The organism is Alkalimonas sp. NCh-2 (assembly GCF_039631345.1).
GTDB lineage: Bacteria > Pseudomonadota > Gammaproteobacteria > Enterobacterales > Alteromonadaceae > Alkalimonas > Alkalimonas mucilaginosa.
In genome coordinates this window covers 115,343-173,013 of record NZ_JBDIUV010000007.1, presented here as the reverse complement: position 1 = coordinate 173,013, position 57,671 = coordinate 115,343, and the positions used below count along the sequence as shown (strand labels likewise).

Annotated in this window: 48 protein-coding genes, 1 tRNA gene and 1 pseudogene (2 of these 50 running past the window's edge); 26 read left to right on the top strand and 24 right to left on the bottom strand. The window is 51.1% G+C overall.

What is annotated here, in order from left to right:
- Both murQ and ABC502_RS16550 read right to left on the bottom strand, forming a co-directional pair.
- Positions 1-835, bottom strand: partial view of an N-acetylmuramic acid 6-phosphate etherase gene (gene murQ, locus ABC502_RS16555; RefSeq protein WP_345916688.1) — the 5' portion only. Its footprint begins 95 nt before the window's first position; 835 of the gene's 930 nt are visible here — the first part of the coding sequence; it begins with the start codon at positions 833-835; its stop codon lies off the left edge, out of view.
- Positions 836-888: 53 nt separating this feature from the next.
- Positions 889-2,496: a sodium:solute symporter gene (locus tag ABC502_RS16550; RefSeq protein ID WP_345916687.1), complete on the bottom strand. Its 1,608-nt coding sequence runs from the start codon at positions 2,494-2,496 to the stop codon at positions 889-891.
- Between the two features lie 238 nt (positions 2,497-2,734).
- Between ABC502_RS16550 and ABC502_RS16545 the strand changes: the two genes are divergently transcribed.
- From ABC502_RS16545 to ABC502_RS16535, 3 genes are all read left to right on the top strand, one after another.
- Entirely contained in the window at positions 2,735-4,498 is a 1,764-nt protein-coding gene (locus tag ABC502_RS16545) for a glycoside hydrolase family 3 protein (protein WP_345916686.1), read from the top strand.
- Between the two features lie 12 nt (positions 4,499-4,510).
- Complete coding sequence (locus ABC502_RS16540; RefSeq protein WP_345916685.1) at positions 4,511-5,707, top strand: heparan-alpha-glucosaminide N-acetyltransferase domain-containing protein; 1,197 nt, start codon at positions 4,511-4,513, stop codon at positions 5,705-5,707.
- Positions 5,708-5,904: 197 nt separating this feature from the next.
- Entirely contained in the window at positions 5,905-8,472 is a 2,568-nt protein-coding gene (locus ABC502_RS16535) for a TonB-dependent receptor (protein WP_330088580.1), read from the top strand.
- A 146-nt stretch (positions 8,473-8,618) separates the two neighbouring features.
- On the opposite strand, the gene ABC502_RS16530 is transcribed toward ABC502_RS16535, so the two are convergent.
- Together ABC502_RS16530 and ABC502_RS16525 are read right to left on the bottom strand one after the other, a co-directional pair.
- Entirely contained in the window at positions 8,619-9,107 is a 489-nt protein-coding gene (locus ABC502_RS16530) for a GNAT family N-acetyltransferase (RefSeq protein WP_330088579.1), read from the bottom strand.
- A gap of 85 nt (positions 9,108-9,192) precedes the next feature.
- Positions 9,193-10,512 (bottom strand): PAS domain-containing methyl-accepting chemotaxis protein, encoded by a 1,320-nt coding sequence (locus tag ABC502_RS16525; RefSeq protein ID WP_345916684.1) that lies wholly within the window; start codon positions 10,510-10,512, stop codon positions 9,193-9,195.
- A 151-nt stretch (positions 10,513-10,663) separates the two neighbouring features.
- Between ABC502_RS16525 and ABC502_RS16520 the strand changes: the two genes are divergently transcribed.
- From ABC502_RS16520 to ABC502_RS16500, 5 genes are all read left to right on the top strand, one after another.
- Entirely contained in the window at positions 10,664-11,524 is an 861-nt protein-coding gene (locus tag ABC502_RS16520) for a sugar phosphate isomerase/epimerase (RefSeq protein WP_345916683.1), read from the top strand.
- A 198-nt stretch (positions 11,525-11,722) separates the two neighbouring features.
- Positions 11,723-12,736 (top strand): OmpA family protein, encoded by a 1,014-nt coding sequence (locus ABC502_RS16515; RefSeq protein WP_345916682.1) that lies wholly within the window; start codon positions 11,723-11,725, stop codon positions 12,734-12,736.
- Positions 12,737-13,291: 555 nt separating this feature from the next.
- A complete protein-coding gene (locus tag ABC502_RS16510) occupies positions 13,292-15,400 on the top strand; it encodes a protein-disulfide reductase DsbD domain-containing protein (RefSeq protein WP_345916681.1) in 2,109 nt (702 codons plus the stop codon).
- Positions 15,384-15,920, top strand: a complete 537-nt coding sequence (locus tag ABC502_RS16505; RefSeq protein ID WP_345916680.1) for a protein disulfide oxidoreductase — start codon at positions 15,384-15,386, stop codon at positions 15,918-15,920. Before ABC502_RS16510 ends, ABC502_RS16505 begins: the two co-directional genes overlap by 17 nt.
- Before the next feature lie 16 nt (positions 15,921-15,936).
- Positions 15,937-16,677, top strand: a complete 741-nt coding sequence (locus tag ABC502_RS16500; protein ID WP_345916679.1) for a thioredoxin domain-containing protein — start codon at positions 15,937-15,939, stop codon at positions 16,675-16,677.
- 502 nt (positions 16,678-17,179) lie between these two features.
- Here ABC502_RS16500 and ABC502_RS16495 read toward each other — a convergent pair.
- A tRNA-Leu gene (locus tag ABC502_RS16495) sits at positions 17,180-17,266 on the bottom strand.
- 120 nt (positions 17,267-17,386) lie between these two features.
- Positions 17,387-18,250, bottom strand: coding sequence for an amino acid ABC transporter substrate-binding protein (locus ABC502_RS16490; protein WP_345916678.1), 864 nt, complete (start codon positions 18,248-18,250; stop codon positions 17,387-17,389).
- 368 nt (positions 18,251-18,618) lie between these two features.
- Here ABC502_RS16490 and ABC502_RS16485 point away from each other — a divergent pair, with 368 nt between their 5' ends.
- Positions 18,619-19,911: a DUF3422 domain-containing protein gene (locus ABC502_RS16485; protein WP_345916677.1), complete on the top strand. Its 1,293-nt coding sequence runs from the start codon at positions 18,619-18,621 to the stop codon at positions 19,909-19,911.
- A 64-nt stretch (positions 19,912-19,975) separates the two neighbouring features.
- Positions 19,976-20,479 (top strand): RDD family protein, encoded by a 504-nt coding sequence (locus tag ABC502_RS16480; RefSeq protein ID WP_345916676.1) that lies wholly within the window; start codon positions 19,976-19,978, stop codon positions 20,477-20,479.
- A gap of 40 nt (positions 20,480-20,519) precedes the next feature.
- Here ABC502_RS16480 and lptG read toward each other — a convergent pair whose 3' ends face one another.
- Positions 20,520-21,587, bottom strand: coding sequence for an LPS export ABC transporter permease LptG (lptG, locus tag ABC502_RS16475; RefSeq protein WP_330087554.1), 1,068 nt, complete (start codon positions 21,585-21,587; stop codon positions 20,520-20,522).
- Positions 21,584-22,693 carry an LPS export ABC transporter permease LptF gene (gene lptF, locus ABC502_RS16470; protein ID WP_330087553.1) on the bottom strand — a complete coding sequence of 370 codons (1,110 nt, stop codon included), beginning with the start codon at positions 22,691-22,693 and terminating at the stop codon, positions 21,584-21,586. Before lptF ends, lptG begins: the two co-directional genes overlap by 4 nt.
- 180 nt (positions 22,694-22,873) lie before the next feature.
- On the opposite strand from lptF, the gene pepA reads away from it, so the two are divergent.
- From pepA to ABC502_RS16425, 9 genes are all read left to right on the top strand, one after another.
- Positions 22,874-24,379: a leucyl aminopeptidase gene (pepA, locus tag ABC502_RS16465; protein WP_330129548.1), complete on the top strand. Its 1,506-nt coding sequence runs from the start codon at positions 22,874-22,876 to the stop codon at positions 24,377-24,379.
- Entirely contained in the window at positions 24,380-24,820 is a 441-nt protein-coding gene (locus ABC502_RS16460; RefSeq protein WP_345916675.1) for a DNA polymerase III subunit chi, read from the top strand.
- Positions 24,821-24,835: 15 nt separating this feature from the next.
- On the top strand, positions 24,836-27,691 hold the full coding sequence (locus ABC502_RS16455) for a valine--tRNA ligase (RefSeq protein ID WP_345916674.1): 2,856 nt from the start codon (positions 24,836-24,838) through the stop codon (positions 27,689-27,691).
- 168 nt (positions 27,692-27,859) lie between these two features.
- Entirely contained in the window at positions 27,860-28,912 is a 1,053-nt protein-coding gene (locus ABC502_RS16450; protein ID WP_345916673.1) for a hypothetical protein, read from the top strand.
- Positions 28,909-29,946 (top strand): hypothetical protein, encoded by a 1,038-nt coding sequence (locus tag ABC502_RS16445; protein WP_345916672.1) that lies wholly within the window; start codon positions 28,909-28,911, stop codon positions 29,944-29,946. Before ABC502_RS16450 ends, ABC502_RS16445 begins: the two co-directional genes overlap by 4 nt.
- A gap of 163 nt (positions 29,947-30,109) precedes the next feature.
- Complete coding sequence (locus ABC502_RS16440; protein WP_345916671.1) at positions 30,110-32,092, top strand: PhoX family phosphatase; 1,983 nt, start codon at positions 30,110-30,112, stop codon at positions 32,090-32,092.
- 403 nt (positions 32,093-32,495) lie between these two features.
- A complete protein-coding gene (locus ABC502_RS16435; RefSeq protein WP_345916751.1) occupies positions 32,496-33,890 on the top strand; it encodes a Na+/H+ antiporter NhaC family protein in 1,395 nt (464 codons plus the stop codon).
- Between the two features lie 141 nt (positions 33,891-34,031).
- Positions 34,032-34,523: a TIGR03546 family protein gene (locus tag ABC502_RS16430; RefSeq protein ID WP_345916670.1), complete on the top strand. Its 492-nt coding sequence runs from the start codon at positions 34,032-34,034 to the stop codon at positions 34,521-34,523.
- Between the two features lie 12 nt (positions 34,524-34,535).
- The gene (locus ABC502_RS16425) at positions 34,536-36,266 is read left to right on the top strand and encodes a TIGR03545 family protein (protein WP_345916669.1); all 1,731 of its coding nucleotides are present in this window, start codon (positions 34,536-34,538) and stop codon (positions 36,264-36,266) included.
- A 146-nt stretch (positions 36,267-36,412) separates the two neighbouring features.
- On the opposite strand, the pseudogene ABC502_RS16420 reads toward ABC502_RS16425, so the two are convergent.
- Positions 36,413-37,471 (bottom strand): annotated as a pseudogene (locus tag ABC502_RS16420) (IS4 family transposase); the annotation flags it as partial.
- 280 nt (positions 37,472-37,751) lie between these two features.
- On the opposite strand from ABC502_RS16420, the gene ABC502_RS16415 reads away from it, so the two are divergent.
- From ABC502_RS16415 to ABC502_RS16405, 3 genes are read left to right on the top strand one after another with little or no spacing between them, the layout of a single operon-like run.
- Positions 37,752-38,438 (top strand): N-acetyltransferase, encoded by a 687-nt coding sequence (locus tag ABC502_RS16415; protein WP_345916668.1) that lies wholly within the window; start codon positions 37,752-37,754, stop codon positions 38,436-38,438.
- Positions 38,435-39,316, top strand: coding sequence for an ImmA/IrrE family metallo-endopeptidase (locus ABC502_RS16410; protein ID WP_345916667.1), 882 nt, complete (start codon positions 38,435-38,437; stop codon positions 39,314-39,316). Before ABC502_RS16415 ends, ABC502_RS16410 begins: the two co-directional genes overlap by 4 nt.
- Complete coding sequence (locus ABC502_RS16405; protein ID WP_345916666.1) at positions 39,306-40,385, top strand: hypothetical protein; 1,080 nt, start codon at positions 39,306-39,308, stop codon at positions 40,383-40,385. The genes ABC502_RS16410 and ABC502_RS16405 overlap by 11 nt, the downstream gene beginning before the upstream one ends.
- Here ABC502_RS16405 and ABC502_RS16400 read toward each other — a convergent pair.
- The 5 genes from ABC502_RS16400 to ABC502_RS16380 all read right to left on the bottom strand — a co-directional run bounded on the left by ABC502_RS16400 (position 40,365) and on the right by ABC502_RS16380 (position 42,444).
- Positions 40,365-40,922: a sce7726 family protein gene (locus ABC502_RS16400; protein WP_345916665.1), complete on the bottom strand. Its 558-nt coding sequence runs from the start codon at positions 40,920-40,922 to the stop codon at positions 40,365-40,367. The two genes, ABC502_RS16405 and ABC502_RS16400, sit on opposite strands and share 21 nt — an antisense overlap.
- Before the next feature lie 293 nt (positions 40,923-41,215).
- Positions 41,216-41,491 carry a DUF1778 domain-containing protein gene (locus ABC502_RS16395; RefSeq protein WP_345916664.1) on the bottom strand — a complete coding sequence of 92 codons (276 nt, stop codon included), beginning with the start codon at positions 41,489-41,491 and terminating at the stop codon, positions 41,216-41,218.
- 107 nt (positions 41,492-41,598) lie between these two features.
- Positions 41,599-41,880, bottom strand: a complete 282-nt coding sequence (locus ABC502_RS16390) for a BrnA antitoxin family protein (protein WP_345916663.1) — start codon at positions 41,878-41,880, stop codon at positions 41,599-41,601.
- On the bottom strand, positions 41,864-42,133 hold the full coding sequence (locus ABC502_RS16385; protein WP_345916750.1) for a BrnT family toxin: 270 nt from the start codon (positions 42,131-42,133) through the stop codon (positions 41,864-41,866). Before ABC502_RS16385 ends, ABC502_RS16390 begins: the two co-directional genes overlap by 17 nt.
- 137 nt (positions 42,134-42,270) lie before the next feature.
- On the bottom strand, positions 42,271-42,444 hold the full coding sequence (locus tag ABC502_RS16380) for a hypothetical protein (protein ID WP_345916662.1): 174 nt from the start codon (positions 42,442-42,444) through the stop codon (positions 42,271-42,273).
- A gap of 102 nt (positions 42,445-42,546) precedes the next feature.
- Here ABC502_RS16380 and ABC502_RS16375 point away from each other — a divergent pair, with 102 nt between their 5' ends.
- The 3 genes from ABC502_RS16375 (at position 42,547) to ABC502_RS16365 (ending at position 47,698) form a co-directional block, all read left to right on the top strand.
- Positions 42,547-43,569 (top strand): helix-turn-helix domain-containing protein, encoded by a 1,023-nt coding sequence (locus tag ABC502_RS16375; RefSeq protein ID WP_345916661.1) that lies wholly within the window; start codon positions 42,547-42,549, stop codon positions 43,567-43,569.
- Positions 43,570-43,867: 298 nt separating this feature from the next.
- Entirely contained in the window at positions 43,868-45,127 is a 1,260-nt protein-coding gene (locus ABC502_RS16370; protein ID WP_345916660.1) for a sugar MFS transporter, read from the top strand.
- A gap of 57 nt (positions 45,128-45,184) precedes the next feature.
- A complete protein-coding gene (locus ABC502_RS16365) occupies positions 45,185-47,698 on the top strand; it encodes an exo 1,3/1,4-beta-D-glucan glucohydrolase (protein WP_345916659.1) in 2,514 nt (837 codons plus the stop codon).
- Positions 47,699-47,792: 94 nt separating this feature from the next.
- On the opposite strand, the gene rraB is transcribed toward ABC502_RS16365, so the two are convergent.
- The 10 genes from rraB to nudF all read right to left on the bottom strand — a co-directional run bounded on the left by rraB (position 47,793) and on the right by nudF (position 57,465).
- Complete coding sequence (gene rraB / locus ABC502_RS16360) at positions 47,793-48,164, bottom strand: ribonuclease E inhibitor RraB (protein ID WP_330087538.1); 372 nt, start codon at positions 48,162-48,164, stop codon at positions 47,793-47,795.
- Between the two features lie 4 nt (positions 48,165-48,168).
- Positions 48,169-48,909, bottom strand: coding sequence for a 1-acylglycerol-3-phosphate O-acyltransferase (locus tag ABC502_RS16355; protein ID WP_330087537.1), 741 nt, complete (start codon positions 48,907-48,909; stop codon positions 48,169-48,171).
- Positions 48,910-48,958: 49 nt separating this feature from the next.
- The gene (parC, locus tag ABC502_RS16350; RefSeq protein WP_345916658.1) at positions 48,959-51,241 is read right to left on the bottom strand and encodes a DNA topoisomerase IV subunit A; all 2,283 of its coding nucleotides are present in this window, start codon (positions 51,239-51,241) and stop codon (positions 48,959-48,961) included.
- Positions 51,238-52,656 carry a tetratricopeptide repeat protein gene (locus ABC502_RS16345; RefSeq protein ID WP_345916657.1) on the bottom strand — a complete coding sequence of 473 codons (1,419 nt, stop codon included), beginning with the start codon at positions 52,654-52,656 and terminating at the stop codon, positions 51,238-51,240. The genes parC and ABC502_RS16345 overlap by 4 nt, the downstream gene beginning before the upstream one ends.
- Before the next feature lie 115 nt (positions 52,657-52,771).
- Complete coding sequence (locus tag ABC502_RS16340) at positions 52,772-52,984, bottom strand: hypothetical protein (protein ID WP_330087534.1); 213 nt, start codon at positions 52,982-52,984, stop codon at positions 52,772-52,774.
- A 130-nt stretch (positions 52,985-53,114) separates the two neighbouring features.
- Entirely contained in the window at positions 53,115-55,007 is a 1,893-nt protein-coding gene (parE, locus tag ABC502_RS16335) for a DNA topoisomerase IV subunit B (RefSeq protein ID WP_330087533.1), read from the bottom strand.
- Complete coding sequence (locus tag ABC502_RS16330; protein ID WP_345916656.1) at positions 55,004-55,609, bottom strand: YqiA/YcfP family alpha/beta fold hydrolase; 606 nt, start codon at positions 55,607-55,609, stop codon at positions 55,004-55,006. Before ABC502_RS16330 ends, parE begins: the two co-directional genes overlap by 4 nt.
- On the bottom strand, positions 55,606-56,367 hold the full coding sequence (locus tag ABC502_RS16325) for a metallophosphoesterase (RefSeq protein ID WP_345916655.1): 762 nt from the start codon (positions 56,365-56,367) through the stop codon (positions 55,606-55,608). Before ABC502_RS16325 ends, ABC502_RS16330 begins: the two co-directional genes overlap by 4 nt.
- Positions 56,368-56,380: 13 nt before the next feature.
- A complete protein-coding gene (locus tag ABC502_RS16320; protein ID WP_345916654.1) occupies positions 56,381-56,818 on the bottom strand; it encodes a DUF1249 domain-containing protein in 438 nt (145 codons plus the stop codon).
- Between the two features lie 2 nt (positions 56,819-56,820).
- Positions 56,821-57,465, bottom strand: coding sequence for an ADP-ribose diphosphatase (gene nudF, locus ABC502_RS16315; protein ID WP_345916653.1), 645 nt, complete (start codon positions 57,463-57,465; stop codon positions 56,821-56,823).
- A gap of 115 nt (positions 57,466-57,580) precedes the next feature.
- Between nudF and tolC the strand changes: the two genes are divergently transcribed.
- A protein-coding gene (gene tolC / locus ABC502_RS16310; protein WP_330087528.1) for an outer membrane channel protein TolC crosses the window boundary here: on the top strand, positions 57,581-57,671 show its start. 1,238 nt of this gene lie beyond the right edge of the window; only the first 91 of its 1,329 coding nucleotides appear in the window; its start codon is at positions 57,581-57,583; the stop codon falls past the right edge of the window.

Here is a 57,671-nt window from a genome sequence, read left to right as displayed (position 1 = left end):
GATGTAAAATAGCCAGTTTGGTTTGATGACCGGTTTTTTGCACCGCTTCACTGGCCTCTTGCAAAGTGCAGCCGGTTGCTTCAGCCACAATTCTTACTGCCCTGGCATAGAGTTTTTGATTGCTGGCACTCACATCCACCATCAGGTTTTGATACACCTTACCACAGCGGACCATACTGGCTGTAGTCAGCATATTCAGCACCATTTTTTGGGCCGTTCCCGACTTCATCCGGGTTGATCCCGTCAGCACTTCAGGGCCAACCACAGGACAAATGCTGATCGCAGCACAGCGGGTGACGGCAGAGCCCGGATTACAGGTTAGCGCGACTGTGGCCGCTCCCAGCTCACGCGCATACGTCAAAGCATGGGTCACATAAGGAGTACGGCCACTGGCCGCAATCCCGACCAGAACATCCTTGGCACTGAAATTGATTCGCTTTAAATCTGCGATACCAAGATTGCCATCATCCTCGGCTCCTTCCACCGCTTTATGAATGGCCGCATCACCACCGGCAATAATGCCAATGACCTGCTCGGGCGACACGCTAAAGGTTGGCGGACACTCAACGGCATCCAGTACACCTAAACGTCCGCTGGTTCCGGCACCAAGATAGACCAGACGCCCACCGTGCTGGAAGGCATCCACAATATGGTCGACTGCCTCTGCAATCTGCGGCAAGACCGCTTTAATCGCTGGGGCAATACGATGGTCTTCCGCATTAATGGTTTCCAGCAGTGCCAAAGATCCCAGCTCATCCAAATCCAAGGTGTACGGGTTCCGGCTTTCTGAAACTAACTGCTCCAGTTCATTCACCAGCTCTATATGATCATTCACTGCTCGTACCTTACGTTCAAATGTTTCAATAAAAATCTTTATAGCCAAACGGCTTAAATCCTTTGTTCAGCCAGCTTCCATTGTTGCTGCAGATCACGGCAAGGCTTCGCAGCGACGCAGATAAAGAACGCGATGAGCGTGCCAATGCATAATTGCCAGGTGAATCCCAGATCAAAGCGCCAGCCCTCAGGCAGGTATGCTTGCAAAGTGTATGGCTGCAATGCCAAAGGCACCATAAAACCGGCAATAAAGGCCCAGGTGACACTGGTTTTGCTGCCTCGATTGGTAAATAATGCGGTGAAATACACGCCCAATAACCCACTGTAGGAAAATACCATCACGCTCAGCGCAAAAGCCAGCAATGGCATATCCGAGCTTTTTTGCCAGTAAAAGCAGATAATGGCCATGCCTGAAAGAGCTAAGGCACTCAGAGTCATACCGGCCTGCCCTGCGAACACATAATGTTTTTCTGCAGGCTGAGCCTTCGAACCGCCCTGCTTTTGCTTTTCTAACCAGGGCCGGTAAAGATCCTGCACCAGCACCGATGACATCGCATTTAACCCGGAGTTGATGGTTGACAAAGCCGCAGCCACCACCCCAATAGTGACAAGGCCACGCACCCCACTTGGCATTTCATGCAATACATAAGACATAAAGACCGTTATTTTTTCGCCGGAGAAGCTGTCCGACATAGTCCCACCTTCGCTTAACATCAGATCCGGCCGCAGATAAAAGATGTACAGCAACATGCCAATAAAAATAAACAACAGCATCACCGGGATCACCATCACAATGGACCAGAGCAAGGCTTTTGAACCACTTTTCGCATCTTTGCACGACAACATCCGCTGAGTAATGTCCTGATCCAGTCCGAATGCAGCAATATTGAGCAAGGTAAAGCCAATCAGTGCGGACCAAAAGGTAAAAACCCCGGCGGAGGTAAAGTCCAGCCGAAAGTCAAACAGGGTTAATTTTGATAACTCACGATCATGCGGATGCGCCAATGCATCCATAATTTGCGAGAAATCTGCTGGGATGGCATACAATAATGACACTATCACTGCCAGGGCAGCAGAAACATACACGATGCACTGAATCACATCGCTGTAAATCACTGAGCGGATCCCCCCGACAAACGAATAGGCCAAGCCCGCCATGGTCAGTAACAGGATGGACAAAATCACACTACCGGCCGCAATATCGGCGAAAAGAATCATTGAAACTGCAATACCCGCCATATACAAGCGGGCACCGCTGGCAAACACACGCCCGAATAAGTACAGCACACTGGCTTGTGATTTGGAGCTTGCACCAAAACGTTGTTCGAGCAACTCGTACACGGTACCTACTTTGTACTGATAAAAACGGGGAATTAAAGCAACTGCGACCACATAAGCCGCAATAAAGGCTCCAATATTGGTCATTAAGTAACTGAAATCCCCCCGGAACCCTTGATCTGGTCCCCCTAGAAAGGTAGCAGCCGATTGCGAGGTGGCCAGTACAGAGACAGCCACCATCCAGATGGGCATTGAGTTTCCGGCAAGAAAGTAATCTCTGGCATTATTCGACGTGCGCTGACTAAAATACCAGCCAGTGAATGACATCAGTGCTATATAAACGCAGAAAGCCAGCCAATCTGGCCAATCGAATTGAGATGTCATGATCACCTTGCCTTTGTTCTGTGTACTTACGTAATCTTTTATACTATATTCTTACCGCATTAAAGAATAATTGATTACACAAGTCAAGTGACTAGGTAGTGATTCATTTCGGTATCGTCTGGAGGAAACCTTGAAACAAGCCAACTTTCTGAGTTTGCCTATACAACTCGTCGCTGCAAGCATACTGCTCGCATTGATGTCGCTAACAGCATGCAGTAAAGCCTACACAGAAGCACAATTGCGTGCAGATATCGCACAGAAGCTAATGATCGACATCCGCTACTTCTGTGATGATGGTACCGCTGCAGATCACTGCCGCACACCAGTAACAAGCTTGCCAGATGACATCCATCGCCTTATCAGCGAACACGCCATTGGTGGCGTCATCCTGTTCCGGGAAAACCTGCAAAGCATTGAACAGATTATTCAACTCAACCAGCAACTGCAGCAAGCGGCACAACAAAGCAGCTCAGCACAACCGCTCTTTATCGGCATAGACCAGGAAGGAGGCCGGGTTTTCAGAACGCCGCGTGAGCACAGCACTGCCTTTACCGGCAATATGGCCATAGGAGCGACCTACCCAGCCTATGGCACCCACTTTGCCAGGCAAAGTGGTAAGGTGCTTGGGGCAGAATTAAAAGCCTTGGGCATCAACCTGAACTTTGCTCCCACCGTAGATGTGAACAACAACCCGGCTAACCCGGTGATCAACGTCCGCTCTTACAGCGAAAATCCGCAGTTGGTGGCAGAACTTGGACTGGCCCAGCTAGTAGCAATGCAGCAACAAGGGGTGCTGGCCACCTTAAAGCATTTCCCTGGTCACGGTGATACCCATGTTGATAGCCATCATGGTTTACCCAAAGTAAGCCATCCACGCGCCCGTATTGATGCGGTCGAGCTGTTGCCATTTCGTTATGGCATTGCTCATGGTGATCCAGCCATGATCATGACGGCCCATATTCAGTTCCCAGCGCTGGATAACAGCACCCTGACAGACACTCAGGGCAACAGCCAATACCGGCCGGCGACCTTATCACGGGCCATCCTGACCGACTTGCTCCGAAACGAACTGGGTTTTCAAGGCCTGATTGTCACCGATGCGCTCGATATGGCAGGGATCAGTCACTTTTTCAGCCCCACTCAAGCGCTGATCGAAACCTTTCGGGCTGGTGCTGATATTGCGCTGATGCCCATCCGCTTGCACCACCCTGACGAGCTGAGCGGTTTAAGTCGGCTGATCGACGCTGTCGTCGCTGCGGTGCACAGTGGCGAGCTTTCCGCGACTGAAATTCGCCAGTCTGCCGAGCGTATCCGCCAGTACAAACAGCACTATCAGTTGACAGAGGCGCTCTCCGCGGATATCGATCAAAGCATCAGCAGGGCACAGACTTTACTTGGTAATGCGGAGCATCGGTTGATAGAGCAGCAACTGGCAGAAGCAGCCATCACTGTGGTACGCGGTGACCAGATCCCACTGGATGAGCAGATCACCAACCTGCTCTTAGTGATGCCCGAACGTTCTGGTTGCATGGCATTGCACCATGAATTGACCCAGGCGCGCCCATCCCTTCGTAGCACTTGCCTATCGCTGGATGACTACCATGCAGCTGCATTCAACAGCCAACTTCAGCATACAGATGCAGTGCTGGTTGGTAGTATTGTGCCAGCGGCCAGCCTGGTGGAGTTTGGTGGCATGTACGATCAGCAACCAACATCAGGTGAGCGTTTAAATCCACAGCAACAGCAGCAGTTGTTGCCGCAGTTGATCGCACAAGCGAAAGCGGCCGGGCAACAGGTGATTTTTGTGAGCCTGCGAACACCTTACGATATTTCATCGCTGGCAAAAGATGCTGATACAGTGCTGGCCGTATACGGCTATAACACCCACCTGGAGCAGAGTGATAACCAGCAACGGATAACAGGCCCGGCCTTTGCTGCATTGGCACGCGTTCTGACCGGGCAGGCACAGCCAGAAGGAAGGCTGCCAGTCAGCCTGGATTAGGAGGCTTTCAGCATGTTTCAACGATTGAGCAACTATGCCGACAGTATTTTGTCTGCTCTGCCTGCTAACCGATTACTGGCCATCGACACCTTTCGGGGCCTGACCATTACGGCCATGATTCTGGTGAATAATCCCGGCAGTTGGGGAGCCATCTATGCGCCCCTGAAACATGCAGATTGGCATGGCTGGACAGCTACGGATTTAATCTTTCCATTCTTCGTCTTTATTGTTGGGGTATCGATCCTGTTATCGGTCGGAGCACAGCAGGCTCGCGGGGTGGACAAAGCGGCCATGGTACGCCATGGCGCTAAGCGCATGCTCAAGCTGATTCTGCTGGGCTGGTTTCTCGCACTGTTTTACTACAATTTCCGCGACCCGTCGTTTAACTGGCTGACCGACCGCTTGCTGGAAATGCGGATCCCAGGCGTCTTGCAACGGCTAGGAGTCGTTTACTTTGCCACCCTGCTGATCGTACTGTGTTGTCCCAGACGTCATTACCCCGGCTGGGCCATCGGACTTTGCCTGCTATACAGCCTGCTGCTGTTGTGGGTACCCTACAGCGATGCGGAGGGTGTTCGTTACCAGGGCGAGCTAGTACCCGGCAACAACCTGGCTGCCTGGCTTGATACCCTGGTATTTGGCGCTAAGCATCTTTATACCGACAGCCAGCCCTTCGCTTCCGATCCGGAAGGCTTACTCAGCACCTTGCCGGCTATCAGCAGTTGCCTGACTGGCGTCATAGCGGCACAGTATCTGCACAGTAAAGCCACCTTAAACCAGAAAATTTTGGTACTGGCAGGCTCTGGTCTGATCCTGATAGTACTGGCGGAATTACTCAGTACCATCCTCCCCATCAATAAACCACTCTGGACCCCAAGCTACGTGCTGCTGAGTACAGGTTTCGCGTTGGTCATACTGGCGATTTGTCTCTGGCTGATTGATCGGCATAACTACCGCCGCTGGACGGCGCCTTTTGTTGTCTTTGGTGCCAATGCCATTGCTTTTTTTATGTTTGCCGGTGTGATGGCCCGCCTGTTCGGCTTAGTACCCTTGGGTGATCGTTCCGTGCAAAGCCTGCTCTATGGTGATCTGTTGCAGCCACTTTTGGGCAGCTACAATGGCTCGCTTGCTTATGCCCTGCTCTTTTTAGCCATGTCCTATCTGGTCATGCACTGGATGTACAAAAAGGGCTGGTTCTGGAAGGTATAAGTCACTGATGTTACTAAACAGGAAGCCACAGAACAGACAGCTTTCGCCCTCTTAGCCCCCTCTTAGACGGTCAGTCTGGTTAAAAAACTGGCCGTGCCATTTGACAACGGCCGAAAAATAATCAATTATTCATTCACTGCAGTTTATATAAAAATCTATTATTCATAAAACACAAAGAGCAAACACGGGGAGACAACATGCATACATCAACAGGATTCAGGGTTTCCATAGTTAGTGCGTCTGTGCTGTTAGCCTGCTCAAGCCTGGCAACAGCTGATACGGCAGAAGAAGACGGGGTTGAACGGATACAGGTCAGAGGCTTTGCCGCCTCGCAAGAGCGTAACCTCAATATCAAGCGATTCTCAGACGTTATTGTCGATGCAGTCACGGCAGAAGATGTAGGCAAGTTCCCGGATCAAACCGTGGCAGACTCACTGGCCCGCATCAGCGGTGTTCAGGTGGAAAAAAGCGACGGTGAAAGCGACCGGGTCAGCATTCGAGGCACCGCCCCCCATTTGAACCTGACATTACTGAATGGTCAGAATGTCGCTTCGGCAACGGCTTCAACCTCTATCCTGACGCCATCACGCGGCTTTAATTACTCCTTGCTTCCGGCCGAAGTGATTCAAACGCTGGAGGTGCATAAATCAGCCCAGGCTAAAATTGATGAAGGCTCACTTGGAGGCACTGTCATTGTCCGTACCCGCAATCCACTGGAGTTAGAGAGTAACTTTTTAGCTTTATCGGCCCGGATGGCCTATCAGGATAGCAGCAACAAGACCAGTCCACTGCTTTCTGGCTTTTATTCCTGGAAAAACGATAACGAAGACTTCGGCTTTAATGTCAGTGCCGTTTATAAAGAAAACAACATTCAGCGCGACAGCAAATTCACCGGTGGTTTAAGCCGTGTTGTGCGCGATGAGATGACCTATTTTGCTCCAGCCGAAGCCCGGGCATCGCGCTATGAATCAGCCCGCGATCTCACCACCCTGACAGCGGCATTCCAATACGCGCCAACCGCTGCCTGGTCGTTTACATTCAACAATTTATATTCCAAAGTTGATCAAGAGAACTATTCGGTTGCCAATGGTGCCTACTTAATTGGCAGCCCCAATGATATCCAGTTTAGCAACGCAGTTGGCAACCTGATTACCGATGGCCGGGTGTTGCCAAATGACAATGATGTCAATTGGGAGAAAGAGGCGTTGTACACAGCCAATTATCATTTAGGGGGCTATGAAACCAGGGTGCATGATTTACAAGCAGAGTACTCGGCGGACAACTACACCTTATCCTTCCAGTTTGGTTTTACCCGCGCCAAAGGGGATATCAAAGATGATCAGGTAGAGTTTCAGGCCGCCGCTGCTGCAGACTTTAGCATTGCCGGTGGCGATGTTTCCTATCGCTTTGACGATAGCTTAATGCCGGCCGATTACAATGGCCTCTATACCCACCGTAATCTAATTTCCAACACCCAGAAAGAAAGCTACTTCCAGGCCGATTTGAATTACCAACTGAGTGGCGGCTGGTTTACCTCCATTGATGCAGGGGTAAAATACCGCGCCCACAACAAAACCTCAGGTTTGTTTAAAGTGGTCTGGCACCCGGATGATCTTGGCGCAGCCCGCTTAAGCCAGTTTACCGATGGCAGCTTAATTCAGGACTTTTTTGCCCGGGGCACAGAGCAGCATGCACTCTATCAATTTAATCACGCCGCCTGGCAGCAATGGACGGCGGATACCACGCCACTGCGTGAGTACGATCATATGGAATATGCCTTTGACCTGACTGAAAATATTGGCAATGCCTACCTGCAGGGTAATTTTGCTATCGATAAGCTGCGCGGTAACATCGGTGTGCGCTATGCCCGCACCGAGCAAACCAGTGAAGGCTATGATTTTTGGATGCAATTCCCCTGGGCTCCGGAATCCTGGGTCTGGACTCCCGTGGTGGTGGAACGCAGCTACGACGATATCTTGCCAAGCCTGAACCTGAGTTACAGCCTGGAGGAAGATATCATCCTGCGCTTTGCTGCTGCCAAAGTTATCTCCCGGCCAGACTACGACTTACTCACCAGCCGTCGTGGTTACCGTAAGACTGCATTCCACAATCCACCCAACCCGGGCTTCCAGGGCAATCCGCACCTGGATCCGTATCGGGCCAATCAGTACGATCTATCGGCTGAATATTACTTCACCAGTGCATCCATTGTATCTGTTGCCTATTTCTACAAGGATATCAGCTCCTACATCGACGAGCAGTACTTCCCGGTGATGCTACCCGATGAGAACAACAATCTGGATGAGTACAACCTGCGCACGCCGGTGAATACCGAAGGAGGGGTGAATCAGGGCATCGAGTTAAACCTGCAGCATAATTTTGGCAACGGCTTTGGTGCCCTGGCCAACTACACCTATGCCGATGCCAAAATGAATGAAGAAGGCAAAGAGCTTCCCAACAACTCGCGCCATACCTACAACGCAACGGTTTATTACGATGAAGGCGATTGGTCGGCCCGGATCTCCTACAATTACCGCGACCGTTACTACGCCGGTATCATAGGTGAGCATCGTTGGTATCAAAGTGGTTACGGCCAGATTGATACCAATATCTCCTACCGGATCAATGAAAACTTTACGGCCATGCTGCAGGTGGTCAATTTAGGTGACGCCAAAGCAAAAGCGGAAGTTGGCGATGACGGCGCCCCATTCCGGATTAACCACTTTGGCCGTCGCATCTTTGCCGGTGTCAGTGCCAGGTTTTAAGCATCAGGCCACACGTAAAGCTGCCAGGCAGTTTTGCGTGTGGCTGCATAGTGCATAGACAGTGCTGCCCTCAGTCGCGGTGATGAATCTGTTGTGAGCCCGCTCAGCTCGAACAGAAATACCAGGCTACAGCCAGACGTACAGGCTTAATCTGCCAACCATTTATACATGACCAGCGCATCAATAAAGCCAAGCTCAGGATGGTTGAATGCGCGGGGCAATGTACCAACAACGGCAAAGCCCAGCTTCTGCCAAAGTCGTATCGCACCTTGATTGCTCGATGCTACAAAATTGAACTGCATCGCCAGATAGCCCAACTCTTTGGCTACCTGCTGTGAGTGCAAACACATGGCACTTGCCAACCCTCGCCCCCTGGCAGTTTCTGCCACCATGTAACCACAATTGCAGACATGGCTGCCAGGCCCAGCCTGGTTGGTTTTCAAATAGTAAGTGCCCAGGATTTGGCCCCCCTCTTCCGCCACAAAGGTTTGCCGTGGCGTTAGCAGCCACAGCTGCCTGGCTTCCTCTTTACTGATGTCTCTGGCAAAGGCATAGGTTTCGCCTGCTGCCGCAATGGCATGAAAAATTGGCCAAATCTGTTCGAAGTCGTCATGGGTAGCAAAACGAATGTTCATGTTTGAGGTTTCCAATCCAATAATCACAGCCGATTATACCGTTTAGGCAAGTCGAGGCCTTTCTAAAGACCCCGACTAGTTCAACCTAGTGCTGTAATCTTTGGGAAAGCTTCGTTACTGCATCTACCACGTTTTGTGCGTTGCTTTGTATTTGGTCAATCACGGCTCTTGCCTGGTTGACCAGCTCAGTCACTTCCTGGGTTTGTGCCTGGCTGCCTTGTATTAACTCGACCGCACTTGCAGCCAACTGCTGGTTTTTGCCGACTACATCCACAATTTCGACCGTGGCTGCGCTGGTGCGGGAGGCCAGTTGCCGAACTTCATCCGCGACCACGGCAAACCCCCGTCCTTGCTCACCGGCTCTGGCAGCCTCAATAGCAGCATTCAGTGCCAGCAAGTTGGTTTGATCCGCAATGCTACTAATGCTTTGAATAATGGTCCCAATCACTTCAGATTGCTTATCCAGGCCATGAATAATGTCAGCAGCTTTCCCCATCTCCACTTCAAGCTGTTGCAGCATCGCAGCGGTCTCACTCACCACCCTGATCCCTTCCTGAGTGCTGCTATCCGTTTGCCTGGAGCTGTCAAACGCAACCTTTGCGGTGGCGGTCACGTCACGCTCTTGCTCGACTTCATCCGTAATCAAAGTGGCAAACTTAACCACCTTGTGGTACTCACCCTGGACATTTTTGATCGGGTTGTAAGAGGCTTGCAGCCACACTTCTCTGCCAGCACTGTCAACACGAGCGTAACGCTCTGAAAAAAACTGACCACTGCGTAAACGTTGCCAGAACTGTTGATAATCTTTGTGATTGTATATTTCAGGCGCACAAAACATCCGGTGATGCTTGCCTTTAATGTCTTCCAACCGATACCCCATAGCATTTAAGAACAAGTCGTTGGCAGTTAACACATGGCCATCCATATCAAACTCAATCATGGCGGTCGAGCGCAGCATCGCTTTTATCACACTTTCAAACTGATGCGATGCTTCAATGGTTCGGGTCAAATTCGTTGCATAAACTTCAAAACGCTCCAGCTTGTCATCCAGGTTCCTTACCGGGCAGACAGCAGCACGCAACCAAAATTGCTGACCATTGGCATTTGCAATTTGCCAGGCACCGATCCAGACTTTGCCTTCACTGAGTGCCGCGACCAGTTTCTTGTAATGATCCGTGCTACGAAGCGCTGCAGGGACCAGTTCTTTCATAGGCTTTCCTTGTACTTGCGTACCTGAAAGGCCAATCTCCTGCTCAAAGTTTTGATTTACGGATACAACCTGACCATTGCTGGTTAAATCCAACCGCAACATCTCGGCACTGACAGCGACGCTGATTTGCTTTAATGAAGCAATTTCTTGCTGCAACGACTCATTTTCCAAGCGTAATTTTTTTACACCAAACATCGTTATCCATGCCTTCGAAAAATTAATTATTCGCTCAGCATGGTAAAAGCCGCTACATTAGTCAAGGAGTTTAAAGCTGTTGAGCAAAGCGTAAAACATTGCCAATAACGACACCGCTCAGCACGGTCTGTATTCGACATAGGAGCAGCACATGCCTAAAGCAACTGCGCCCCAAAATGCGGCTCGTCGCCACTTTTTAAAACTAGTGGCGGGCTCAGGTTTAATCGTCAGCACCACCATGCTGCCTGGCCTGGCATTTGCTGGCCAGCGCTTTCGACCCGGTTTGCAGTTATATACCGTCCGGGAGCTGATGCAGCAAGATGCACGCAGCACCTTACAGCTGATTGCCAACCTTGGTTACCAAGAGGTAGAGTTTGCCGGCCTGTTCGATCACCCCGCCAGCACCCTCGCCACATGGTTAACAGACTTTAAGCTCCGTGCACCAGCCGGGCATACCCAGTTGCAGCCCTTACTAAGTTCACCCAGCAAAATTTTGGAAGAAGCACTGACCTTAGGGCATAGCTACGTGGTGCTTGCCTACCTGCACGATCATGAGCGTGCCGATGGGCTAAGCAGCTACCTGTCCCTGGCAGAGCAGTTAAACCGGATTGGTGAACAGTTTCAGGCAGCAGGGGTACAACTTGCCTACCACAATCATGACTTTGAATTTGTACCAACCAACGGCACCACACCTTATGAGGTATTGCTGCAGCAAACCAGTGCAGACAGCCTTAAAATGGAACTGGATATTTACTGGGCCGCCAAAATGCAGGTCGATATGCCATCCCTCTTCCGGCAGCATCCCGGCCGCTTCCCGCTCTGGCACTTGAAAGATATGGCTGCCGATGGTGGCTTTGCAGACCTCGGCCAAGGCATCATTGATTTTGCCCCCATTGCAGCACAAAGCAGCCTGGCGGGTTTGCAGCATGCTTTTGTTGAAAGAGATCACACCGACGACCTGCAAACGACCCTGGAGCAGGGGCTAAAAGGCTTTCACAAGATCCTGTTGTGAGTGTTACTGCAACGTGCAGTTACAACAATGCAGTCTCGAAGTTCCGGTACCGTGTTATCGGGCATGGATGATACACGGGCGTATTGATCAGCTTTGCATCCCCTTGCCTTTGATACCAGCGACGATAGTGTGTATGCTTATTATTTATACAGCTGTATTAGATAATTCAGCAATAATGACCAAACCAAGGAAGATTGCATGATGTCATTTAGATACTCCTATTCAAAACGCCCTTTACTTTTACCTTTAATTATTGCGCTGACCGGACTACTCCTATTCAGTTATGGCGCTAAGGCCGATAAGCGCCAGGACGTCGACGGCGCTGGTGATCATCCCGCGGTGAAACGAGTCGCGGGATCATTTATTCGTACTTTTGAAAGAGACGACTTTGCACAAATCATGCTACCGGCAGGAACGCTGGACTTAAGAACCAGAGCCTACTCTGCAGATTTGACCGTAGAAGGCGAGCATCTGAGAATGATCTACGAGTTTACAGATCCTGATATCAGCCCTTTGCGGGTCCATCGCAGTTATCTTCATACATTAGAAGAGCAGGGTTTTGACATCTTGTTTCGTGGTGAGGGTGATGAGCTGGTAAGCGCCGGACGCAGTGCTAACTTCCTGACTCAACACCGGCACCTCGCTGCCAATGGCCCGATTCAGGTTCGGGATCATGTCTATTACATTTTGGCGCAAAAGCCAGCTGAAGCACTTACGGTCAGTGTTTCAACTTACCTGTTTGCCGGTAACAACCCCCGAGGTACTGGCGTGACTGTGAATGTAGTGACTGAAGAAGCCATGGATGTCAGTATGGAGCACCGGCCACTGACATCGAACGAAATGGCAGACAGTCTGATAGAAAGTGGCCGCGTTGCCATCCAGGATATACTCTTTGCATTTGACAGCGATGAGATTTTGCCAGAATCTGCCGATAGCCTGAGCACCATCGCTACCTTGCTGCAGGAACAACCTGAGTTGAGGCTGCTGGTGGTTGGCCATACTGATGATGTTGGTGACTTTGACTACAACCTCAGGCTTTCACTACAACGTGCAACCGCAGTGGTCAGCTACTTACAACAACGGCATAACGTCGACTCGGCCCGGTTACAAGCCTCCGGGGCTGGCATGATGGCGCCAATTGCCAGCAACCGGAACGAAGCTGGCCGCAGCTTGAACCGGCGCGTTGAACTGGTTGAAATCAGAGCACGTTAGTGCTCTTAAAATATTCTAAAAGGTCGATATCTATTCTAATCACCTTATGGTTCTGTTAGGCTTGTTAGTAATTGAACGAATGACATGACGCTATGCTCTCTCAGATACACCGAAAACTTCATAACAGTCGCATCTTTTGTGCGCTGCTATTGTGTGTTTTCGTCACATGCTGGGGTAGCAGTGCAAAAATCTGGCAAAACCTCCTTAATCTGAGTACAACTGCGTCGGCAACTTATACAGCTGATTCACAGGCTTTGGCTGACACGCAAAAAAGCACCATTGCTTCGCAGAGCGATGGGAAGTACTCAGTCAACACTGAAGGCTGTGACAAAACCTCCTATCTACCCACTCAGGCTCAACAGGACTTGTCTGATTTTGTCGCCATCCTTTTTATTGTGTTATTGCTGTTTGCTGGTGTATTCCGCCCCCAAAAGCCGCGCAGACTTAAACCATTCTGGCGTCCGAAACGACGCACGCACTCCGTATTTTGTTGCTTCCTGGAATAGATAGCTGGCTTAAAAACCACGCTTTTATCTTTTTTCAGGAGAAAATCACATGTATCACCTTTATCCGCTCTGGCGTAAGCCATGGGTGTTGTTTGGGCTTATTGGCAGCATATTCTATAGCGCGAGCGCTCTGACTAAACCTCCCAGCACAGGGTGGCTAACAACAGCTGAAGCACCTCATTTATCAGTAAAATTAACGCTAACCGGCGACTATGATGCATCCTCTGCTGTCTTACCTGCACTCTTGCAGGTCGCGTTGGATGACGACTGGAAAACCTATTGGCAGGCGCCTGGTGAAGGTGGTATTCCACCTTCGTTTCAATGGTCGGACTCAAAAAACCTGGCCGACATTCATTGGTTCTGGCCGGCACCATCACGTTATTTTGTTCAGGGTTTTGCCACTCAGGGGTATCAGCAAAGCGTTACTTTTCCGCTGAAACTGGAAGTCACGCCCGGTGCAACCTCAGCCGTTTTGCAAGGCGTTCTCACCATGCCAAGCTGCACCACAATCTGTGTATTAACAGACTTTGAACTGGAGATTCCGGTAGATTTAGCTTCGCTGCAAGCTGATGAAGAGCAGATGTTCCTGTTTAACCAGGCAATGAGTCAGGTACCGCAACCACTTGCGGATGTGCACATTAAGCAAGCTGGCATCACCGACAAGCCAGGACAAATCTACATGCAGCTGGCACGAGAGCATGGCTGGACAACCCCTGAATTGTTTATTCATAGCAATGAAGATGAGTTGTCTGAAGTAGTGTACGAGGTTGCACCTGCCAACATATCAGGCAGAGAGCTCAGTGTAGTTGTGAGTGCCAGCCACTGGTTGAGTTTGCCCGATCTGACGGACAAAACGCTTTATGTCACAGTCACCGACAAAGCATTCGCTGCTGAGTATCCGATTACCTTAACCGCGGTAACGTCTGCACCTCTGGATAGTCAACGATCACTGCTCTTGGTTGTACTATTAGCCCTTGCTGGTGGCTTGGTCCTGAATATCATGCCCTGTGTATTACCAGTACTTGGGATAAAACTGCAGAGTTTGCTGCTGAACAAACCGACACAAAGTAGCACTATCAGAAAGCAGTTTCTGGCTTCCGCAATGGGTATTGTCACCTCGTTCTGGCTTTTAGCCCTGGCACTTAGCTTGCTGAAATGGTCGGGTGAAAGCATCGGCTGGGGTATTCAATTCCAAAACCCTTACTTTATTGCCGGGATGGTAGGTGTCACCTGGTTATTTACTTTAAATCTGGCAGGCGCTTTTGAGGTTCGTTTACCGGGCTCTTTAGGTAGCTGGGCAGCAACAAAAGGCAACAATAGCTACGCCGGTCACTTTTTGCAGGGCATGTTGGCCACATTATTAGCCACACCCTGCACCGCGCCCTTTTTGGGTACAGCAGTTGCTTTTGCACTTTCAGCGGACATTATCACCATAGTACTTATATTTACCGCGCTGGGAATAGGCATGGCGTTACCCTGGTTACTACTCGCTGCTTTGCCACAATTAGCCGCATGGCTCCCTAAACCGGGTCGCTGGATGCTGTGGGTAAAGCCGTTTTTCGCGGTCATGATGTTTGCAACCAGCTTATGGTTACTTAGCTTACTAACGCCTTTTATTAGCACCACAACCTTTACGCTACTAGTGGTCACCTTAGGTGTGGTTACCTTGTTTATACTAGGAAGAACCTATGGACTAAAAATCATTATCTACCTGTTTAGCGCACTTGCATTACTAGGAGCAGCATCAGGTATCGTACTCCTGCTTACTACGGAAAGTTGGCAGCAGGTATTACCAGCTGATCATGACTGGGAGCCTCTGTCTGACGAGTATATTCATACTGCTGTCACTGCTGGTAACGTGGTGTTTGTTGATATCACTGCAGATTGGTGCATTACCTGTAAAGCAAACAAAATTGGCGTCTTGCTACAACAACCCGTGCACAGCGCGCTGGCAGAGCCGGGTATCGTTCGGATACGCGGTGACTGGACAGTTCGCAACCCAGCTATCAGCCATTATCTACAAAGTAACAACACCTTCGGCGTTCCCTTTAATAAAGTGTATGGCCCTGGTGCGCCTGAAGGTATTGCCTTACCTACCCTTTTAACCACTGACGTGGTCATTCAAGCATTGGAGCAAGCCCATGACCAAGCCAAATAACCAAAACAGCCCGACAAACCGCTGGCTACGCCGCCTGATTGGGTTTTGTCTTTATAGTGTGTTGTTATTCGCGCTGGTGCTGGCACTGGATTTGTACCGCAATCGGCTGGTCCCTGAATCGTTACCGGTACAACAGCTACTTATGGATATTCAGGGCAAGGGACATAATGTGCAGAGCCTTAGCTACGAAGGACCTGTGTTGGTTTATTTCTGGGCCACCTGGTGTCCGGTTTGTCAGTTGACTTCACCAGTCATTGACGGCTTTAACGATAACTATCCAGTGGTTAGTATCGCCCTGCGCTCAGGTGATAACAAGAAACTACACCACTATATGACAGCTAAAGATTACCACTTCCCGGTGATAAACGACCAGGATGGTCTGCTTACTGAACAGTGGCAAGTGGGTGTAACACCAACCATTGCGTTGGTAGTCAATGGTCAGATTGTCTGGGTCACATCCGGGGTTACGACGTCTCTGGGCTTAAAGGCCCGCATCTGGTTTTACAAACATTTTAACTAACATAAGGTCTGTCTCTATGAAAAATTTTTTATTGACGCTGTGCACCATAGGTGGCTTGCAACTTAGCATCGCTTCACCACTTCAGGCTCAAAGCTTAACTGTGCAACAGCAACGCGAACTTAGTGAGATTAATACCATGCTAAGCGCCAACCCGATGCTGATAAACAGCATGCATCAGGGACTGAATAATTATCTGGTACAGAGAACAGAAAAAAACGCATTTTTAGCTGAAAATCAGGACTGGCTTTTCAATAACTCCGTTCATCCAGTGACAGGGGATGCAAACGCTGCCCATCAAATTATTGTATTTACCGACTATGATTGCCCCTTTTGTAAGCGACTGGAACCAGAGCTGGAAAAGTTAATTGAAAAACATCCGACAATACAGGTCATTAATATCCTGGTTCCATTACGCCAACAGAAGCCTGCAGGTGCAAGAACCAGCTCGGCTTTATTAGCGCTGGATTTATGGCTCAGCGACAAAACGCAATTTGGACAAGCACATCAATTGTTAATGAAAAAATCAGGGCTTCATACAGCAGAATCTTTAAGACACATAATTACCAGTACTGGCAATGATGCATGGTTAACTGCCTCAGCAGAAAGCCAGCAAATTGTAGAGCGCAACATGGCTGTTTTTACTGGCTTTGGGCTCCGTGGGACCCCTGCGATTATGATCGGTGAACAAGTTATACCGGGCTTTGTACCTTACCCAAAACTACTTGAGGTTGCAGAACATGAGTTTACGTTGAGGTAATACTCAAGAAAGGCTGACATAATGACACCAACTGCCAGCAACAGGAATGAAGCTGGCCGCAGCTTGAACCGGCGCGTTGAACTGGTTGAAATCAGAGCACGTTAGTGCTCTGATTTCAAAGGGCCAAAGCATCCGTATTCAAAGCAATCTTTGCTCAGTATCTTGACGAAATTAAGGATATTTAATCCTCAACTGACAGAACTTAGTTGAACTGCAGAAGCCAATACAACTCTGTTTGAATGCGCAGAAATAAAAGACCCAGCTGAAACAATCACGTACATATGAAAATTGTATAACTGGGTAATCATCCCTGAAAATAACTGACATCAAAAGTAGAAAGTTGTTATGAGTATGGCGAACTCGGCTTCGGCGACAAAAGACAGTGAGCCTTCCAGTTGTTGTAACTGTGGTTAGTTGTGTCGCAGGGAATGGTATTCGCACAAAAGCAAATTGTTTAGTATTGAAACGAAAACGATAAAATAGAAACAAGCTTTGAAGTGATTGGTGCCTAGGGTCGGACTCGAACCGACACGTTGTCGCCAACGGTGGATTTTGAATCCACTGCGTCTACCAATTTCGCCACCCAGGCACTGGGGGAAAACGCAGTCATTATACGATGGCTTTTGTCACACGCAAGCAATTTATCCATCGCCTGCATTGTTTGCCGATAAAATCACCGCCTTTTGTGCGCGCTGCGCTTCAGAACAGCTTATCGCCATGTATCTGGGGTGAACCAGAGCTCAGGATCAGCTACCGGGGCGCTGGTTGGCAAATGAGGATTTTCCAACCGGATCAGACGCCTGCCCGGCAAATTAGCTCGTTCAATAGCTGTGTGGTTGTAGCGATAGAAGATTTCATTAAAGCTGCCGTTGGCGATCATTCTGCGCATACCAAGCTCCAGACGCTCAGCCAGCTCCTGGTTGGATGGGTGCACAAAAAAATAATAAGGCCAGGGGTAATACAGCAAGAGCTCTTCATCGATGGTCAGGTTAGGGAATGTTGACTGTCGCACTTCCAGTTCGGCAAAAGCTTCAGCCAGCCCTCTGGGGAAAATATCAAAGCGATCTCGGGCCAGCATGGCGAATAAATCATCGTATGGCCCTGTCACTACGCGTAGGCCGTTGTAACGGTAAACTTCTGTATCCAACCAGCCAGCACCCTGCCCGATCACCAGCTGGCGTAACTCCGCCAGGTTACTTATGCTCTGCAACCTCTGCTGCTGTTGTTTGTTCACCAGGCAAAGACGATAACTGAGCAGGCCTTTACGCAATGGAATGCGCACCGGCAATAGTTCGTCTTCCAGTTGTAAGGAGGTCGGACTCCACAGCAAATCCAGCTCTTGCGTTTGCTTAAGCAGCGCCCGGCTACGACTTTCGGTAAGTTGAACAGGAAAGGGCTGCAGTTCAAAAGGCCCATACTCGGGCTTGGTGAGCTCGAGTGCTAGCTGCAGTATCTCCATCACATCGGCAAAGCGGATATCCTGCTCGCTTTCTGCTGCCGGGTAAACAATGGTGGTCATAGCCTGCAAAGGAAAGATCAGACTAAACAACACAGTGCTCCAGATAATCCGCATCATACACCTGCGGCTAAACATTTACCCGGAGCAGATTGCTCAATACCTGTTCGCTTTCCCATAAGGTCGCTCGCATCACTTCGATGCTTCTACTATAGCCCAGTTGGCAACATCTGGCTGCTGGTAGTGCCCAACGGTGTGGGGGCTATCACCGCCACTGCACTAAAGCGGCTCAAATTGCCTCCTGCTGAAACACTCGCACAGTTATACCTTTGGTTGTGGCGGAATTATAAAACGTCTTATTACATTCACAAAACAAGCATAATCAATACCTTATACTTGCAATATGCTCCGTGACTTTACAGCTGGCATACAAGCTGCTGCCTGTCGCTATCCACGTCTGTTCGCAACCCCCAAGGAGCTGAGTGATGAGCCGATTCCAACAACGCAACCATCCGCTGCGCGACTTGCTGGATCAAGAACTGCGCCAGCGCACTTTCCCTGCCCTGCAGGCGCCCTGCCGGCTGTGTCAGTTTGTACTGACGGTCAGCCCAAGCAGCCGCAGTACCGAATTTTCGCAGATGCAGCAATTGGCTGCACAACAAGGGGCGCAACTGAAAGAAAGTGACAACGATCTGAATCTGTCCTTATTTGGCGCTACCTTACGCTGGGAAAAGCATGGCGAGTTCTCCAGCTATACCTTTATTCAACCGGGCAGTGGCACTGAGTTCTTTGATGATCCACTGGATTTCCTGCCCGCCAAAGACTGGTTGGAACCTTTTCCTGGCCAGGTATTCCGGGTGATACAGCTGAGTGTGCTGGACAGTAACAGCAGCACCCAAGAGCAGGACATTGCGGCGCTGTTCAATCCGGATCATTGCATCAGCAGTTATCTGGCCGAGCAAAAAGCCCGCATCTGGACCGACTTTCAAAAGCATGCCGAAGGTGCGGGCCGGATGCTGATGCAAGATTGTGGTTTAAGCCCGGCTCAGCTGGGCCGGCTGGTACAGCAATTGTTTGATCTGGGCAATTACCGCAAGCTCTCCCTGCTGGGCTGGCCATTGGCCCGTAAAGCCATTGGGCAACTGAATACGCTGGAGCAGCAACTGTCTTACATCACCAAACGCATTGAACAGGCTGAAGAGCAGGATGAGTCGCTGCTGGCAGAACTCACCCGGATGGCGGCGCAGACTGAACATCTGATTGCCGAGAACAGTTCACGGCTGCAAGCCAGTGCGGCTTACTACCAGTTGGCACTGGATAGAATTAAAAGCCTGAATGAAACGCCGATTGATGGCCTGCTGTCGCTGCAGGATTTTACCGAGCGCAGGCTAACGCCGGCGTTTCGTACCAGCGAGTCGGTGCTGTTTCGCCAGCAAGGCCTCTCCAACCGGCTGGGGCGCTGCACCGAGCTGCTGCGCACCCGTATCAGTCTGAAACTGGAACAGCAAAACCAGCAGTTGCTGGCATCAATGGATCAACGCGCCCGACTGCAACTGAAGCTGCAGCATATGGTGGAAGGGTTGTCGGTGGTTGCCATCAGTTACTACGCCATGCAGCTGTGCCAGCATGGCATTCGTGCCTTGCAGTATTGGTGGCCGGAGCTAAATAGCGAGCTGTGGCACAGTCTGAGCCTGCCGCTGGTGATCAGCAGCGTGGCCTTGCTGCTGTATGCGTTTCGCCGGCGCTTAAAGCGCGCTGAAAGGATGCAACAGCCATGAACAGATTTCGCAGTAAGGGCGGCTATGCTACACTCTGGCGCATCGAAAACTGCTGAGATTGTGCATGTTTGAACAAGCGCCCAGGGCTGGTTTTGCCCGTCGTTTAGCCGCCATTATTTACGATGTACTGGTGCTGTGTGCAGTAATTATGGCTGCGGCCGGCCTGGCCTTTGCACTGGTGATTGGGCTGGATAAAGCCGGTTTGCTGGATTTATCTGCTTATGAAGACACCGCTGCGTTTTTTGGTCAGGGCCTGCAGCGCTGGCTTTATCTGCTGTACTTATTGTCGGCCGGGGTCGGCTTTTACGCCTATTTCTGGCTACGGGCCGGTCAAACGCTGGGCATGAAAGCCTGGCGCTTATTATTGCTGCAGCAAAATGGCCAGCAACTGACGCCTTCGCAAGCAATTTGCCGGGCTTTACTGGCGTTCGGTGGCCTGGGAAACTTTTGGCTATTTCTGCGCTGGGGCCAAGGTCTGGCATTGCAGGATCAACTGACCAACACCCAGATGGTGCTGATCAGCAAAGAACAAAGCAAGCAGCTGAATTTGTACAAAACAGCACGTTGATAGTGGCTATTGGATGGAGCCACAGCAGTACGGCAGTGGCTCAGACCTTTTTGCGCATCAGCACAATCGCCAGCACAATAAACAACAGGCTTGGCAACACAGCGCCAAGCAAGGGCGGCATCTGATACACCAGCGCCACAGGGCCAAAGACTTCGTTGCTCATGTAAAAAGCAAAACCGGTCAGCACCCCCATGATGCCCCTGGCCGCCATAGTCACGCTACGCAGTGGCCCAAAAATAAAGGACAACGCCATCAACAGCATAGCAATAATGGTGAGTGGTTGCGTTAATTTACGCCAGTAGGCCAGCTCATAGCGGCTGGTGTCCTGCTGATTGGCGCGCAGGTAGTCGAGGTAGTCGCTTAAGCCCCGTAACGACAGCATCTCGGGTTTAATGGTCACCACTCCCAGCTTGTCCGGCGTTAAGGTCGAGCGCCAGCGCTGCTCCTGCCATTGATGTCTCTCTATCCGCTCTTCATGAAAATGCAAACGGCTTACCTGTTGCAGTACCCAGCTATCTTGCTTAAATCTGGCCGACTCGGCATAAATAATAGCTTCCAGCTTTAGCGCGTCGCTAAACTCATAAATCGCCACCCCTGCCAGATCACCGCTGTCTTTCACTTCCTTGATATTGACAAAATCATCGCCGTCTTTGGCCCAAATACCCTGCTGCACCGCAAACAGATTACCACCGGAAATGGCTTTAATCCGCAGCTCACGAGCTGCCCGGTCGGTCGCCGGAGAGCCCCATTCGGCCACCGCCATCACCACCAGCATCATCAGTACCGCGGTTTTCATCACCGAGTTGATGATATTCAAGCGGGATAAGCCGGCTGCCTGCATCACCACCAGTTCGCTGTTGCTGGCCAAAAGCCCTAAGCCAACCAGGCCGCCGATCAAGGCCGCCATCGGGAAAAACATCACCAGATCCCCCGGCATGCTGTACAAACTAAACAGTACGGCATGCAGAGTATCGTAATTACCCCGGCCAATGGCGCGTAACTGATCCAAAAAACGGAATAAACCGGACAGGATCATCAGCACCACCAGCGTCAGGGCGGTGGTAGCCAGAATGGTTTTCCCCAGGTAAATATCCAGAATACGTATCATGCGCTGGCCCCCCGCAGTTGGCGCTGCCAGCGCCGCACCCGCGGATGCTGCTGTGCCAGCAAGGCCAGCCCCATCAATAAAGCACTCAGATGGATCCACCACATACCAAGCCAACCTGGCAGTTGGCCATTTTCCAGTGCCGAACGAGTCACTATCAGCAGCATGTAATACCCCAGGTAAAGCCCAAGTGCGGGCAGTAACTTACCAAACTTGCCCTGGCGCGGGTTCACCCGGCTAAGCGGTACCGCTATCAGTGCCAACAGCACAATGGACAACGGAATAGCAAGCCGCCAGTGCCACTCAGCCAGGGCCTCGGGATCATCCAGTTGTTGCAGCAATTGCGGGGTGGTCAGGCTGCTGAGTTTACGGCGCCGGTGCTCGACTTCCTGCTCACGGATTTGCAACTGGTAGCGGCCAAACTCGATCACTTCAAAAGGTGGCGACTGCAACTGACCGGCATAACGACGGCCCTGCTCCAGCACCAGCATTTGGGCACCACTGGCATCTTCCTGTACGGCACCACTTTGCGCATACACAATGGAATGATGTGGCTTGCCATCACGAATTTCGCTTTGTGCCACAAAGACCCGTGATAATTCACCACTACCGCGGGCAATGTCATGCACAAAGAGCACGGCACGCTCATTGGAGGTTTGCTGAAAACGGCCCGGCACTAAGGAATACAGTCCAACATCGCTTTCTACCCGTTCCAGCACCTGGTACTCACGCTCCATGGACCAGGGGCTAAGCGCCATGCTAACGCTGGCAGCAAGGCCAGCCAGTAGCAAGGACCAACTCAGCACAAAAACACTGATGCGTCGTTCGCTCAGGCCTGTCGCATGCAATACCGTCATTTCACTGTCGGCATAGACACGGCCAAGCGCAATAAAAATACCCAAAAAAGCACTGAGTGGCAGAATAATCAGCGCCAATTGCGGTAGCTTCAGCCCAACCATCGTCAACACCAACTGCCCCGGCAAATCGCCTTCGGAAGCATCGGCCAGAATACGGACAAAACGCTGACTCATGATGATGGTCATCAGGATCAGAAACACGGCCAATTGCGACTTGGCTACTTCTCCAATCAGATAACGAAAAATAATCAAAAAATGCCCCCTGAAAACCGGTCTTTTTGCTGAAACCTCGGCCGTTTTTGAGTAAACTTGGTGTTTATAGCAATTATTATCGACGAAAGCGCCGTAAAATCCGAGCATTTTCTTACTCAGTCTGCATTTTTTCACGGCTGCGGTAGCTTCGAGTCGGTCCAGTTAGAACCAGGAGTCAGCATGGAGTTCAGTGTAAAAAGTGGCAGTCCGGAAAAACAACGCAGTGCCTGCATCGTGGTTGGCGTTTACGAGCCACGCCGTTTGTCTGCCGTTGCCGAGCAGTTGGATAAGATCAGCGAAGGCTATATCAGCAATTTGTTGCGCCGGGGCGACCTGGAAGGCAAGCCAGGCCAAATGCTGCTGCTGCATCATGTACCCAATGTGCTGAGCGAGCGGGTGTTGCTGGTTGGCTGTGGCAAAGAGCGTGAGTTGGACGAGCGCCAGTACAAGCAAATCATTGCCAAAACCATCAGTACTCTGAACGAAACCGGCTCGATGGAAGCAGTGTGCTTTTTATCCGAACTGCATGTCAAAGGCCGCGATATTTACTGGAAAGTACGCCATGCGGTGGAAAGCGCCCAGGACTCGCTCTATGTGTTCGATCAGCTGAAAAGCAAAAAAGACGAAACCCGTCGTCCACTGCGCAAAATCGTCTTTAATGTACCAACCCGCCGCGATCTGGCACTGGGTGAAAAAGCCGTCGAACATGGTCTGGCGGTCGCAGCCGGTGCCAAACTGTGTAAAGACGTCGGCAACATGCCGCCCAATATTTGCACACCCATCTACCTGGCCGAGCAAAGCCAGCAGTTAGCCACGCAGCACAGCAAATTGCAGGTCGAAGTGCTGGGGCCAAATGAGTTGTCTGAGCTTGGCATGAACGCTTATCTGGCGGTGGGTAAAGGCTCGGTCAATGAGCCACGCATGACGGTGATGCGCTACCAGGGCGGCGCCGACAATGCTGCCCCTATTGTGCTGGTAGGCAAAGGCCTGACGTTTGACTCCGGCGGCATCAGCATCAAGCCAGGCGATGGCATGGATGAAATGAAATACGACATGGGCGGTGCTGCGGCGGTGCTGGGCGCGATGAAGTCGCTGTGCGAGCTTGAGCTGCCGTTAAATGTGATCGGCGTGTTGGCCGCGGCGGAAAACATGCCGGATGCCAACGCTTACCGTCCGGGCGATATTCTGACCACCATGTCCGGCCAAACGGTCGAAGTGCTAAACACCGATGCCGAAGGCCGGCTGGTGCTGTGCGATGCACTGACCTATGTTGAGCGCTTTGACCCCGACGTGGTGATTGACGTCGCTACCCTGACCGGCGCCTGCATTATTGCGCTTGGCAAGCATGCTACCGGCCTGCTCAGCAACCACAACCCGCTGGCACACGATTTACTGAATGCCTCGGACAGCAGTGGTGACCGCGCCTGGCGTTTGCCGCTGTGGGATGATTATCAGGAGCAACTGGAAAGTCCTTTCGCCGATTTCAGCAACCTGGGCGGCCGTGCTGCCGGTACCATTACCGCGGCCTGCTTCCTGTCGCGCTTTACCCGCAAGTTCCACTGGGCGCATCTGGATATTGCCGGCACCGCCTGGCGCAGTGGCGGCAAAGACAAAGGCTCTACTGGCCGCCCGGTACCGATGCTCACCCAGTATTTGCTGCACCGCTGTGGTCAGGATCAGGACTAAATGCAAGTACGCTTTTACCAGCTGGCAGAGGATGCTACAGCGCCACAGCCGGATATTCCGGCGCACTGGCAACTGGCCTGCCAGCTGTGCGCCGAAGCGTATCGCCAGCAACAGCGAGTTTTTATCCTGACTGCTAACGAGCAGGATGCCCATGCCCTGGATGAATGGCTGTGGCAATTTGAGCCAGAGCGCTTTATTCCACACAACCTGCCGGGTGAAGGCCCGGCCCGCGGGGCACCGGTTGAAATAAGCTGGCAGCCACCGCGCCAGCAACGGCAGTTGCTGATTAATTTAAGCCGTGAAGTACCGGACTTTGCCCGGCGTTTTGCGCAAGTAATTGAATTTGTTCCGGCCGATGAGCAGTTAAAAGCCGAAGCCAGAACCCGCTATAAACACTATCGTCAGCTTGGCATCACCCCAGAGATGATGTCCGCCAGCTGATTTGCAGGTAAACCGATGGAAAAAACCTTTAACCCAAGTCAAATTGAGCAGGCCATGTACCAGGCCTGGGAAAGCAAAGGCTACTTCAAAGCCTCGGCCGATGATAGCCAGGATAACTACTGCATCATGATCCCACCGCCGAACGTAACCGGCAGTTTGCATATGGGCCATGCGTTCCAGCACACCATTATGGATGCCCTGATCCGCTATCAGCGGATGCAGGGCAAAAACACCCTGTGGCAGGTGGGCACCGATCATGCTGGTATCGCCACTCAGATGGTGGTGGAGCGCAAACTGGCCGCCGAAGGCCAGCCCGATCGCCATGCGCTGGGCCGTGATGCCTTTATCGACAAAATCTGGCAATGGAAGGCCGAGTCTGGCGGTACCATCAGCGATCAGATGCGCCGGCTTGGTAACTCGGTCGATTGGGAGCGCGAGCGTTTTACCATGGATGAGGGCCTGTCCAATGCGGTGCAGGAAGTCTTTGTCCGGCTGTATCAGGACGACCTGATTTACCGCGGCAAACGTTTGGTGAACTGGGATCCCAAGTTGCACACCGCCATTTCTGATCTGGAAGTGGAAAACAAAGACCAGCAAGGCCAGTTCTGGCATCTGCGCTACCCGCTGGCCGATGGCGCTGTCACGGCCGATGGCAAAAACTATCTGGTCGTCGCCACTACACGACCGGAAACCATGTTGGGCGATACCGCGGTAGCGGTTAATCCGGACGACCCGCGTTATCAGGCGCTGATTGGCAAAGAGGTGCTGCTGCCGCTGGTCAATCGCCGCATTCCGATCATTGCCGATGACCACGCCGATATGGAAAAAGGCAGCGGCTGCGTCAAAATCACCCCGGCGCACGATTTTAACGATTACGAAGTCGGTAAACGCCATCAGTTGCCGATGATCAATGTGTTAAGCACAGAGGCCACCATTCTGGCTGCCGGCGAATGCTTTTACAGCAATGGCGAAGTCAACGCTGACCTCAGCGCAGCTATTCCGGCCGAGTTCCAGGGGCTGGATCGCTTTGCCGCCCGCAAAGCCATTGTCGCCGCCTTCGACGTCGCCGGTTTGCTGGAAAAAATCGAAGCCATCACCAATACCCTGCCCTATGGCGATCGCAGCGGCGTGGTGATTGAGCCGCTGCTGACCGATCAGTGGTACGTGCGCACCGCGCCTTTGGCCAAAACCGCCATCGAAGCGGTGGAAAACGGCGACATCCAGTTTGTGCCCAAGCAGTACGAAAACATGTACTACAGCTGGATGCGTGATATTCAGGACTGGTGCATTTCCCGCCAGCTGTGGTGGGGCCATCGTATTCCGGCCTGGTACGACGACAACGGCAAGGTCTATGTTGGCCGCAACGAGCAGGAAGTCCGCAGCCAGCATGGTCTGGACGACAGTGTGACACTGCGCCAGGACGAAGACGTGCTGGATACCTGGTTCAGTTCCGGCCTGTGGACTTTCTCTACCTTAGGCTGGCCGGAGCAAACACCGGAGCTGGCACGTTTTCACCCGACCGATGTGCTGGTGACCGGCTTTGATATCATCTTCTTCTGGGTGGCCCGGATGATTATGATGACCATGCACTTGCTGAAAGACGAGCACGGCAAGCCGCAGGTGCCCTTTAAAACCGTGTACGTCACTGGCCTGATTCGCGATGAGAACGGCGATAAGATGTCCAAGTCCAAAGGCAACGTCATCGATCCGCTGGACTTAATCGACGGCATTGATCTGCAAGCCCTGCTGGCCAAGCGCACCAGCAACCTGATGCAGCCCAAGCTGGCCGAGAAAATCGCCAAGCAAACCCAGACCCAGTTCCCGGAAGGGATCCAGGCCAGTGGCACTGATGCGCTGCGCTTTACCCTGGCGGCGCTGGCTTCGACCGGCCGCGACATCAACTGGGATATGAAGCGACTGGAAGGCTACCGCAACTTCTGCAACAAACTGTGGAATGCCAGCCGCTATGTGCTGATGAATACCGAAGGCCAGGATTGTGGTCAGCAAGGCGGTGCTATGACGCTGTCGCTGGCCGATGAATGGATCCTGACCCAGTACCAGCATACAGTGAAAGCGGTGCGCCAGGCGATGGACAACTACCGCTTTGATTTGGCTGCCCATACCCTGTACGAATTTACCTGGAACCAGTTCTGCGACTGGTACCTGGAGCTGACCAAGCCGGTGCTGCAGCAAGGCGACGAAGCTGCTCAGCGCGGCACCCGCCGTACTTTGGTCAGGGTGCTGGAAAGTCTGCTGCGCTTAATGCACCCTATTATGCCTTTTATGACCGAAACCATCTGGCAGCAAGTCGCACCACTGGCGGGCGTGCAGGGCGACAGCATTATGCTGCAGCCGTACCCCGAGTATCAGGCCGATGACGTCAACGACACGGCATTGCAGGATCTGGAGTGGTTAAAGCAGGTGATCCTGGCAGTACGCACCATTCGTGGCGAGATGAACATCTCCCCGGGCAAGCCGCTGTCGATTTTGCTCCGTCAGCTCAGCAGCGATGAGCTGCGCCGGCTCGAGCAAAACCGCAATTTCCTGCAAGTGATGGCCAAGCTTGACAGCATCACCGTGCTTAGCAGTACCGATACCGCGCCGGCCTGTGCCGTGCAGCAAGTCGGTGCCATGGATGTGCTGATCCCAATGGCCGGCCTGATTGACAAAGACGCCGAACTGGCGCGTCTTGGCAAGTTGCTGGAAAAAGCCAAGCAGGAACTGGCCCGGGTGGATGGCAAACTTGGCAATGAGAAATTTGTCAGCAATGCACCGGAAGCCGTGCTGGAAAAAGAGAAAGCCAAACAGGCCGAGCTGAAACTCAGCCTTGGCAAGCTTGAAGTGCAGATAGAAGAAATCGCTGCTCTTTAACACTTCCGATCACTGAAAGACAACGGCAGCCATGGCTGCCGTTTTTTTACCCTAGGTTTCTGCTGGTATTTTAACCATTGCTTGTGTTATTCTTGCTTGCTCAACTGGTATGACATCAAACCAGCTGGCATGGACGCTTGGCTCCGTATTTCAGCTAAAGGGGACGACATGAAAAAGATGCTCGCACTGCTGCTGACAACTGGCAGTCTTTTTTCAAACAGCCATGCCTCAGATTACCCCATTGTATTAGTGCATGGCTTTCAGCCGGCTCAGCTTGCCACTCGTCCCAATCGCTTTGAAGTGGAGCAGGATGGCAGCCATTACTGGCAAGATTACTGGCTACCCAAAGCCAGTGCCCGTATTGATTGGCCATCGCATGAGCGCATCACTGGCCGTATTGTCAGCGATTATGCCTGGCCTGTCTTGCAACAGTTGTCACGGCAAGGCACCTGTCAAAACGGCTGCATTTTTATCACACACTCCACCGGTGATCTGGTTATGCGCTATCTACTGGATAACCAGGCGTTATGGCTTGAAAACGCCGGCCTGGAACCTTTAAATATAGTGGCGACCCTGGACTTTGCTGGTGCAGGTGGTGGTTCCGAGTTAGGTGATCTGGCTATAAACGTGGCTACAGGCAGCAGTTGGATCGATGCCGCCTTACGCTTTGCTGTGTCGCTTTGGCTGGGCGAAACCCCTTCTCCAGCCAATCTGGGCGTGTTGAATGATTTACGGGTGAATACGGCCCGGCAGTTGGCAGCCTTTCCCGATGCCCGTATTCCCAGGATCCGCATGGTCGCGGCAAGCAATGATTACTTTGGTACCACGGGTTTGTTCCTGCCCGGGACCGATGATGGCGTTGTTGCCAGCCATTCCAGTTGTGGCGCTTCCAGCGTGGCCGCTTTTAACAGCTGCAGCGGCCAGGTAGGTTTTGATGGCAAACTTTCTGCGCAGAGTAAAGCGGTAACCAGCTTTATGCCCTACCACTACCCGATGCTAATGAGTGATAACTACAGCCACAATGGTATCCTGACCGACCGGCAGCGGGGCCAGGTGACACTGGCCAGAGCTTCGGTTAATTTGACCGATCAAACCGATTACGGCTTTGGCAGTGACGATATCAGCGCAGGCTGGTGGATTTTCCGCTCAACTTATCGGGTGGTGCGTGGCTCGGATCAGTTCAGTATGTCCGAGCTGGTATATCAGGAATTACTGGATTGAACAAAGCTCTGTTACTGGCAGTTGGAACCCTCAGCTGCCTGTTATTAGCATGGTGGCTATGGCCAACCGCAGCTATTGCGCCACAAGTATCGGCGACTACAGCCACTAGTCTGACTGAGCAAAGCCTGCCAGCAACAGAGCAGCAAGCAGGCTCCTTGGTCACTAGCTCAGAAACAAGACAGCAGCCAATCCAACATCAGATGCAATGGTTGGCCAGTGCTTATGCCAGTGAAATCAGTATTCCGGCTTATTCACGTCCGCTCACCCCCGATGACAGCCAGTTGCTGGCACCTAATCGGTTTATCGCCCAGCCTGTGCCGCTAAAACATGGTGCCAGTGCCAGTCTGTTTCCCAGCCAATACCGCTTTCTCTACCCGGAGCCCATAGAGATCCAGCTGCACTTACAGGGGTTCAGTGCCCAGACTGCTACGCTTCGTTTGCGGCATGAGTGGACAGGTGAGCTGCTGATCGAGCAAGTCATGCAGCCCACTCACCATGGTTTCCGGTTGCAATTAGCAAACCAACAAAACTGGGATGGTCCTGTCACGGCAGAGGTTCAGTTACAGACAGGCAGCGAACCACTGCTGCTGCGAACCGGCTTTGAAATCAGCGCACCGGTCGCGCAGATCACCGGCATTGCAAACAGCTATGGTGAAGGAGCTGATATGGTGATCCCCGTGCAATTGAATGCAGAGCTGGCCGGACATTACCGGCTAAGAGCCAACCTGTTCGATGCCAAGCGTCAGCCGATAGCAGTGTTAACCGCCAGAGCAGCGCTGCAATCAGGCAGCAATACCTTGCTGCTAAGAGCTCACCGTTCGGTACTGCCCGATACCAACGAATCGTTCTGGCTGACCACTTTCCAACTGGAGCGACTATCGCCAGCGCCAGGTGAGCCCACCCGCTACGGTGACTCGACCGAGCCAGAGTATCAATTGGAGCCTTTTTCGCTGCACCAACTAAGCAACGCGCCCTACCAACCGGATGAACAGGAACAGCAACGACTACGGCTGTTGCAACAACTGGCACAGTAGCAAGCAAGCGTCACTACCTTATAGTTGCTGAGTGTCCATGCATTTACCGGAGCGGTAAGCTGCAATTGTCATCACAATGTCATACACTGCCCTTATTATTCGAGGCTTTGAGCGCAGCCGCAGACTGCGATGCCCTGCAGTTAATAAAGACAGGTAGTGAGTTATGACCAAGCCATCCAAGCACCAACCATTTGACTTATCCGGCGAAGAGCCAGTGGCAAACTTTTCAGCCAACCCTGATTTTTCCGAAGTGCTGGATAAGCGCCTGAACCGACGTCGCTTTTTACAAGGCAGTGTGGCGCTGGCCGTATCCGGCTTTTTGGGTCAAGGCTTGCTCGGCTGCAGCAACCAAAGTGCAGCCCCAGCCCTGTTGCAGCAACCAGCCGGCTTGCTTGGATTTGATGCCATCCCGATCAATCGCTTTGATACTGTCACCGTGCCAGCAGGTTACCGCACGCAGGTATTTTTGCCCTGGGGCACACCGCTCACCGCCGATGCGCCAGCCTACCGCGCCGATGCCAGCCACAGCGCAGCTGATCAGGCCAAACAAATGGGCATGCACCACGATGGCATGCACTTTTTTCCCATTGACTTGAAGCAAGGCGGCCAAAGCTCGGACGAAGGTTTGCTGGTGATGAACCACGAGTACGTCGATCCCAATATTTTGCATACCTTTGGTGGCAAGGGGATCCCGCGCGATCACGAAGAAGTGCACAAAGAGCTGGCTGCGCACGGTGTCTCCGTAGCTCACATCAAAAAACAGGCCGATGGCAACTGGCAATTACTGCAGGATAGCCCGCTGAACCGGCGCATTACCGGCCATACGCCGATGGAATTAACCGGCCCGGTGCGTGGCCATGCCAAAGTAGTCACCAAATACAGCCCGGATGGCACACGCACCCGAGGCACCCTGAATAACTGTGCTCATGGTGTCACCCCTTGGGGCACCTACCTAACCTGCGAAGAAAACTGGGCGCTGCTGTTTGTCAATCATCAGCAACCGATGCCGCGCGAGCATCGCCGCTACAGCATTGCCGATGAACACAGCATTTTGCATTGGGAAACCGCCGGGCGCAGCGACGATGCCATCAGCCGCTTTAACGCCACCCCTTTTGCCGACAAAGCCAGCGACGATTACCGCAACGAGCCGAATAATTTTGGCTGGATTGTCGAAATCGACCCGTTCAAGCCAGACAGCACGCCGGTGAAACACACCGCCATGGGCCGCTTCGCCCATGAAGGATTGATTTTCGCCAAACCAGAAAGCGGCAAACCGCTGGTGGCTTATTCGGGCGACGATGCCCGCTTTGAGTACATTTACAAGTTCGTTTCGGCCAAGCCGTACCATCCGGCCACTGCGGGACCACACTTGCTGGATGAAGGCACCCTCTATGTTGCCCGCTACAACGAAGATGGTAGTGGTGACTGGTTGCCGCTCGACTTGAACGATGCCGATTTTCAGGCCAAAGCCAGGGCCGCCGGCCATGCTTTTGATAGCCAAGCTGATGTGTTACTGAATACCCGGCTGGCGGCCGATATTATGGGTGCTACCAAGATGGACCGGCCTGAATGGGGCGCCGTGCATCCGGTCACCAATGAAGTCTACTTTACCCTGACCAACAACAGCCGCCGTCATAGCCCGGACGCGGCCAACCCGCGTGCCAACAACCACAGCGGCCATATCATCCGTTGGCGTGAAGGTGCAGGCCAGCGCTTTGACTGGGATATTTTCCTGCTGTCGGGCGATGTCTTTACCTATACTCCTCAGCACCAGTTGATGCTGACCGAGCAAAACCATCATGCTTCCCCCGATGGTCTCTGGTTTGATCCAAACGGCTTGCTCTGGATCCAAACCGATATGGCCGGCGCGCAGATGCGCAGTGGCCCCTTTGGCAACAACGCCATGCTGGTGGCTGACGTGAATACCCACACCATCAAGCGCTTTTTGGTTGGCCCGGTCGATTGCGAAGTGACTGGTGTGGTGATGACGCCGGACTGCAAGACCATGTTTGTCAATATCCAGCACCCGGGCGAAGGCTCTGGCCCTTACAGCTTTAGCAGCACCTGGCCGGATCGGCGCACCAACCGCCCCCGATCCGCCACGGTGATCATTACCAAAGAGGATGGTGGCATTATCGGCACTTAAAGCGCTGTCAGAACAGCTGTTTAACGCCCTTCCACCTGGCCGGATCTGGCAAGAAATTTTCACTTGTCAGCCGGCTTTTTTTTGCTATGATTGCCGCGCAAAAAATGGCCTGTGCCAGCTTGTACTTGCGCTGCATCTTTTTCCGGCAACTCGTTGCAGTTCACACCGGATCTTGGCAGGATAGTCCGGTTATTTCATGAGAATTGAGTTGTTTCTCAAAGCCCGCGACTGGAAAGAGCAAGGTTTCATTCCGTGCTCTGGATCCTGCATCCCCAGTTCACGGTTTTTTCGATCTTTTTCCGGCCGCCGGAATCAAATTGAGAGACGTCCTATGTCCATAGAAACCACTGCAGAAGCGTTAGAAGAGGTTGTTGATCCCCTGGCCGCTGCCATAGAAGCAGCTGTGGTTGAACCCAGCGCCATTAGTTTACTGCCACCGCTGGTGGTATTGATTGTTGCGATTTGGCTAAAACGGCCTATTTTTGCGCTGATTATGGGCGCGGTGGCTGGTTTACTGCTTATTTCCCCCAGTGAAAGTCTGTTCAATTTTGCCGAAACCACCGAACGGGTGATGCAGGATGAAACCATTGGCTGGCTGATCCTGGTGGTCGGCGGCTTTGGTGCACTAATCGCTTTGTTGGTGCATACCGGTGGCGCCTTTGCCTTTGGCCGGGTTGCCCAGCAGTATGCCAAGGGCCGCAAGCCTTCGCTACTGATGACCTACTTCCTTGGCATGCTGATCTTTATCGACGATTACCTCAATGCACTGACCGTAGGTGAAACCATGAAGCGCATCACCGATAAATTCAAAGTCTCACGCGAAATGCTGGCCTATGTGGTGGACTCCACCGCTGCGCCGATGTGCGTCATCGTGCCGATTTCGACCTGGGCGGTGTTCTTTGGTGGCTTGCTGGTAGCCAATGGCGTGGCTCCTGACAGCGATCCGAACGGTATTATGACCTACATCTCGGCCATTCCTTACATGCTGTATGCCTGGCTGGCGATGATCATGGTGCCACTGGTGATCTTAGGTGTGGTGCCTTTGCTTGGCCCAATGAAAAAAGCCGAACTGGCTGCCCGCGGTGGTGCCATTCAGCAGGATGCACCACAGCAGGATACTCATACCGGCGATGATTTTGCCATGCAGGCGATGGAAGAAGAGTTTGAACATGCCGATCGCAAGCACGGCAAGCTGATCAACTTTGTGCTGCCGATGGCAATGCTGGTTGGCTTTAGTATCTGGTTTGAAGCCGAGATCTGGCCGGCGCTGATCCTGACTTTTGTGCTGACCCTGCCACTTTATATGGCGCAGCGCCTGATGCCTTTTAACGAAATGATGGATCAGATGATCCACGGCTTTAAGACCATGCTGCCGGCCATTTGCACCGTGATAGCCGCCTTTACCTTTAAAGATGTCTGCGATCAACTGGGCTTGCCGCTGTACGTGATTGAAAACCTGGCGCCTTATATGTCGGCCGAAATGCTGCCGGCACTGGTGTTTGTCGCCATGGCGCTGCTGGCATTCGCCACTGGCTCGTCCTGGGGTATTTTTGCCGTTTCCATTCCTATCGTGATGCCCATTGCGCTGGCAGTGGATGCCAATATTCCATTGGTGATTGGTGCGCTGCTCTCTGCCAGTTCGTTCGGTAGCCAGGCCTGTTTCTACAGCGACTCCACGGTACTGGCCGCACAGGGCTCCGGTTGTGATCTGATGAGCCACGCCCTGACTCAGTTCCCTTATGCCTTAATGGCAGCCATTCTGGCGTTCTTCGGCTTTATTGCGTTGGGAATGTTCTAAGCTCTCCGCAGCCAGCAGCACGAGCTGCTGGCTGCCACTTCATAAAATCACTGTACTATCATAGAATTGTCATAGCGCTTGGGCTGCAAGCTACGGTATTTGTGATAAGCTTACAACACCGCATCGTTTAAGGAAGAATCTATGCTTACCATACTAGCGCGCATCCTCAAAGTACTGAACTCGGAGGCCTCACCCTGGCAAATTGGCTGGGCGGTGGCGCTGGGCCTTTGTGCCGGCCTGTTGCCGTTCGGTTTGCTTACCCTGTTGATCCTGCTGATTGCCTGCTTATTTACTGTCAACCTCTCCACCTTTCTATTGGTGTGGGGCTTTAGCAAAGCCTTATTGTGGCTGCTGGCTGGTCGGCTGGAGCAACTGGGCTGGAGCTTTGGCCAACAAGAGTGGTTGCTGTCGTTACTGAGCAGCAGCGAAACCCTGCAACTGCTGCATTTACACCACAGCCTGACGCTGGGTGGCTTTTTGCTCAGCCTGATTCTGCTTTGGCCAATCGCCTGGGGCAGCACCCGGCTGGTGCTGAAGTACCGCCATGTACTAATGCCACACCTCAGCAAATGGAAGGTGGTGCAGTTGCTAAAAGCCAGTAAGCTGGCACAGCTGTATCAAAAGATGAATTAAAGGAGCGCTGCGATGATCCGTAAATCAGGTTGGTTGATTTTTTTAAGCATTCTTGGTGCTCTGTTTTTATTGATTTATGTGTTTGCTGGCACCGCCATTCGTTTTGGTATGGTGTACAGCCTGGAAAAAGCGGCTGGAGCAGAAGTAAATATCCGCAAAGTCTCGCTCGGGCTCTTTCCACTATCCTTAACCATCGACGACCTCCAGGTCACGGATGCCAAAGCCCCCGAACAAAACCTGGTCAGCTTTGGCCGTGCCAACGCCGAGTTGGAACTTTGGCCTGCCCTGCTTGGCTATTATGTGATCAGCGATTTGTCGGTCGAGCAACTGGCCTATGGCAGCGAGCGCCGTCGCCCCGGTAAGGTGTTTCGTGGTGAGCTGGCCGAAAGCAAAGACTCTGGCTTCGATTTTGCCAGCCTGTTTGCCATTGAGCTGCCAGATGCCGATGAACTGCTGGCCCGGGCCAATTTAACCTCCGTCGCCAAAGGCGAAGCACTCAAACAGCTGGCACAAAGCGAGCAGCAACAAGTGCGGCAATTGCGCGAACAACTGCCAGATAGCGATCGACTGCGCGAGCTGGAGCAGCAAATTAAAGCCCTGATCGATGGCGATATCCGCGATGCGGCCGATTTGGCTGCCAAAACCGAACAACTGCGGCGGTTAAAAGACGAGCTGGAGCAAGACAAAGCCAAAGTTGAGCAGGTGAAAACCGCTCTGCTACAAAGCCGCGAGCAACTGCAAAGCGCGGTGCGTGATTTTCAGCAAGCGACTCAGGCCGACTGGCAGCAAGTGCAGTCGTACGCCAATCTGGCCGATGGCGGCCTGGCGGGTATCAGCCAGTTGCTATTAGGCGATTTGTGGACAGAGCGTTTGCAGCAGCTGTATACCGTTTATCAGTTGGTCGCCCCCTACCTGCCGGAAGGATCACGGCTGGAAGAGCAGCCCGAGCCGATGGAGTTACCGGGTCGGATACTGCCGCTGAAACAGCAGCCCTATCCAAACTTCTGGATTAAAAATGCCAGCATCAGCATGCTGATTGGCGGCGGCAGTGCCGAGCTGCGGGTGCAGGACATCACTGCGCAGCACCAGATTATCGATGCCGCCACCCGCTTTGTGCTGGATGTACAGCAACTGCCGATGCTGCAGCAATTCCGGCTGGATGGCAACTTTGCCATCTTCGACCAGCTGCAATCGGAGGTAAACTGGCAGCTGCAGGGCCTGCAACTGGCCGAGCGGGTATTTGGCGAAGGCGCTACCCGGTTTGGCCTGGAGCACGCCTTGCTAAATTCTGGCGGCGGATTAAACCTAAGCGGTACTGCACTCAGCCAGCAAGCTACAGTGGCTTTGCAAGGCCCTCGCTTTAACAGTGGCGATAACCGTTATGTGCAGCAGCTTACCCAGCTGATGAACCAGCAATCGGAGATCCCGTTTCAGCTACGCGCCGACGGCACCGTGACCCGGCCTAATGTCCGGGTCAGCTCGCCGCTGGATCGTATTGTGGCCGATGCAGTGATGGGCGAAGCCCAGGCCCGCTTTGCCGGCTTCGAGCAGGACTTACGCAGTAAATTCAATGCCAAACTGCCAGATACCGCCGGCGATCAGCAAGCCCTGCTCAGCCTTTTGGACCGCGAACAAGCCAGCACCGAGCAAATGAGCCAGCAGATTGAAACCTTGCTGCAAGCCCAGCTCGGCGACTTACGTGACCGGGCGCTGGACCGCATCCGCGGCCGGATTGGCGGTTAATCAACGACAGGCCCCGATGACTGACAAGGTGTAGTCATTGGGGTTTTGCTTTTAATAAAGGTTAGTTTAAGCAGGCAGGGTTTTGCACGCTCGGTCTGCTATGAGCGATTAGCAGAAATTTAATTGAATTAAGTCCCACATTACCGCATTCCCAAATAATTGCAGGATAGCACCCGCCTGTCTCGCACCGTGTTGGCTTGAAACTGCCGGTGTAGGCCCGCCATCTCTGTAGCAACTCCCAGCATTTAATGCAGCCAGTTCGTCAGAGCGGCCAGTAAAATCAGGAGCGCCAAACGTGTTGGCTCCGTGATGCCATGCGCATTGCTGCCCAGCCCATAAGTACCGCTTTTTTGGTCCCGGAAGCTGACTTCGATTTGCATGCGTTTGCCATAGCAAGTTGCGATTTTATCGGCATAGTTTAGGCACTTTGGCAGGGATGATACCAGCAGCCAAGGCTCTTTGTATTTGCGCTTTTTATCCCGTTTCCTGAGTTTCCAGCCGGTGCCGACCAGCACCGCCTGAGCTTGATAGCAGTTGGCTTTGGTGAGCTCAATGCGCCCCAGGTTATTCGGATTGCAGCGGGCTTTTTTGTACAGCTCCTGCACACTGATAAATTCATCGTGCGTTGGCAATTTCACATGCTGATTGCCGCGAACCCGGCCGATGAAGTGCCAACCGTGCTTGCGTACTTCTTTGAGCCACGGGACTTTAAAGCCTGCATCGGTGACAATCACTGGCTTGCAGTCGCTAGGAAGCATAAGTTTCAGGCGCTTCAGAAACTGGCTGTGTACCCGTGGACTGTTGTAATCATCGGTGGATGCGACCATTTGCAACAAGGTCAGTGAGCGACCTTCCAAGGTGAGGCTGGCTCGTAAAATGTGGTTCTGCTTCTTAGTATCGGCATTGCTCCAATCCACCAGGATGATAGGGTGCTTGCTGTTTGCCAGAATGGCTCTGGTCATCAATGCGTAGATGCAAGGCATTTCAGCCAGGAGCTTGTTGTTGCTTAGCAGCCGGTCTGCCCGTTTGATGCTGTGTTTTTCGCAGCTATCGCTGTCAATGCCCCGCCCAATAGCGGTGACCGTACAGCGCTGATGCTGCAGCAAGCTTTGTGTTGCTGAAAGTAGTGATGAAAATTTGGTCTTATGCATCCGTTCAGGGGTGACAAAAGAGAGAAAATGAGCGAGCATAGTTTTCACATTCATGGCTGTTAGTGGCTTGATTTAGTTTTGGCGAACGATCAGATCGGGAGCGGCCATGAATGCTTCCTTCGCGCCTAACTTTTTGTTTTAACTAGCCCATGTGTGGGGATACCTTAGGCAGCTCACGCTCAGACTAAATATAAAATAGGTACTTCGTTATCTTGCAATTAATATCAGTTAAAAGTTGCTCTTGTTCGTTGTCATCTTAGGAAAATTCATATACTGTTATAATTATATTCTCCGTTTGTTAAAGGACTTTTTTGAGAGGGAGGCGATCATCTCAGTGACTTTGGATGAACTGAAAAGGCTGATAGCTACTGGACAATTAAATATTGATATATCTGACAATATTATTGAAACCGGTGAGTTAACACATAGCTCTGGTACTCTAGCCAATTACTCAATTAAGCATGGTTGGGACATAATAGCTGCTGTAAAATGCGATGAAACTTGGGCCCGCTCTAATATCGAGTTGTTTCAATACATCGAAGCTCAAAATTTCGATGATGCTATGCTGGCAAAGGTTCTCGAGAGCATTCAAACCGAAGATTATCACTGGAATTGGTTTAAAAAGAGTTCCCATTTTACCAGTAATGAATATGAGTGGTTCTTTCTCTTTTCTGACAATCAACCTCAAGGTGCATGCCTAATCTACCACCCGAAGTGTAGCGCTCTTAATCAAGCAAATATTTTCTATGTTGAATTTTTGGCGGTAGCGCCTTGGAATCGAGATTGCTTAGTCCGTCAAAGGGAATATAAAGGTGTTGGATCAATTCTGTTAAAAGCTGCTTTAAAGTACTCTGTTGAAAATCTTGGTCTGATTCCTGGATTCAGCCTCCACTCTCTTCCCCAAGCAAAAGAGTATTATGAAAAGCTTAAGATGATAAATATAGCTCCGATGGATAAAGGGGCTCTTTTATATTTCGAGTTACCTCAATCTGAAGCAAATAAGCTAATGGGGGGAACATGAGTCAAAATATACCAAATGATTGGGATGACTTTGAACTTTTCAAATCAAGTGAGCATTCATCAGGTGTTGCACTCTATGAAAGCTATAAGTCATTGAAAAATCATTTTAGCCATCTTCCTAAGAAAGAACTCGTTGCGCGGGGGTGGATATCATCTGAGAACGATATCGCGTCTCTAACTGATCTGTTTAGAGATATTCATGCAGACCAAACCGGCACGCTCTTTAGGAGGTCTGATTCAGCAAATCTCTCACTTTCTTCAATTTGGTTATCTAAGGTAAAATCTTATGCCAAAGCTAAAATTGCAACTGGATCAATTTCAGATTTCAAGGGCTTATCCAAAGATGAACTCAAGGTGCTGGCTCAACTTAGCCCAGATACAAACATCATAGTTGAATTGCCAAATATTCTTGCAAAGAAAGGCATTGCAATGATTTATTGTAGATCTCTTCCTGGAATGAAAGTCGATGGTGCCGCTCTCAAGTTATCCTCAGGACACCCTGTGATTGGGATTAGCCTTCGTTATTCAAGATTAGACTATTTCTGGTTTACACTGATACATGAGCTATCACATATAAGTCTACATTTAGATATTCTTGAAAATCCAATACTTGATGATTTGGATACTGATGCAGAAAGTGAGATTGAGATCTCTGCGAATAGGTTAGCTAAACAAACGTTTGTTGATCGCAGTGTATGGAGAAATTGTGAGCCTAAATACAATAAAAGTATTGATGCAATAACTAAGTTTTCAGAAAGTATCGGCATTCATCGAAGTATAGTTGCTGGCATGCTTAGAAGAGAATCAGGCAATTATGCATCATATAGCTCTATCGTAAATGAATATGATGTCAGGGAGATTATTTTTAATGGAAATTAAATATGTACCATTCTTAAAAAGCAAACCAAATGAAATACATGCTTTATCAGAAATGGCATCAGACCTCACGCCCCAAATTTGTCCATTTTTTGATTACCCTAAAAAGCAAAATGGTGACACAGAAATAAAAATGGAGAGAACCATCAGTGGACTGGCTAAAAAATTTGGCAAATACCTACAAAAAATAAACAGTTTCTATTTCGATATATACGATATAAATGATGATTTAGAGATCAATGGTAAGCACATTTATGCATTCGTGTTAGAGAAGTTTGCTAGCTTACCAATGATACCTGTTGTCGGAATCGACAGGAGTCATCAACATCAAGCTTCGGTAGTCGAGTTGAAGAAAAATGGGTTAATAGTTAGCGATGTTATCGCTTTTAGAGTAACTCAAGAAGATTTTCAGAACTTTCATGTAGTCAAAAGTGATATCGAAGACATTCTCCATGAAGTTTTTTCGTTATTTGAGGGAATAGATTTAATTTTTGATTGCCGCATTTGTACTAACGCTGATACAAAAAAAATTGCTGGAGAAATCGCAAACTTCTCTGATTGCTTCTGCAAAGAATTCCCAGTTAGAAACATCATAATTTCAGGCTCATCTGTACCAGCTTCTGTCGCGGAAGTACTTTCGCCAAATAGTGAAGATTGCATCCAGAGAATTGAGATAGATATTTATAAGGAAACGCAAAAAATATTGAAAGGAAATACTTTAGTGTTCGGAGATTACACAACAATAAGTCCTGATTATTCAGACGCTGATATCCCACCGCAGCAAATGCAGAATAGAATTACCGCCAGACTAACTTACTCTTTCAATGCACAACACTATTTTATCAGAGGAGGCTCTTTAAAAACCAAGGGAAGAGAACAGTATTTTGATTTGGCGGCTACACTATGTGGAAAGCCTTTTTTTCGCCACGGTAATTCGCCTGGTGATTTATACTTTGAAGAAAAAAGTAAAAGGCAAGGAGACAAGTGTTACGTCAACACTGTAATAAAACCCTCTATAAACTCCCATATGACATACATGGTTCAAAAGATATCAACAAATGGCAGTATCTAGCCTCCTAGTAATAAGAAGATCGCATATATTACTACTCAACTCTGCTTTCTTTTTATTACTTGAGATCAACTGAGCCAGAACATCTCTTGGCTTACGCTGATGTTTAGGCTCCTCAAGAATTGATAGCATTTCACTCTTCCAAAGGGTCAAAAGTGCTAATTCTTTAGAAAAATCAGGGTTTGTTTTTGCACCACGTATATGTCTAAACTTTACCGCCTCATTCTCAGAAAATGCAACTACAATTCCCCAGTAATCAGGGCAAATAGATGTAGCCTTTTCTATATGGTTCACAGTTGTTACAAGCGTTATTTTTCGGAATGAAGAGTTGTAATACTTACTTTGAACAAGTACGCGCTCAACTTTGTCATCTTCTCCTTTGATTTCGTAACAATGAGCTTCACTGTACAGAGCCACTACATCGGCTATGGCGTTCCCATTATAGACTCTCAGCTCTTCGACAATTGCTCGAGGTTTTACTGTTTGAGTCTCGAGTTTGTTAATAAGAGCCTTCCTTATCTCTAAGTCATTTAGACGCATAGTTTTTCCATTTAATTACTCAATAAACATACAATCTAAAAAGTTACAACTAGAATATGTACATTATGAGCGGGCTAGCATATGAGTGGTAATTTTAGCAAATTTAAGGTATTCATCCAATTGAAAGCTATGATCTGAATACCAAGCTCAGCGATAGGCCAAGTCTTCGTCGGCTTAAGGCGTAAAGGGATAAAGCATCGAATTTACAGCTAGAAATCGGGGGCAGATGAAAATAAAATTAAACCCTTTTAAGTGATGCAAAACCGCATCCGTCAACACCATGCTAAGGGCAATTAAAATCCCTCTTGCTCTAGTCGCTTTGCTGCAGCTTTTAAACGACTATATGGCGCGGATGGCGCTTCACAAACCTGTATGAACTGATCAAACTGGGCTGGCGTTAACTCAATAGCTGCCTGCACCTGCAAAATTTGCGGAGCATTAACACGAATAAGCCGAACCATAAACTCGGCTAGGGACGCGCAGCCTGACGCAGCCGCAGTGCGCTCCGCCAGTTGCTTGGTTTCTGCATCCACCCACATTTCTATCCGCTCCAGGGGCCCTGCTGCCATGGCTTTCGCTCCTGTACAAAAAAAGCCTAAACCAGTATAGGATTAAACGGCATATTGCCGCAATTTAATAGCTACTATTCGACCTATCCAGGCAGTAGCGCACGCCATTACTGTGAATGAGTAGCCAGCCACTCTTTCAGTGCGTTATTCATCCGGGTTTGCCAGCCTTTGCCGGTGGCTTTAAAAGCGTTGATGACTTCAGCGTCGAACCGTACTGTGGTCGATATCTTGGGGTTGTCGGATACTGGCCGCCCTCCCCGCTTCATCTTGTCCATGAAACTGGCTGGCAACACTTCTTCAGCAGGCCGGAATCTGGCCAGCTCTTCATCGGATAAATCTTCCCGCAACTCGCCGTCTGGCGTGGTTAATGGTTTATTTGCGGTTGCCATAGGCTTGTACCTCTCGTTTATTCGCCTTGCGAAAGCTGATCACACGAATACCGTCCGTTGTTATGGTAAACACCAGCGCATGTACACGCCCATCTAGTAACCCTAAAGCGGAGTAACGTACTTCGCCGTACTCTTTGCGGTCATCCTGGGCAATTAAGGCTGTCTCGAAATCAAAGTATGCCACGTCATCAAAGGACAAATCGCGCTCTTGAATGTTGCGCTGGTTTTTAGCCGGGTCGTAACTAATACGCAATCGTCGCATCCTGCCGATCTTTTATACGGTTATTGTAGTAACAAAAACACCTCTCTGCAAGCTACTCCATATGCCTGATTCATTCAACCCAGTCTTCGCAAGTAAGCGTAATATCAGCCTTTCAGAGCGTGGGCAAGCTAGTCATAGGAAAATGCACGGGCAGCCGGCAAGGCGGTGGTTACTAACAGCACCGGCAAGGCGATCAGCTGGGTTGCAATGGGCAAACTGGCGGTAAAGTTGATCCAGAAAATGGCCGACCAGCTGACACCAAGTAACAGCAAACTTATCAGGGCACGATGTTGGTTGTTCATGGTTGCTCCACAGTCACAATGAATACGGAGCTCAGTGTAAAACTTGCACAATTGAAAAAGCAGTGTCACTATTGATAAAAATGAGGTCGATAGTGACAACCAATGAAAACCATCGCGATTCTCGCCCACCCCAACAGCATCGCCAGCGATGTGCTGACCTTGCTGGATTATTTTGAGTTTAGCAATGCACTCTGGCGCTTTTTGCAGCCCGAAAGCCAGCAACAGCTGTTTCATGCCTATGTGGTCAGCCCCGACGCCAAGCCGCTGCAACTGCGCCATGGCCTGCAACTAGCCGTGCAGCCCCATGACTGGAGCCAGGCCGATGCCGCTGTTTTTACACCGGGCTATGCGTACGATGCCAAAGGCCTGCAGCAACTGGTTGAGCAGTCCAGCTGTTACTATCCGAAGCTGCCGACCTTGCTGGAACAGGGAGCTATCCTTGCCGCCAGTTGCACCGGCACTTATGCACTGGCCGGCAGCGGTTTGCTCAATCACCGACAAGCCACCAGCAGCTGGTTTTTTAAAGATGTGTTTCAAAGCATGTTCCCACAGGTCCATCTGCAACTGAATAAAGTGCTGGTGCTGGATCAGCAACTGCTGACCGCTGGTGCCACCACCTCACACCACAATTTATGCCTGGCTCTGACTGAAAAACTGGCCGGGGAGCAATTTGCCCGCCAAATGGCGAAACTGATGCTGACCGATCCCAACCGCAGCTCGCAACTGCCTTACATGGATGCCGACCTACTACCCGCCAATCCGGCGTTGGATCCACTGATGAAACAAGCCCGGCGCTATTTGCTGGCCAATTTGGCCGAACCTTTCTCATTACAGCAACTGGCCGATCAGCTGCATCTGACCAAGCGTACCTTGCTGCGCCGCTTTAAAGCAGAACTGCAAGACACCCCGTTAAACTACTTGCAACGTTTGCGCATAGAGCAGGCAAAGCGCCTGCTGGAAACCAGCCGGATGCCAATTGAGCAGGTAGTACTGCAAGTTGGCTACGAAGACGTGAGCTCGTTCCGAAAGTTATTTTTGCAGTACACGGAGCTGACGCCAAGCCAGTACCGGCAAAAGTTTCTGCTTGAACCGAACTGGAACTGTTGTCCACAGGATGCCAGCTAGAGCTCCTCTCACATGTTCAGTATCTGCGAAAAACCAACCTAGCTTGTCAGGCTTGCACAAGAATCCCGCTTCATAGCAAAGCATGGGACTGCTAAGTGGCAGCTAAAAAACCGACAAAAAACATTGCCATCAGCCAGAGTTATGCTATAAATGAAAGCGCTTACATTCAAACTAATCGGTCATTCGAACAGCGTCAAATGCTTTCAGCTGCAAGCTGCATAGAACAATAAGGCCGTAAAGCATTCCCACAGCATGCCATTGCCAGCGGGAACTATTATGATCCAGACAGGGGGAACTTATGGCGACAGCACCGGTGATAATGACCGAAGCTGAGCAGTCAAAACAACCAGGAAATCTGCGTTTTGCACTGACATCACTCACATCTTTATTCTTTATCTGGGGCTTTATTACCTGCCTCAATGATATTTTAATCCCATACTTGCAGCTGTTGTTTGATCTCAGCTACACCCAGGCCATGTTGGTACAATTTTGCTTTTTTGGGGCCTATTTTGTGGTATCGGTGCCAGCAGGCATGCTGGTGGGGCGTATTGGCTATCAGTCGGGTATTGTTACTGGCCTGTTGGTTGCAGGCGCAGGCTGTTTGTTATTCTATCCGGCCGCGTCCATTCAGGTGTATGGGCTGTTTCTATTTGCCCTCTTTGTGCTGGCATCCGGCATTACCATCCTGCAGGTAGCCGCCAACCCCTATGTTAGTGTATTGGGGAGGCCTGAAACGGCTTCGTCACGACTGACTATGACCCAGGCTTTTAATTCATTAGGCACTACTGTTGCCCCTTTCTTTGGTGCCTGGTTGATTTTCTCTGGCATGGATGTCTCGGCCGATGCACAGGTCTCGGAAACCTCGGTCAAGCTGCCTTATCTGCTGCTGGCAGCTACCCTGATTGTGTTGGCCATTATTTTTGCCTGGATCAAGCTCCCAAAGCTTGGCCAGAAAGATCGCAGCAATCCGGTGCACCTGCAGGGCTCTGCCTGGCAGTATCGCCATTTGGTGCTCGGAGCCATCGGCATCTTTGTCTATGTCGGCGCTGAAGTCGGCATCGGCAGCTTTTTAGTCAGCTATCTCACCATGCCACAGATTGGCGGCATGACCGAAGCGCAAGCCGCTCACTACATTGCCTGGTATTTTGGCGGTGCCATGCTGGGCCGCTTTATTGGTGCTGCCGCCATGCAGAAAATTAATGCTGGCAAGGCGCTGGCTTTTAATGCTGTTTGCGCCGTGCTGCTGCTGGCGATCACCATTTTAAGCGAAGGTAAGTTGGCCATGTGGTCTTTACTGCTGGTGGGTCTGTGCAACTCCATTATGTTCCCGACCATTTTTAGCCTGGCTATCCATGGCCTGAAACAGCACACCAGCCAGGGGTCAGGTATTCTGTGTCTGGCCATTGTGGGTGGTGCCGTACTGCCGTTGTTGCAAGGTGTGCTGGCCGACACCTTTGGTGTGCAGCAGGCTTTCCTGCTGCCACTGCTTTGTTATATCTACATCGCCTATTACGGCTTAAAAGGCTGTATCCCCCAATCGACTGCCGAACAATCCTAAGGAGCTAGCATGATTTTTCAATTCACTGCCCTGCCGGGTCTGAAGCGGAGGTTACCAATGGCACTTGCAACGGCCAGCCTGCTGGCCCTGACGGGCTGCAGCCAGCAACAATCCAGTAGCGATGTTAGTGCTGTGCCAACAGGCGATGTGTCCATCTGGCCGGTCATAAAAAGTCCAGTCACCCAGGATCCCGCCATGGAGCAAGCCATTGATGCGCTGTTGGCACAAATGACCCTGCCGCAAAAAATTGCCCAAATGATCCAACCGGAAATACGCGATATCACCGTTGAAGACATGCGCCATTATGGCTTTGGCTCCTTTTTAAATGGTGGTGGCGCCTTTCCCAACGACAATAAATACGCGACCCCGGAAGACTGGATAGCCCTGGCTGAAGCCATGTACCAGGCTTCCATAGACGACTCCATCAATGGCATTCGCATCCCCACTATGTGGGGCACCGACGCCGTGCATGGCCACAACAATGTGATTGGCGCCACTATTTTCCCGCACAACATCGGCCTTGGTGCGGCCAACAACCCAGCCTTGATTGAACGTATTGCCGAAGTCACGGCCCGCGAAGTCATGGCCACCGGCATCGACTGGGTGTTTGCACCAACGGTCGCAGTAGCACGGGATCCACGCTGGGGCCGCACCTATGAAAGCTACTCGGAAGATCCGGAGATTGTCCGCAGCTATTCAGCGGCCATTGTTACAGGTTTGCAAGGCGCGGCTGATGCGGACTTTCTTGGCGATCGGCGGGTGATCAGCACCGTCAAACACTTTGTTGGTGACGGTGGTACCACCAACGGCATTGACCAGGGTGATGCCGAAATATCTGAGCGGGAGCTGTTCGAGATCCATGCGCAAGGCTATGTCGGCGGTTTATCGGCCGGTGCCCAGACTGTGATGGCGACCTTTAACAGCTGGAATGGTAAAAAAATTCACGGCGATCATTACCTGCTAACGCAGGTGTTAAAAGATCGCATGGGCTTTGATGGTCTGGTAGTGGGTGACTGGAACGGCCATGGCCAAATTCCGGGCTGTAGCAACGCAGACTGTCCGCAAGCCGCATTAGCAGGCCTTGACATCTACATGGTACCAACCGATGCCTGGAAACCGCTGTACTACAACCTGATCGAGCAAGTGGAAAACGGCGTGATCCCAATGAGCAGGATTGACGATGCAGTGCGGCGAATTTTGCGGGTGAAAAAGCGCGCAGGACTGTTTGACAAGCCAAGCCCGGCCCAACGGCCTCTGGCTGGACGGCTGGAACTGATCGGCGCAGCAGAGCACCGGGAAGTAGCACGTGAGGCCGTACGCCAGTCGCTGGTGCTGTTGAAAAACCACCATCAGCTGTTGCCATTAGATCCACGCCAGCATCTGCTGGTAACCGGCCCTGGCGCCGATAATATTGGCCAGCAATCCGGTGGCTGGAGCATCAGTTGGCAAGGCACCGGCAATACCAATGCAGATTTCCCGGGCGGCACCTCCATTTATGGCGGTATTGCCCGTCAGGTGGCAGCAGCCGGTGGCTCCGTCGAGCTAAGCCTTGATGGCAGTTATCAACAACGACCCGATGTTGCCATTGTAGTCTTTGGGGAAGAGCCTTACGCCGAAGGCAATGGTGATATCGATAACCTGGAGTATCAGCGTGGCAATAAAACCGATTTGGCCCTGTTGCAGCAGCTACAGGCAGAAGGCATTCCGGTGGTGTCGCTCTTTATCAGTGGTAGACCCATGTGGGTTAACCCGGAGCTGAATGCGTCCGATGCCTTTGTCGCCATCTGGCTGCCTGGCAGCGAAGGCGAAGGGGTAGCAGACGTGATTCTGCAGGATGCTCATGGCGCTGTGCAGCACGACTTTCATGGTCGTTTGACCTTCTCCTGGCCAGCCACGCCGCAGCAAGCCGTCGTCAATCGCTTTGATGCTGATTACCAGCCGCTACTACCATATGGCTTCGGCCTGCGCTACGGCGATGCCGACGTACTCAGCGATAATCTGCCGGTTGACATTGTGCAGGATGAAGCTCTAAGCGATCTGGTGGTGTTTGAGCGGGCCCCGCGCAGCCCATGGCAACTCTTTATTCACAGCGGTGAGCAGAGTGCTGCGGTGACCAGCAGTGTACAGGAACTCCCAGGCCTATCCAGCCGCACCTTTGACCGACAGGTGCAAGAAGATGCCCGCCGCTTTGTGTTTGCCGGTGGCCAGATGGCGCGTTTTAGCTTTATCAGTGCCTTCCCACGTGATTTACGCGGCTATGGCGAGACCAATAGCCAACTGGTGGTTGAATTAAAACGTCAGGGAGCAGTGCCGGATGAGGTCTGGCTAGGCATGCACTGCAACACCGACTGCCAGGGCGCCGTCAATATTGCCAAAGCGCTGAATGCGGTTGCAGAAGGCGAATGGACTCAACTGGCAATACCACTGCAATGCCTGCAACAGCAGGGCCTCACCTTGCAGCAAGTATTTTCTGCGATGTATCTGGAAACCAAGGGTGCCTTAACGCTCAGTCTGGCTGATGTGCGGATTGTCGCTCAGCAACTAACAGCGGATTACATGAGTTGCCCGTGAAGTGCCGTTGCTCATGCAGACATTGATTTTTCTGCATGAGCACTGCTTGTAAACTTATACTTTCCCACCGCCAATGCAGGCAATGAGCAAACGATTAAAAATCGTCGTCTTCCTCCAGCTCGTAGCCATCTTCATCTTCAAAGTAGGTACCCCAGCCATCGTATTCAATACCATGCTCTGCGGCTACTTTCTCCAGCCGAAGCGCATCGGCAGTAATAGCATCGGCGTCCAGTGATTGCTCACGAATCGCATCAAACACCCAGGCGAGGCTACCATCATCCAGTTCAATTTCTTCAGCATCGGTCACTTCAAACCCTAATTTAAACACCTCTACCGCCAATTGTTCCAATTTCTTAAAGTCGGCGTGATAAAAATGGTGTTCAATGGTGTAAAGTGCATCCGGATCGCTGCCATCTTCCAGCAATGCAGCAATGGTTTCTTCGGTAAATTCTTGCCAGTTTTCCATAAAGTTAATTCCGCGCAGTGAGACTTTGGGCAGTGTAGTCGCTGCTCAGCTCGCTATCAAGCTCGGCCAGCTTGTCAGCCATAATTTGATGTACTTGCTTAGTCAGCGTACGAATGTTTGTGCTTTCTGTCACAGCAACAGGTTCCAGCATGGCGATAATCACTTTACCATTACGCCAACGATTTAACTTAATATGCGCGGTAGAGCTCATGCAGATTGGAACTACCGGCACTCCAGCTTGCTGAGCAATATGAAAAGCACCCGTTTTAAAAGGCAACAGGCCACGACCATAACTGCGGGTGCCTTCCGGAAACATCCAGACCGACAGCTGCTCATTGCGAATACGATCAACGGCCCCCTGCATGGTCCCAACCGCCCGGCTACGGTTGTCTCTATCCAGCAAAATATTACCGCTTAACCAGTACAGCTGACCAAAAAAGGGGATCAGTCGCAGGCTTTTTTTCCCAATAGTGACCGTACGATGCAGTAATGCCTTAGGCATCAGAAACAGATCGTAATTGTTTTGGTGGTTAGCAGTGTACACACATGGATGCGCTTCAGGCACTGCCGGATGACGCCTGACCTCTACTTCAACACCGAAAATGCGACCACACCAGGCGTACCAACGACCAAATAACACTACATTATTGGCATGAAAAGGTCTGAAAATACAGACCACCAAACCAACCACTGTGCTCACAACAATAAACACCAATACCAGCAGTAAACGCACAACAGCTATCACAAGCAAATCCCTAGTTCATCATAAGAGGCACAGTATAGCCGCTTGCCTGTCACAGGCTGGTTTGATCACTGCCGGCCGCTGCGCCCTGCAGTTGCTCCATCTGCTCGATACGCTGCAAACCACGAGGCAACTTATTCCCCCGCCGCCCACGTTCACCGCGGTAGTGCTCCAGATCAGCTGCTTTTAAACTCAGTTTGCGCTTACCGGCGGTTAGCACCACACCACCATCGACCGGGATCACCGTCATCAAGCGCACGTACTCTTCCCGGCTGGCTACTTTAGCGGTCGGAATTGAGAGCATTTTGTTGCCTTTGCCTTTACTGAGCTGCGGTAAATCCTGCACCGGGAATACCAACATACGCCCTTCAGTGGACACACAGACCACCAGGTCCGATTCCGGCTGTCGAATCGGCACCGGCGGCAACACCCGGCTACCGGTCGGCAGGCTTAGCAGTGCCTTGCCAGATTTGTTACGGGTAAGCATGTCATCAAAGCGGCCGACAAAACCATAGCCGGCATCGGAGGCAAACAACAGCAACTGCTCATCTTTGGCCATAAATACATGCTCGAAGGCCTCGCCGGCTACCAGGTTGAAGCGACCAGATAAGGGCTCTCCCTGGCCGCGGGCTGATGGCAGCTCATGCGCTTCTACCGAGAAGCTACGGCCAGAGCTGTCTAAAAAGGCGGCATGCTGGTTGCTCTTGCCGCTAGCGGCCGATTTAAAGGCATCACCGGCCTTATAACTAAGCGTAGTACCATCCACATCATGGCCTTTGGCACAGCGTACCCAGCCTTTCTCCGACAATACAACCGTGACCGGCTCACTGGGTAACAGTTCTTTTTCTGACAGTGCCTTTGCTTCTGCTCTGGCTACAATAGGGCTGCGCCTGTCATCACCATACTTTTCGGCAGCTTCTAAGATTTCCGTCCGGATCAGTTTCGTTAATTTAGCATTCGAACCCAAAATGCCTTGCAGTTTGTCGCGCTCTTTAGCCAGCTCATCCTGCTCGCCGCGGATTTTCATTTCTTCCAGCCGGGCTAAATGCCGTAACTTTAACTCGAGCACGGCCTCTGCCTGACGATCCGACAAGCCAAAGCGTTCCATCAGCACTGGTTTAGGTTTATCGTGCTCACGGATAATGGCTATCACTTCATCGATGTTCAAAAAGGCAATCAACAAACCTTCCAGCACATGCAGCCGATCCAGCACTTTATCCAGCCGGTACTGCAAACGACGACGCACTACATCACGGCGAAACAGCAGCCAGTCACTTAAGATAGCTTTTAAATCCCGCACGCCTGGACGGTTATCCAGCCCCAGCATATTCAGATTGACCCGGTAGCTTTTCTCCAGATCGGTGGTGGCAAACAGGTGCTGCATCAGTTGCTCTATATCCACTCGGTTAGAGCGTGGTATCACCACAATGCGGGTCGGGTTTTCGTGATCAGATTCATCACGTAGATCGGTCACCATTGGCAGTTTTTTTGCCTGCATCTGGGCAGCAATTTGCTCCAGTATTTTGGCGCCAGACGTCTGATGCGGCAGTGCGGTAATCACCACATCGCCATCCTCCAGTACATAACGGGCGCGCATGCGGATGCTACCACGGCCACTTTGGTACATCGCAACAATATCGTCTTTGCTGCTGATGATTTCGGCATCGGTTGGATAGTCCGGTCCTTGTATATGCTGCATGAGATCGGCAATGGAGCTATCCGGTTTATCCAGTAACAAAGCACAGGCATGAGCAACTTCCCGCGCATTGTGCGGCGGAATATCGGTGGCCATCCCCACCGCAATGCCGGTAATGCCATTCAATAAGATGTGCGGTAGGCGGGCCGGCAACACCTTCGGCTCGTCCAGAGTGCCATCAAAGTTGGGTGTCCAGTCGACTGTGCCAGCCCCAAGCTCCGATAACAGCACCTCGCTAAAGCGTGACAAACGCGACTCGGTATAACGCATGGCCGCAAAAGACTTAGGATCATCCGGTGCTCCCCAGTTGCCCTGACCATCCACCAACGGATAGCGGTACGAAAACGGCTGCGCCATCAACACCATGGCTTCGTAGCAAGCCGAATCACCGTGTGGATGGAATTTACCCAGCACATCCCCCACCGTTCGGGCGGACTTTTTGTACTTGGCAATATGGCTCAAGCCAAGCTCTGACATGGCATAGACGATACGACGCTGTACTGGTTTTAAACCATCACCAATGTGTGGCAATGCACGATCCATAATGACGTACATGGAATAATTGAGATAAGCATCTTCCGTAAAGCGTCGCAGCGACAGCTGCTCTACGCCATCTGCAGAAATGATGGTGTCGGTCATAGCGACTTCGTTTCCTCTTGATGGTGTGACTGCAAAGTTTCGGCGCTATGACGCAACTTGCGCTGCCATAGCAAAAGGATCATCAGGACCAAACTGGTGATGGCAAAAACGGCTGTCCATAACCATTGAATAAGGCGTTTACGTTCTGCTTCCTGCAACCGAAGTGCCTGCAGCTCATTATCTTTTAACAGCAAGGCACGCTCAGACTGTTCGCGTTCATACTCAAAGTTCAGCCGCAAACTATTGAGTGCAGCCTGGCTTTCCTGCGTGAAACGTTCACGAAATAAAGACAAGAAATCCTGTAACAACGCATAGGCCTGCTCGTATTGCCCCAGGCTGGCCCGAACTTCCGCCTGCATAAATTGAATATTCAGTAACATGACAGCACTTTCTACATGATCCAACTCCTGCAATAACTGCTCTGACAACAGCAGTTGCTGCAACGCTTGCGAATACTGCTCTAGACCACTGTAAATAGTGGCTTTTTCATAAAAATGCATAACGTGCCGCATCGGCGATTGCAGCTGCTGCATAAATTCTTCAGCTTTTTGGATGTAGGTTAATGCGGAATTAAAACGACCGGTTTCATAGCTGGTTATAGCCAAACCAAGATACGCATAATACAGATTGAGCTGATCGTCGTATTGCTGGCTAACGGTCAGTATCCGCTGGTAGGTGCTAAAAGCTTGTTCGTACTGCTCTAAAGCGCTGTATGTTTGGGCTAGATTGTAGAGCACAGCAATCTTACTGGTACGCCAGCCCATAGCTTTAAACATGCCATAAGCTTGCTCCAAAAAGGCCACCGCTTCATCTTCAAAAACAGTGGCGTACAGCAGCCCTAATTCAGCATGAATTTCAGCCTCAATTTCTGGATCATCCAACTCAGAGCTTTGCTGGTAGACCTGTTGCAACAAGGATAAAGCTTCCTGATAATGATCCTGGGCGCGTAAAATGGCAGCCTGATTCATAAGGCCTTTGAAACGCAGGGATACAAGTCCCAGCTGTTCAGCCAGTTGTGTTCCCTGTTGGTAATATTGCTGAGCCTGCAGGTAATTGTCTTGTATTTCGGTGGCAAAACCAAGATTAAACATCAACTGTATGCGCACGGCATCAATGCGATCATCCAGTGCCAGCCCCTTACGAGCATAGTTCAGCTGCTGCTGATGCTCCCCAAGCATGCCATAAATGCTGGCAAACTGAAGATAAGCACTGCGCTGGATTTGCAACGGTAACGTCGGGATCTGATCTTCATGCTGCTGCAGCAACACAAGCATGGTTTCGGGCTGAATTCGTTTTTGCTCAATAACCTGCTGCAACCAGGCCGGAGCTCCCAAAGGCACAGCCTGGCTAGCCTGAAGCGACAGACTCCACAAACCCATACTGATCAACAGAAACAGCTGCCTTATGTCTTTCATCGCAACCCTGGCTGATAATTAACATTTTTGGCAGTATACCTCTATCATTGCATCAAGCAAAGAGAAGCGAATCAGGGCCAGCATTAACGAGGTGTCAGCGCCAGCCTGTCAATATTTATGGCATCTCGGTAAATGGTGCTTCCGGGTCTTCATCCACTGTGAATTGCTGCAGCCTTTCACAACGTCTGGTAATGCAATTATATGTGCAGCCATTCGATAGATAGCGAGCACCACCACCAGCACCAACCTGGGCGGTAAGCTCTTGTGGCAATCCCTTGTCTTCCTGCGATAAGTTAACCAAACGGGTCTTCTTTAAGGTTAGTTTCATGTGCATTTCCCTTGAATGAGTGTAAAAAGAACTCAGCACAGCCAACCTAGCACAGGTTGCAACCCGGTGCAAATAAGCAGCCTATAAGCAAACAGTCAAACTCGCAACTTACAGATAAAGCACTGTTATATCAAGCAATAATGGCTTTATCACCCTTTTGCTCCAACCATTGCCGGCGATCCGTAGAGCGTTTTTTGGCCAGCAACATATCCATCAGTTCCATGGTTTGCAACTGATCGTCAATGGTAAGCTGCACCAGCCGACGAGTATTTGGGTCCATGGTGGTTTCGCGCAACTGCAATGGGTTCATTTCCCCCAGCCCCTTAAAGCGCTGTACATTGACCTTGCCTTTTTTCTTTTCGGCTTCAATGCGGTCCAGGATGCCATTTTTTTCATCTTCATCCAGTGCATAATACACATCCTTACCAATATCAATCCGATACAATGGCGGCATAGCAACATAAACATGGCCAGCTTCCACCAGAGCGGGAAAATGGCGCATAAAAAGCGCACACAGCAAGGTAGCAATGTGCAGACCATCGGAGTCCGCATCGGCCAGAATGCAGATTTTACCGTAGCGCAGTGCCGATAAATCAGTGGAGTCCGGATCCATCCCAATGGCCACTGAAATATCATGCACTTCCTGTGAAGCCAGAATTTGGCCGGATTCAACTTCCCAGGTATTCAGAATTTTACCACGCAGCGGCATTACTGCCTGAAACTCTCGATCGCGGGCCTGTTTGGCCGAGCCGCCGGCCGAGTCCCCTTCTACCAGAAACAGCTCGGCCCGCTGCAGATCCTGCGCCGAACAATCCGCCAGCTTGCCAGGCAAAGCCGGGCCGGAGGTCACCTTTTTGCGCACCACTTTCTTTGCAGCCTTCAGCCGCTTTTGTGCATTGCTAATGCAAAGCTCAGCCAGAGCTTCAGCAATCTCAGTGTGCTCATTTAGCCACAGACTGAACGCATCTTTAACGATGCCAGAGACAAAAGCGGATGCCTGGCGTGATGACAACCGCTCTTTGGTCTGGCCGGCAAACTGCGGATCCTGCATTTTCAGCGACAGAATATAGCTGCAGCGATCCCAGACATCTTCCGGTGACAACTTAATACCGCGAGGCAGCAGGTTACGAAACTCACAAAAATCACGCAGCGCTTCCAGCACCCCTTGCCGCAGGCCATTCACATGGGTCCCCCCCTGAGCGGTTGGAATCAGGTTGACGTAACTTTCGGTCACCAGCTCGCCACCTTCAGGCAACCAAAGCATGGCCCACTCGACAGCTTCCTGCGTGCTGTTGAAATTGCCGACAAAAGGCTGCTCCGGCAAAGCAACAAAGTCTTTCACTGCTTCGGCCAGATAATCACGAATACCGTCCTGATAACACCAGCTGTGACTTTGGTTGTTGACCTTATCGTCAAACTCAATGCTAAGGCCAGGACAAAGGACAGCTTTGGCTTTTAACACATGCAGTAAACGGGGTACAGAAAACCTGGCCGAGTCAAAATAACCGGCGTTGGGCCAAAAGTGGACCCGGGTGCCGGTATTGCGCTTTCCTACGGTACCTGTGACTGTTAACTCCCTGGTTTTAGCGCCTTCTGCAAACGCCATCTCATAAACCTGCCCATCGCGCCGCACAGTGACATCCACCCGGCTGGATAAAGCATTGACCACCGAGATCCCAACGCCATGTAAGCCACCGGAAAACTGATAATTTTTATTGGAAAATTTGCCACCGGCATGCAACCGGCAAAAAATCAGTTCTACGCCAGACACCCCTTCTTCGGGATGAATATCTACCGGCATCCCCCGACCATTATCCACCACTTCCAAAGACTGGTCTGGATGCAAGATCACCTTGATTTGGCTGGCATGTCCAGCCAGGGCTTCATCAACACTGTTATCAATAACTTCCTGTGCCAGATGGTTGGGCCTGGAGGTATCGGTATACATGCCTGGACGGCGTTGCACGGGTTCCAGCCCGGTAAGGACTTCAATCGAATCGGCGTTATAACTTTGAACTGTCATGGTTGAAACATTACCTGTTCTGTACAAAATTCATCGGTTTGCAAACAAAAGCGCACTATAGCGGGCAATTGCTGCAGATAGTTCTGATAACTGTGGTCACCACCTTGTTGCACATCCAACTGGCAGTGCTGGTAAAAATGCACCGCCTGGCGGTAATCCAACACTTCATCGCCACTTTGCAGTAGTACCAGATAATTTGACGGCTTGGCAAGCTCTGGCGGCTCCAGTTGTTGCAGCAGCTCGATTGCCTGCTCCGATACTTCGTAATGGCATTGACGTACCGGATGGTAGTAGCGGCCTAAATGGTGACGCAGCAATCGGTATGGCGCTACCGCCGGGTTGATTAAACAGGCACGACAATCATGCTGTTCAGCCAGCCAGGTGGCCAAAAAACCACCTAAGGAACTGCCAATCACAGCAGTTGGAACCCGCCCGGCGAGCACCTGGCTGACTTCCGCTAAGGCTTCAAGCGGCGTGTAGGGTAAATCCGGCACCAACAACTCAATCTCAGGGTGATGCTGCTGAAAATAAGCCCGCGTTTGCAACGCTTTGTGCGACTGCGAAGAGCTGGCAAAGCCATGCAGGTAGAGTACCAAACTCATGACATGATCCTTTTAAAATCGAGTTGAATGGTGCCGTCCTGATGAAAATACCATTCACACCATTGCGGCCCCTGCATGTCTGTCTGCCAATCGGCCGTTTGTTGAAACTGCACGGAGGTAGCCGGGCAGCCTACCAACTCAATCCCATGCCGACGACGACGGTAGGCATGATGACAATGGCCATGGGCCAGACCGCGTACTTGCGGATATTGCTGCAACAACTGCCAAAAAGGTGCCGCATCCTGCCAGCCATGGCGATCAATTGAACTGCCTATCGGCCAGGGATGGTGATGGGCAAATAGCCAGCAAGGTGCCGGGTGTGTATCAAGCTGGGCGGCCAGTTCAACCCGGCGTTCACGCGGAAAATAGCCTGCCGGGGTGGGACCGGTACTATCCAGCAGCACCAGCTGCCAGCCTGCTGCGTACAAACTTTTATGGGGTAAAAAAGGTGGTGCAGCCAGCAATTCACCGAGCGGCTGACCATCATCATGATTGCCGGGTAACCAGAACACAGGCACCGGTACCTGCTGAAACAAAGTATTCAGCAGTTGATAGGATGCCAGACTGTGATCCTGGCTTAGATCACCGGTTAACAGCACAGCATCCGGCCAGTTATCTGCCAGTTGGCGCAGCACAGCTGCCAGTTGTTGATAAGGCTGCACTCCCTGGTAGAGTGCATCGCTCCGGGCCAACAAATGGCAATCGGTCAATTGCACCAGCCTGAACCTGGTCTGCTGCGGAAAATGGTAACTCAGCATGGGGCTCCTGGTATCAACCTGGTACCGGCTCAGGACGATATCCCTGCTGACGACATAGCCGCAACCAGTCATTCAGCAAACGATTGACCTGGCGTTTTTCATCCGGTTGCAACATCTCGCTATTCGGGTAGTCGTACACGGCTTTGAAACCACGTCGGCCATGGCAGCTGATGACTTCAGCCAGCCGGGCATCGTGGTATAAGCGCACATCAAAAGCAGGCTGCAGTGCCGGCCAGGCAGGATCACTCAATGGTACAATACGCAGCACAGTGGTGAAGGGACAAACCTCCAGTACTTCTAACCGGAAATAACTGGCATCATCCATGCCTATCACCTGACGTTCACCAACCGCCAGCTTGGCAGGCAGCAAAGGATTCAGCTGTGCAAAGTTGCGTTCGCACAAGCTAAGAAAATCTGGCAGTTTTGGCCGGTACTTTGGCTTCGCTGTCATGGTTACTCCGAACTGCCCTGGCTATCAGCAAACAGCTGCTCATAATGCAATGCCAGCCACTGCAATGCAATCACAGTTGCTGCATTATCTATCAGGCCTTCATCAAGCCATTGCAAGGCCTGCATACGTGGTACCAGATGCACCCGAATATCTTCGTGCTCGTGAGCCAGGCCAAACACACCTTCCTGCGGTAAAGTGTCCAGTGTAGCAAAATACAGTTGGATACGCTCGGTTGTCCCTCCAGGGCTGGATAAATAACTCAGCATCGGGGTCAGTTCGCTCAGAATAAGCCCAGCTTCTTCCTTGCTTTCCCGTATCGCTACTTCAGCCATGCTTTCCCCTGGCGCTACCATACCGGCAATAATCTCCAGCAACCAGGGACCAGCAGCACGCCTCAGCGCACCAATGCGAAATTGCTCTACCAGCACCAGTTGATCGCTGGCTGGATGATAAGGCAATACTGCAGCAGCATGCCCCCGCTCAAAGAGCTCGCGCTGCATCCAGTCGCTCCAGCCACCAGCAAACAACTTATGCCGTACCTGATAGCGTTCAAGTTTAAAGAAACCCTGAAAAACCGTGGTTTTATCGTTTATCTCTACATCTTTTGCTAAAAATGATGGATAATTTATCGCCTTGAATTTTGACATCAGCGTACTCACATTCTGTTACATTTGAAGGGATAACTTTACGGTTTTAAGTTTCACTGTAAAACTGGAACAGGTTATCATTTATCCAATTTGATTCACTCAGGATCCCCTGCTCATGCATAAAAAATTAGTCGCTACCCTGTTGTGCTCGTCTTTTGGCGTATTTAGTCTGCCAGCCCTTGCTGACAATCTGCAAAGCGTTTATC

Bases quoted from the DNA above. Each gene is read 5' to 3' on its own strand.
- nudF (WP_345916653.1), bottom strand. From the start codon at position 57,465: ATGTCAAAATTCAAGGCGATAAATTATCCATCATTTTTAGCAAAAGAT.
- ABC502_RS16440 (WP_345916671.1), top strand. From the start codon at position 30,110: ATGACCAAGCCATCCAAGCACCAACCATTTGACTTATCCGGCGAAGAG.
- ABC502_RS16510 (WP_345916681.1), top strand. From the start codon at position 13,292: ATGTATCACCTTTATCCGCTCTGGCGTAAGCCATGGGTGTTGTTTGGG.
- ABC502_RS16530 (WP_330088579.1), bottom strand. From the start codon at position 9,107: ATGAACATTCGTTTTGCTACCCATGACGACTTCGAACAGATTTGGCCA.
- parE (WP_330087533.1), bottom strand. From the start codon at position 55,007: ATGACAGTTCAAAGTTATAACGCCGATTCGATTGAAGTCCTTACCGGG.
- rraB (WP_330087538.1), bottom strand. From the start codon at position 48,164: ATGGAAAACTGGCAAGAATTTACCGAAGAAACCATTGCTGCATTGCTG.
- ABC502_RS16405 (WP_345916666.1), top strand. From the start codon at position 39,306: ATGGAAATTAAATATGTACCATTCTTAAAAAGCAAACCAAATGAAATA.
- ABC502_RS16480 (WP_345916676.1), top strand. From the start codon at position 19,976: ATGTTTGAACAAGCGCCCAGGGCTGGTTTTGCCCGTCGTTTAGCCGCC.
- ABC502_RS16550 (WP_345916687.1), bottom strand. From the start codon at position 2,496: ATGACATCTCAATTCGATTGGCCAGATTGGCTGGCTTTCTGCGTTTAT.
- ABC502_RS16505 (WP_345916680.1), top strand. From the start codon at position 15,384: ATGACCAAGCCAAATAACCAAAACAGCCCGACAAACCGCTGGCTACGC.
- ABC502_RS16365 (WP_345916659.1), top strand. From the start codon at position 45,185: ATGGCACTTGCAACGGCCAGCCTGCTGGCCCTGACGGGCTGCAGCCAG.
- ABC502_RS16430 (WP_345916670.1), top strand. From the start codon at position 34,032: ATGCTTACCATACTAGCGCGCATCCTCAAAGTACTGAACTCGGAGGCC.
- ABC502_RS16375 (WP_345916661.1), top strand. From the start codon at position 42,547: ATGAAAACCATCGCGATTCTCGCCCACCCCAACAGCATCGCCAGCGAT.
- ABC502_RS16455 (WP_345916674.1), top strand. From the start codon at position 24,836: ATGGAAAAAACCTTTAACCCAAGTCAAATTGAGCAGGCCATGTACCAG.
- ABC502_RS16410 (WP_345916667.1), top strand. From the start codon at position 38,435: ATGAGTCAAAATATACCAAATGATTGGGATGACTTTGAACTTTTCAAA.
- ABC502_RS16500 (WP_345916679.1), top strand. From the start codon at position 15,937: ATGAAAAATTTTTTATTGACGCTGTGCACCATAGGTGGCTTGCAACTT.
- ABC502_RS16525 (WP_345916684.1), bottom strand. From the start codon at position 10,512: ATGTTTGGTGTAAAAAAATTACGCTTGGAAAATGAGTCGTTGCAGCAA.
- lptG (WP_330087554.1), bottom strand. From the start codon at position 21,587: ATGATACGTATTCTGGATATTTACCTGGGGAAAACCATTCTGGCTACC.
- ABC502_RS16330 (WP_345916656.1), bottom strand. From the start codon at position 55,609: ATGAGTTTGGTACTCTACCTGCATGGCTTTGCCAGCTCTTCGCAGTCG.
- ABC502_RS16515 (WP_345916682.1), top strand. From the start codon at position 11,723: ATGATGTCATTTAGATACTCCTATTCAAAACGCCCTTTACTTTTACCT.
- pepA (WP_330129548.1), top strand. From the start codon at position 22,874: ATGGAGTTCAGTGTAAAAAGTGGCAGTCCGGAAAAACAACGCAGTGCC.
- ABC502_RS16320 (WP_345916654.1), bottom strand. From the start codon at position 56,818: ATGACAGCGAAGCCAAAGTACCGGCCAAAACTGCCAGATTTTCTTAGC.
- ABC502_RS16425 (WP_345916669.1), top strand. From the start codon at position 34,536: ATGATCCGTAAATCAGGTTGGTTGATTTTTTTAAGCATTCTTGGTGCT.
- ABC502_RS16535 (WP_330088580.1), top strand. From the start codon at position 5,905: ATGCATACATCAACAGGATTCAGGGTTTCCATAGTTAGTGCGTCTGTG.
- ABC502_RS16485 (WP_345916677.1), top strand. From the start codon at position 18,619: ATGAGCCGATTCCAACAACGCAACCATCCGCTGCGCGACTTGCTGGAT.
- ABC502_RS16325 (WP_345916655.1), bottom strand. From the start codon at position 56,367: ATGCTGAGTTACCATTTTCCGCAGCAGACCAGGTTCAGGCTGGTGCAA.
- ABC502_RS16460 (WP_345916675.1), top strand. From the start codon at position 24,380: ATGCAAGTACGCTTTTACCAGCTGGCAGAGGATGCTACAGCGCCACAG.
- ABC502_RS16540 (WP_345916685.1), top strand. From the start codon at position 4,511: ATGTTTCAACGATTGAGCAACTATGCCGACAGTATTTTGTCTGCTCTG.
- ABC502_RS16490 (WP_345916678.1), bottom strand. From the start codon at position 18,250: ATGCGGATTATCTGGAGCACTGTGTTGTTTAGTCTGATCTTTCCTTTG.
- ABC502_RS16380 (WP_345916662.1), bottom strand. From the start codon at position 42,444: ATGAACAACCAACATCGTGCCCTGATAAGTTTGCTGTTACTTGGTGTC.
- ABC502_RS16520 (WP_345916683.1), top strand. From the start codon at position 10,664: ATGCCTAAAGCAACTGCGCCCCAAAATGCGGCTCGTCGCCACTTTTTA.
- ABC502_RS16345 (WP_345916657.1), bottom strand. From the start codon at position 52,656: ATGAAAGACATAAGGCAGCTGTTTCTGTTGATCAGTATGGGTTTGTGG.
- ABC502_RS16370 (WP_345916660.1), top strand. From the start codon at position 43,868: ATGGCGACAGCACCGGTGATAATGACCGAAGCTGAGCAGTCAAAACAA.
- ABC502_RS16340 (WP_330087534.1), bottom strand. From the start codon at position 52,984: ATGAAACTAACCTTAAAGAAGACCCGTTTGGTTAACTTATCGCAGGAA.
- ABC502_RS16450 (WP_345916673.1), top strand. From the start codon at position 27,860: ATGAAAAAGATGCTCGCACTGCTGCTGACAACTGGCAGTCTTTTTTCA.
- parC (WP_345916658.1), bottom strand. From the start codon at position 51,241: ATGACCGACACCATCATTTCTGCAGATGGCGTAGAGCAGCTGTCGCTG.
- ABC502_RS16395 (WP_345916664.1), bottom strand. From the start codon at position 41,491: ATGGCAGCAGGGCCCCTGGAGCGGATAGAAATGTGGGTGGATGCAGAA.
- ABC502_RS16390 (WP_345916663.1), bottom strand. From the start codon at position 41,880: ATGGCAACCGCAAATAAACCATTAACCACGCCAGACGGCGAGTTGCGG.
- ABC502_RS16400 (WP_345916665.1), bottom strand. From the start codon at position 40,922: ATGCGTCTAAATGACTTAGAGATAAGGAAGGCTCTTATTAACAAACTC.